The 57,491-nt window shown below is 74.5% G+C and carries 48 protein-coding genes (2 of these 48 cut by a window edge); 20 read left to right on the top strand and 28 right to left on the bottom strand.

Annotation, left to right across the window (positions count from 1 at the left end; genetic code table 11):
- The 3 genes from AB0O11_RS12170 to AB0O11_RS12160 all read right to left on the bottom strand — a co-directional run.
- Positions 1–1,520: the start of a hypothetical protein gene (locus AB0O11_RS12170; protein WP_363384678.1), read on the bottom strand. It extends 1,603 nt beyond the left edge of the window; 1,520 of the gene's 3,123 nt are visible here — the first part of the coding sequence; its start codon is at positions 1,518–1,520; the stop codon falls past the left edge of the window.
- Between the two features lie 703 nt (positions 1,521–2,223).
- The gene (locus AB0O11_RS12165) at positions 2,224–4,341 is read right to left on the bottom strand and encodes an EAL domain-containing protein (protein ID WP_363384675.1); all 2,118 of its coding nucleotides are present in this window, start codon (positions 4,339–4,341) and stop codon (positions 2,224–2,226) included.
- A gap of 100 nt (positions 4,342–4,441) precedes the next feature.
- Entirely contained in the window at positions 4,442–5,248 is an 807-nt protein-coding gene (locus tag AB0O11_RS12160; protein ID WP_363384672.1) for an SAM-dependent methyltransferase, read from the bottom strand.
- Between the two features lie 250 nt (positions 5,249–5,498).
- Between AB0O11_RS12160 and AB0O11_RS12155 the strand changes: the two genes are divergently transcribed.
- The 7 genes from AB0O11_RS12155 to AB0O11_RS12125 all read left to right on the top strand — a co-directional run bounded on the left by AB0O11_RS12155 (position 5,499) and on the right by AB0O11_RS12125 (position 13,508).
- The gene (locus AB0O11_RS12155; RefSeq protein ID WP_363384669.1) at positions 5,499–5,957 is read left to right on the top strand and encodes an SRPBCC family protein; all 459 of its coding nucleotides are present in this window, start codon (positions 5,499–5,501) and stop codon (positions 5,955–5,957) included.
- Positions 5,954–7,189, top strand: a complete 1,236-nt coding sequence (locus tag AB0O11_RS12150) for an aminotransferase class I/II-fold pyridoxal phosphate-dependent enzyme (RefSeq protein WP_363384666.1) — start codon at positions 5,954–5,956, stop codon at positions 7,187–7,189. Before AB0O11_RS12155 ends, AB0O11_RS12150 begins: the two co-directional genes overlap by 4 nt.
- Before the next feature lie 263 nt (positions 7,190–7,452).
- Entirely contained in the window at positions 7,453–8,760 is a 1,308-nt protein-coding gene (egtA, locus tag AB0O11_RS12145; RefSeq protein ID WP_363384663.1) for an ergothioneine biosynthesis glutamate--cysteine ligase EgtA, read from the top strand.
- Complete coding sequence (gene egtB, locus AB0O11_RS12140) at positions 8,757–10,172, top strand: ergothioneine biosynthesis protein EgtB (protein WP_363384661.1); 1,416 nt, start codon at positions 8,757–8,759, stop codon at positions 10,170–10,172. The genes egtA and egtB overlap by 4 nt, the downstream gene beginning before the upstream one ends.
- On the top strand, positions 10,172–10,921 hold the full coding sequence (egtC, locus tag AB0O11_RS12135; RefSeq protein WP_363384658.1) for an ergothioneine biosynthesis protein EgtC: 750 nt from the start codon (positions 10,172–10,174) through the stop codon (positions 10,919–10,921). The genes egtB and egtC overlap by 1 nt, the downstream gene beginning before the upstream one ends.
- Before the next feature lie 44 nt (positions 10,922–10,965).
- A complete protein-coding gene (gene egtD / locus AB0O11_RS12130) occupies positions 10,966–11,937 on the top strand; it encodes an L-histidine N(alpha)-methyltransferase (protein WP_363384655.1) in 972 nt (323 codons plus the stop codon).
- Positions 11,938–12,083: 146 nt separating this feature from the next.
- A complete protein-coding gene (locus tag AB0O11_RS12125) occupies positions 12,084–13,508 on the top strand; it encodes a sugar porter family MFS transporter (RefSeq protein WP_363384652.1) in 1,425 nt (474 codons plus the stop codon).
- Between the two features lie 245 nt (positions 13,509–13,753).
- On the opposite strand, the gene AB0O11_RS12120 is transcribed toward AB0O11_RS12125, so the two are convergent.
- Complete coding sequence (locus AB0O11_RS12120; RefSeq protein WP_363384650.1) at positions 13,754–14,398, bottom strand: TetR/AcrR family transcriptional regulator C-terminal domain-containing protein; 645 nt, start codon at positions 14,396–14,398, stop codon at positions 13,754–13,756.
- A gap of 172 nt (positions 14,399–14,570) precedes the next feature.
- On the opposite strand from AB0O11_RS12120, the gene AB0O11_RS12115 reads away from it, so the two are divergent.
- The 4 genes from AB0O11_RS12115 (at position 14,571) to AB0O11_RS12100 (ending at position 19,485) form a co-directional block, all read left to right on the top strand.
- A complete protein-coding gene (locus tag AB0O11_RS12115) occupies positions 14,571–15,734 on the top strand; it encodes an acyl-CoA dehydrogenase family protein (RefSeq protein ID WP_363384647.1) in 1,164 nt (387 codons plus the stop codon).
- A gap of 59 nt (positions 15,735–15,793) precedes the next feature.
- On the top strand, positions 15,794–16,993 hold the full coding sequence (locus tag AB0O11_RS12110; protein ID WP_363384645.1) for an acetyl-CoA C-acyltransferase: 1,200 nt from the start codon (positions 15,794–15,796) through the stop codon (positions 16,991–16,993).
- A gap of 154 nt (positions 16,994–17,147) precedes the next feature.
- Entirely contained in the window at positions 17,148–17,906 is a 759-nt protein-coding gene (fabG, locus tag AB0O11_RS12105; protein WP_363384642.1) for a 3-oxoacyl-ACP reductase FabG, read from the top strand.
- A gap of 208 nt (positions 17,907–18,114) precedes the next feature.
- The gene (locus AB0O11_RS12100) at positions 18,115–19,485 is read left to right on the top strand and encodes a S53 family peptidase (RefSeq protein ID WP_363384639.1); all 1,371 of its coding nucleotides are present in this window, start codon (positions 18,115–18,117) and stop codon (positions 19,483–19,485) included.
- Between the two features lie 156 nt (positions 19,486–19,641).
- On the opposite strand, the gene AB0O11_RS12095 is transcribed toward AB0O11_RS12100, so the two are convergent.
- Positions 19,642–22,131: a hypothetical protein gene (locus tag AB0O11_RS12095; protein WP_363384637.1), complete on the bottom strand. Its 2,490-nt coding sequence runs from the start codon at positions 22,129–22,131 to the stop codon at positions 19,642–19,644.
- A 173-nt stretch (positions 22,132–22,304) separates the two neighbouring features.
- Here AB0O11_RS12095 and AB0O11_RS12090 point away from each other — a divergent pair, with 173 nt between their 5' ends.
- A complete protein-coding gene (locus AB0O11_RS12090) occupies positions 22,305–22,826 on the top strand; it encodes an HAD domain-containing protein (RefSeq protein ID WP_363384633.1) in 522 nt (173 codons plus the stop codon).
- Positions 22,827–22,976: 150 nt separating this feature from the next.
- Here the strand turns inward: AB0O11_RS12090 and AB0O11_RS12085 are convergent, their stop codons facing one another.
- The 13 genes from AB0O11_RS12085 to AB0O11_RS12025 all read right to left on the bottom strand — a co-directional run bounded on the left by AB0O11_RS12085 (position 22,977) and on the right by AB0O11_RS12025 (position 37,246).
- Positions 22,977–26,942 (bottom strand): LysM peptidoglycan-binding domain-containing protein, encoded by a 3,966-nt coding sequence (locus AB0O11_RS12085; RefSeq protein WP_363384630.1) that lies wholly within the window; start codon positions 26,940–26,942, stop codon positions 22,977–22,979.
- Complete coding sequence (locus AB0O11_RS12080; protein WP_363384627.1) at positions 26,942–27,388, bottom strand: hypothetical protein; 447 nt, start codon at positions 27,386–27,388, stop codon at positions 26,942–26,944. The genes AB0O11_RS12085 and AB0O11_RS12080 overlap by 1 nt, the downstream gene beginning before the upstream one ends.
- A gap of 163 nt (positions 27,389–27,551) precedes the next feature.
- Positions 27,552–27,983 carry a pilus assembly protein gene (locus AB0O11_RS12075; protein ID WP_363384624.1) on the bottom strand — a complete coding sequence of 144 codons (432 nt, stop codon included), beginning with the start codon at positions 27,981–27,983 and terminating at the stop codon, positions 27,552–27,554.
- Between the two features lie 44 nt (positions 27,984–28,027).
- Positions 28,028–28,399 (bottom strand): TadE/TadG family type IV pilus assembly protein, encoded by a 372-nt coding sequence (locus tag AB0O11_RS12070; RefSeq protein WP_363384621.1) that lies wholly within the window; start codon positions 28,397–28,399, stop codon positions 28,028–28,030.
- Positions 28,400–28,437: 38 nt separating this feature from the next.
- On the bottom strand, positions 28,438–28,713 hold the full coding sequence (locus tag AB0O11_RS12065; RefSeq protein WP_363384618.1) for a hypothetical protein: 276 nt from the start codon (positions 28,711–28,713) through the stop codon (positions 28,438–28,440).
- 114 nt (positions 28,714–28,827) lie between these two features.
- The gene (locus AB0O11_RS12060; protein ID WP_363384615.1) at positions 28,828–29,706 is read right to left on the bottom strand and encodes a hypothetical protein; all 879 of its coding nucleotides are present in this window, start codon (positions 29,704–29,706) and stop codon (positions 28,828–28,830) included.
- Positions 29,703–30,668 (bottom strand): type II secretion system F family protein, encoded by a 966-nt coding sequence (locus tag AB0O11_RS12055; RefSeq protein ID WP_363384612.1) that lies wholly within the window; start codon positions 30,666–30,668, stop codon positions 29,703–29,705. Before AB0O11_RS12055 ends, AB0O11_RS12060 begins: the two co-directional genes overlap by 4 nt.
- Positions 30,668–32,305: an ATPase, T2SS/T4P/T4SS family gene (locus tag AB0O11_RS12050; protein WP_363384609.1), complete on the bottom strand. Its 1,638-nt coding sequence runs from the start codon at positions 32,303–32,305 to the stop codon at positions 30,668–30,670. The genes AB0O11_RS12055 and AB0O11_RS12050 overlap by 1 nt, the downstream gene beginning before the upstream one ends.
- Positions 32,295–33,695, bottom strand: coding sequence for a hypothetical protein (locus AB0O11_RS12045; RefSeq protein ID WP_363384606.1), 1,401 nt, complete (start codon positions 33,693–33,695; stop codon positions 32,295–32,297). Before AB0O11_RS12045 ends, AB0O11_RS12050 begins: the two co-directional genes overlap by 11 nt.
- Entirely contained in the window at positions 33,695–34,576 is an 882-nt protein-coding gene (locus tag AB0O11_RS12040) for an SAF domain-containing protein (protein ID WP_363384603.1), read from the bottom strand. The genes AB0O11_RS12045 and AB0O11_RS12040 overlap by 1 nt, the downstream gene beginning before the upstream one ends.
- 101 nt (positions 34,577–34,677) lie before the next feature.
- Positions 34,678–35,625 carry a hypothetical protein gene (locus AB0O11_RS12035; RefSeq protein WP_363384600.1) on the bottom strand — a complete coding sequence of 316 codons (948 nt, stop codon included), beginning with the start codon at positions 35,623–35,625 and terminating at the stop codon, positions 34,678–34,680.
- Positions 35,619–36,242 carry a hypothetical protein gene (locus tag AB0O11_RS12030; protein ID WP_363384597.1) on the bottom strand — a complete coding sequence of 208 codons (624 nt, stop codon included), beginning with the start codon at positions 36,240–36,242 and terminating at the stop codon, positions 35,619–35,621. The genes AB0O11_RS12035 and AB0O11_RS12030 overlap by 7 nt, the downstream gene beginning before the upstream one ends.
- Before the next feature lie 137 nt (positions 36,243–36,379).
- Positions 36,380–37,246 carry a hypothetical protein gene (locus AB0O11_RS12025; protein ID WP_363384594.1) on the bottom strand — a complete coding sequence of 289 codons (867 nt, stop codon included), beginning with the start codon at positions 37,244–37,246 and terminating at the stop codon, positions 36,380–36,382.
- 139 nt (positions 37,247–37,385) lie between these two features.
- On the opposite strand from AB0O11_RS12025, the gene AB0O11_RS12020 reads away from it, so the two are divergent.
- The 3 genes from AB0O11_RS12020 (at position 37,386) to AB0O11_RS12010 (ending at position 40,050) form a co-directional block, all read left to right on the top strand.
- A complete protein-coding gene (locus tag AB0O11_RS12020; RefSeq protein WP_363384591.1) occupies positions 37,386–37,931 on the top strand; it encodes a pyridoxamine 5'-phosphate oxidase family protein in 546 nt (181 codons plus the stop codon).
- 75 nt (positions 37,932–38,006) lie between these two features.
- On the top strand, positions 38,007–38,459 hold the full coding sequence (locus AB0O11_RS12015) for a MaoC family dehydratase (protein WP_363384588.1): 453 nt from the start codon (positions 38,007–38,009) through the stop codon (positions 38,457–38,459).
- 382 nt (positions 38,460–38,841) lie between these two features.
- Positions 38,842–40,050, top strand: coding sequence for an MBL fold metallo-hydrolase (locus AB0O11_RS12010; RefSeq protein WP_363384745.1), 1,209 nt, complete (start codon positions 38,842–38,844; stop codon positions 40,048–40,050).
- Positions 40,051–40,084: 34 nt separating this feature from the next.
- Here AB0O11_RS12010 and AB0O11_RS12005 read toward each other — a convergent pair whose 3' ends face one another.
- The 3 genes from AB0O11_RS12005 to AB0O11_RS11995 form a co-directional block, all read right to left on the bottom strand.
- On the bottom strand, positions 40,085–41,038 hold the full coding sequence (locus AB0O11_RS12005) for a DUF389 domain-containing protein (RefSeq protein ID WP_363384585.1): 954 nt from the start codon (positions 41,036–41,038) through the stop codon (positions 40,085–40,087).
- Between the two features lie 154 nt (positions 41,039–41,192).
- Entirely contained in the window at positions 41,193–43,898 is a 2,706-nt protein-coding gene (locus AB0O11_RS12000; protein ID WP_363384582.1) for a DUF6493 family protein, read from the bottom strand.
- Positions 43,895–45,289, bottom strand: coding sequence for an SWIM zinc finger family protein (locus tag AB0O11_RS11995; RefSeq protein WP_363384579.1), 1,395 nt, complete (start codon positions 45,287–45,289; stop codon positions 43,895–43,897). The genes AB0O11_RS12000 and AB0O11_RS11995 overlap by 4 nt, the downstream gene beginning before the upstream one ends.
- A 126-nt stretch (positions 45,290–45,415) precedes the next feature.
- Between AB0O11_RS11995 and AB0O11_RS11990 the strand changes: the two genes are divergently transcribed.
- Complete coding sequence (locus AB0O11_RS11990) at positions 45,416–46,324, top strand: acyl-CoA thioesterase II (RefSeq protein ID WP_363384576.1); 909 nt, start codon at positions 45,416–45,418, stop codon at positions 46,322–46,324.
- Between the two features lie 100 nt (positions 46,325–46,424).
- Entirely contained in the window at positions 46,425–47,075 is a 651-nt protein-coding gene (locus tag AB0O11_RS11985; RefSeq protein WP_363384573.1) for a TetR/AcrR family transcriptional regulator, read from the top strand.
- 27 nt (positions 47,076–47,102) lie between these two features.
- Here the strand turns inward: AB0O11_RS11985 and AB0O11_RS11980 are convergent, their stop codons facing one another.
- Positions 47,103–48,320 carry a sulfite oxidase gene (locus AB0O11_RS11980; RefSeq protein WP_363384570.1) on the bottom strand — a complete coding sequence of 406 codons (1,218 nt, stop codon included), beginning with the start codon at positions 48,318–48,320 and terminating at the stop codon, positions 47,103–47,105.
- 429 nt (positions 48,321–48,749) lie between these two features.
- Here AB0O11_RS11980 and AB0O11_RS11975 point away from each other — a divergent pair, with 429 nt between their 5' ends.
- Together AB0O11_RS11975 and AB0O11_RS11970 are read left to right on the top strand one after the other, a co-directional pair.
- Complete coding sequence (locus AB0O11_RS11975) at positions 48,750–49,133, top strand: MerR family transcriptional regulator (RefSeq protein WP_363384568.1); 384 nt, start codon at positions 48,750–48,752, stop codon at positions 49,131–49,133.
- Positions 49,134–49,359: 226 nt separating this feature from the next.
- Complete coding sequence (locus AB0O11_RS11970; RefSeq protein WP_363384565.1) at positions 49,360–49,539, top strand: hypothetical protein; 180 nt, start codon at positions 49,360–49,362, stop codon at positions 49,537–49,539.
- 176 nt (positions 49,540–49,715) lie between these two features.
- Here AB0O11_RS11970 and AB0O11_RS11965 read toward each other — a convergent pair whose 3' ends face one another.
- Positions 49,716–51,449, bottom strand: a complete 1,734-nt coding sequence (locus AB0O11_RS11965) for a DUF2398 family protein (protein WP_363384562.1) — start codon at positions 51,447–51,449, stop codon at positions 49,716–49,718.
- 225 nt (positions 51,450–51,674) lie between these two features.
- On the opposite strand from AB0O11_RS11965, the gene AB0O11_RS11960 reads away from it, so the two are divergent.
- Positions 51,675–52,394, top strand: coding sequence for a lysoplasmalogenase (locus tag AB0O11_RS11960; protein WP_363384559.1), 720 nt, complete (start codon positions 51,675–51,677; stop codon positions 52,392–52,394).
- 70 nt (positions 52,395–52,464) lie between these two features.
- On the opposite strand, the gene AB0O11_RS11955 is transcribed toward AB0O11_RS11960, so the two are convergent.
- The 5 genes from AB0O11_RS11955 to AB0O11_RS11935 form a co-directional block, all read right to left on the bottom strand.
- On the bottom strand, positions 52,465–53,076 hold the full coding sequence (locus tag AB0O11_RS11955; RefSeq protein WP_363384556.1) for a hypothetical protein: 612 nt from the start codon (positions 53,074–53,076) through the stop codon (positions 52,465–52,467).
- 167 nt (positions 53,077–53,243) lie between these two features.
- Positions 53,244–54,047: an exodeoxyribonuclease III gene (locus AB0O11_RS11950; RefSeq protein ID WP_363384554.1), complete on the bottom strand. Its 804-nt coding sequence runs from the start codon at positions 54,045–54,047 to the stop codon at positions 53,244–53,246.
- Positions 54,048–54,161: 114 nt separating this feature from the next.
- On the bottom strand, positions 54,162–55,952 hold the full coding sequence (gene ggt, locus AB0O11_RS11945; RefSeq protein ID WP_363384551.1) for a gamma-glutamyltransferase: 1,791 nt from the start codon (positions 55,950–55,952) through the stop codon (positions 54,162–54,164).
- Positions 55,953–56,166: 214 nt separating this feature from the next.
- Positions 56,167–57,228 carry an ROK family glucokinase gene (locus tag AB0O11_RS11940; protein ID WP_224277674.1) on the bottom strand — a complete coding sequence of 354 codons (1,062 nt, stop codon included), beginning with the start codon at positions 57,226–57,228 and terminating at the stop codon, positions 56,167–56,169.
- Positions 57,229–57,269: 41 nt separating this feature from the next.
- Positions 57,270–57,491 carry the 3' end of an ATP-binding cassette domain-containing protein gene (locus AB0O11_RS11935; RefSeq protein ID WP_363384548.1) on the bottom strand. It continues 624 nt past the right edge of the window, so only the last 222 of its 846 coding nucleotides appear in the window; its start codon lies off the right edge, out of view; the stop codon is at positions 57,270–57,272.

Here is a 57,491-nt window from a genome sequence, read left to right as displayed (position 1 = left end):
TCCACCTCGGCCAGCACCTCCGGCAGTCCGGCCAGCGCGAGCAGCCGTGAGCAGTGCTCGCCCGCGCACTCGAGGTGGAAGCAGTCGTAGCGGGCGACCACGGTCGGCGCCCCGCCCCGGACCAGTTCGTCGATGAACTCGGCGCCGTCCGGTTCGGAGACGACGCGTTCCAGCCCGGTGGTGTCGATCGGACGGTCGCGGTAGTGCGGGACGGCGCCCGGGGCGAAGGCCGCGCCCAGGGCGAGCACCGCGACCGCCGCCACGGACTCGCGCCGGGAGCCGGGCGCCCGGGCCACGTCGGAGAGGTAGTGCAGGTCGAAGACGGTGTCCTCGACCTCGTCCCGCAGCCAGTCGCGCACCCGTTCCGCTCCCCCGGTGGAGAGCCAGCGGGCCGCCGCGCCGGAGTTCTTGAGCAGCGCCTCGGTGAGCCGGACCGGGTCGGTGAACGGGTTGCCGAGGAAGGTGACCGGCCGATGCGCCCGGGCCTGCGCCTGCGGCCGGCGGCGGATCACCTCGGGGGCGCCACCGGCCAGCCAGCTCCGGACCTGCGACGCGGTCCAGCGGTCCTCCGGCTTCTTGGTGAACAGCCCTTGGAGGAGCAGCAGTTGGCGCGGGTCACGGACGGCGCCGAGGTCCACCTCCTCGCCCATGACCAGTTCCAGCTCCAGCTCCTGGTCGGCCGGGCGCTCGCCGTCCGCGCCGACGAAGCGTGGGCGGCCGACGAACAGCTCGTACAGCACGTTGCCCAGCCCCCACCAGGGACCGGCCTGGTGGTTCTTGCCGGCCAGCTGCTCGGGGGCCATGTAGGCGACGGTGACCATCATCGCGGAGGTGAACCGGCGGCTGTCGGTGAGCCGGTCGACGCCGCCGAAGTCGGCGATCACGAACTCCCCGGACCCGCTGCCGGGGCGCACCAGGATGTTGGCGGGCTTGAAGTCCAGCGGATTGCGCCTGATCCGCTGCTGCCAGAAGTCGAGCAGGGCGACGAGCTCGTAGACGATCTGCTCGGTGGTCCGCCGGTCGCCGTGCCCGCCCGCCCGCCACAGCTCGGCGACGTGCGCGGCGAGGGTGACCGGCAGGTACTCCATGGCCACCCAGTCGACCTGGGCGCCGTGGTGGCGGACCCGGCCGAAGTCGATCAGATGCGGGACGTGCCGGCGGAAGCCGTCGTTGCGCAGGTGTGCGAGCAGGTCGTGGTCCATCGGCTGACCGGCGACTGCCACCTTGACGGCCGCGTCGCCGCCGCCGTCGGTGCGCCGGACGTACCAGACGGTGCCCTCGGAGCCGGCCCCGGCCCGGCCCAGCGGGATGAAGCGGTTCCGCAGGGCGTCCGGGAAGGTGCCCTCGAACGATCCGTCGGCGCCCGGGACGTCACCGAACCCGCCTTCGGGGCCGCCCGACCCGCCACCCGCTGCTCCGCCCGGACCACCGCCCGGAGCGGGGCCGCCGGGCCCGATGCCGTCCTGCCAGGAGGGCGTGCCGGCCCCGGTTCCCGACCGGGGCCGGACGACCTCGGTCACCGCCTCCGAATCGGCGCCTCCCGGATGCCCCGGGTACCCCGGTCGGTCCGGCCGACCCGGCCGGACCTCCGTCCGGGCGTGCGGGTCGTACCGTGGTTCGGCATCCGGCTTCCGGCGGGTGGCAGCCTCCGGGTCGTACCGCGGCTCGACGCCGGATATCCGCCGCGTCGCGGCCTCCGGATCGAAGCGCGGCGGGGTGGCGGGCGCCCGGCGGGTCGCGGCCTGCGGGTCCACCCGGGTCGACGGGACGGCCCCGAGCCGGGACGACCGGTCCGGGGCGGCGTCGGAGCCTCGCCAACGCCCACGGGACCACCGCTCCACCCTGCTCCGCGGCGGATTCCCCGGCTCGGCTCCGGCGGCCGACCTGGACCTCGGCCCGCGCCGATCGCCCTCGGCCGGGTCCGCGTCCTCCGTCGTGCCCATGCGACGCTCCCCTCCCCCGCAACCCGGACCGGCGCGGGGCCGTGGGCGTGGACGCACCGGTGCCGGGGTGGTGAATTCGACGCGCCATCATCCCGCATGGCGGGCAGGGGTGTCGGGCGCTTTTCCGGATCAGGACCGACCCACCGCAGGACCGGTACCGAAGCACCCGTCCGCAACGGGGAACCGGCGCCGTCGACGCCGCAACGGGTACGGTGCCGCCCGCACGCAGCCGCACCGCAGCTGCACCGCAGTCGGCGGGCAGCCGGCCCGCAGCGGGCTCTCAGCGCTCCTCGACCGGGCGCCCGTTCGGCTCCTCCACGATCCGCCGGGCGATCTCGTCCGGCCGCACCGGACGCCCGAAGTGCCAGCCCTGTGCCCAGTCGCAGCCCAGCGTCCGCAGCCGCTCGGCGTCCCGGTGGGTCTCCACGCCCTCGGCGGTGACGTTCAGCCCGAGCGCGTGCGCCATCGACACCAGTCCGCTGACGATCCGCCACCCGGTGGACTCGTCCTTCCCCGGTTCGTGCAGGTCGCCGACGAAGGAACCGGCGATCTTCAGCCCGGAGACCGGCAGGTCGCGCAGGTAGGCGAGGTTGGACCAGCCGGTGCCGAAGTCGTCCACGGCCAGCGACACCCCGAGGTCGACCAGCCCGTGCAGGGTGCGCAGCGCCTCGTCCTCGGGCCCGACCACGGTCGACTCGGTGATCTCCAGCTGCAGCCGGGCCGGGTCCAGTCCGGTGCTGTCGAGGATCCGGCCGAGGTCGCTGACCAGGGCGGCACTGCGCGCCTGCCGGACCGCCAGATTGACGTTGAGCTGCGGAGCGGCGTCGCCGTACCGCTTGATCCAGTCCGAGGCCTGGCCGCAGGCCTGCTCCAGCACCCAGCGGCCGAGCGGCATGATCAGCCCGGTCTCCTCGGCGGTGGTGACGAACTCGTCCGGGCCGAGCACCCCGAGCTGCGGGTGGCGCCAGCGCACCAGCGCCTCCACGGCGGCCAGCCTGCCGTCCGCGAGGCGGTAGAGCGGCTGGTAGTCGATGAAGAACTCGCCGCGGTCGAGGGCCGCGGGCATCCGCACCGACACCGCGTAGCGGCTGACCGCCCGGGCGTTCTCCTTGGGGTCGAACAGGGTCCAGCGGCCGCGGCCGGCCTCCTTGGCGCGGTACAGCGTCAGGTCGGCGGCGCGGACGGCGGCGCCCGGGGTGGTGGTGGACACCCGCCGCTCCAGCACGCCGACGCTGGCGCCGACGGCGAGCTTGTGGTCTCCGATCAGCACCGGCCCGGCCAGCGCCTTGAGCACGGTCTTCGCAGCGGCCACGGCCTCCTGCTCGCCCCGGCACTTCTCCAGCAGGACGACGAATTCGTCGCCGCCGAGCCGGGCCACCAGGTGGCCGAGCGGGCTGAGGGCGGCCTTCAGCCGGGCGGCGACGGCGGCCAGCAGCTGGTCGCCCATGTCGTGGCCGAGGCTGTCGTTGACCACCTTGAAACCGTCGAGGTCGACGTAGCAGAGGCCGAAGCGGGCGCCCGGCTCGGGCTCCTCGAACAGCTTCTCCAACCGCTCGAAGAAGGCCGCGCGGTTGGGCAGGCCGGTCAGCGGGTCGTGGGTGGCCTGGTGGCGCAGCCGCTCCTGGAGCCGGTAGCGGTCGGTGACGTCCTCCAGCATCGCGACCTGGTACTGCGGGGAGCCGTCGTCGTCGCGGATCAGCGAGACGGTCAGGTGGGTCCAGACCACCTCGCCGTCCTGACGGTAGTACGGCTTGTCGAACTGGAAGTAGTCCCGCTTGCCGCTGATCAGCTCCTCGTACGCCTCCCACACGCCCGGGGTGTCCTCGGGGTGCACGAGGTCGCCGACCCGACGGCCGATCATGTCCTCCGGGCCTGCGCCGAACAGCCCCTGGAGGGCCTTGTTGACCGCCATGATGTTGCCGTCGGTGTCGCCGATGCCGATGCCGATCGCGGCGCTCTCGAACAGTGCCCGGAACCGGGCCTCGGAGGCGCGCAGCGCCCGCTCGGCCTCCTTGCGGGCGGCGTCGGCGGCGGTGCGGATGGCCTCCTGCTCGGTCAGCGTGCGTTCGCGCAGGGCGGCCGCCCAGCCGGCCGCGAAGGCACCGGTCAGCGCCGGGCCGCGGTCGTCGTGGACGGGCTGAGCCTGGAGCAGCTCGACCGCCCGGGCCAGCAGCGCCGGGTCGGTGAAGTGGGCGTCGACCAGTTCGGCGCCGGCCTGCGCGGCCAGCCGCGGCTCGAACGGCTCGTCCTCCTGGGCACGGTGCAGCAGCGCGGCGGTGCGCGCGACCAGCCGGCCGAGCAGGCCGGGGTGGACGGCGATGCCGTGGTCGGCGGAGAGCAGCCGGGCCCACTCCTCGTGGAACCGCTCCGCGTTGCCGCGCACCGGGGTGGTACTCATCTGCTGAACCTGGTTCCTCTGCTGTGCGCGCCGGTTGCGGCGGGCCCGGCGGCCGCCGCGCGGGGCGTACGGCCGTCGGTGCCTCGTCCGTCGCGTCCGATCAAGGGCGGAACCCCACGCCCGCCACCCCGGTCATCCGCTCGGGGTGCTCGCCGACCGTACCGGGCTGGTCCGGGCGCCACAGCGGCAGGTAGACCACGCCCGGCTCGACCAGCTCGAAGCCGGAGAACATCGCGGTGATCTGCTCGTGGGTGCGCATGGTCAGCGGGGTCGGCGTCCGCTGGTAGAGCTTCTGGTGGTCCTCGGCCTGGTCCGGGCGGCCCTCCAGCGAGGCGTGCGAGAGCACCAGCGCGCTGCCGGGCGGGAGGGCGTCGCGGATCACACCGATCAGCTTCCACGGGTCCTCTTCGTCGCTGACGAAGTGGGCGACGGCGACCAGCAGCACGCCCACCGGCTCGCCGGCCGCCAGCAGCTCGGCGACCTCGGGACGGGCCAGCAGGTCGGCGGCGTCGCGCAGGTCGGACTGGACGACGGCGCTGCCGGGGTCGTCCTCCAGCAGCAGGCGGCTGTGCGCGACGGCGACCGGGTCGCGGTCCACGTAGACGACCGTCGCCTCGGGGCGGATCGCGCGGGCGATCTCGTGCACCGCGCCGAAGGTCGGGATGCCGGAGCCGATGTCCAGGAAGCGGGTGACGCCCTGCTCGGCGAGGAAGGTCACGGCCCGGCGCAGGAAAGCGCGGTTGGAGCGCATGATCTGCGGCAGCTCCGGCCACAGGGCGATCGCCTTGCGGGCCATCTCCCGGTCGACCTCGAAGTTGTGCGAGCCCCCCAGGTAGTAGTCGTAGACCCGCGCGGCGTTCGGTTTGTCCAGGTCCGTACCCTCCGGTACCCAGCTCGGTCGCCGCATGCCTGTGACTCCTTCACTCCGGTTCTGGGGTTGCAGCGCCTCGGGGGATGCTGCCGTGACTGATGAGACTACAAGCACGGAAGATCCTCCCCTGCACCCCGAACGGGTGCAAGCGGAGTGCACTCTTCCTGACGGGCGGGCGTTTCCGGAACATTCACTTCCGGTTCAGGGTCGGGCCGCAGAACAACTTGGCAACGGTCCGACAGCGTTCGCCCCTCTGCCCGACCGGGCCGGAATAGGGTGAGGAGCCGTGGACCCCAACCACTACCGATTCCGGGGCGTCTGGCGGCTCGCCGCTCCGGCACCCGCCGTCTACACGGCGCTGGAGGACCTGCGGAGCTATCCGCTGTGGTGGCCGGAGGTCCGCGAGGTCCGGCCGACCGGCGACGACTCCGGGGACATGGTGGTGCGCGCGCTGCTGCCGTACCGACTGGCGATCGGTCTGGTGGCGAGTCGGCGCGACCCGGTCGCCGGGGTGCTGGAGGTGGCCATGCGGGGCGATCTGGACGGGTGGTCGCGGTTCACGGTGACGCCGGACGGGTCGGGCGGCACGGACAGCCGGGTGCTCTTCGAGGAGGACGCCCGGCCCGGCAAGCCCCTGTTGCGCCGGCTCGCCCTGCCGCTGCACCCGCTGTTCCGGGCCAACCACGCGGTGATGATGCTCCGTGGACAGCGGGGGCTCGCGGCATACCTGGCGGCGAACAGATGACGGACGACAGTTTTCAGCGAACAGATGACAGATTTCGAAATCTGTCATCTGTTCGCGACGCCTCCGCCCCCGCGCCCGCCGACGCCCCCGACTCCGACTCCGGCTTCGGCTTCGGCTTTGACGCCCCCTTCGACCGCACCGGCACCGGCAGCAGCAAGTGGGCCCGCGCGAACGCCCCCGGGGTGATCCCGATGGGCCTCGCCGACATGGACCTGCCCGGCCCGCCCTCCGTCGCCGAGGCACTGGAGCGGCGCGCCCGCCACCGCGCGTACGGCTACACGGTGTGCGACCCGGCCGGCCGCACGCTGGTGGCCGACTGGTACCGGGCCCGGCACGGCGCCGCGGTGGACCCGGACTGGGTCCTGCTGCTGCCCTGCGGCCCTCGCACCGCACTGCGCATCCTGCTGGAGACCGTACGGCCGCAGGCCCCCGTGCTCTTCCCCACCCCCGAGTGGGGCGGCTTCGCCCAACTCTGCCGCGCGGCCGGCCTCCCGTACCGCGAACTGCCGCTGCACCTGGGCCCGGGCGGCTACCGGCTCCCGCGCGGCCCGCTCCCCCGCCCCACCGGCCCCGTGCTGCTGAGCAACCCCCACAACCCCTCCGGCACGGTGTGGTCGGCCGGCGCGGTGCGCGGTCTCGCCGCGCGAGCGGCCGAGAACGGTGCGCTGCTGGTCTCGGACGAGGTGCACGGCGACCTCACCCACCCCGGCCGGGCCCACCCCGTCGCCGTCACCACCGTCGACCCGGCGCACCGGCACCTGGCCGTCACCCTCAACTCCGTCGGCAAGACCTTCAACTGCTCCGGCATTCCCAGCAGTTTCGCCCTCGTCCCCGACCCCGGACTGCGGGTCCGGCTCACCGAGGCGCTGGCCGGCTACGGACTCTGGGAGGGCGGCCTGCTGGAGCAGACCGTACAGCAGGCGGCGCTGCGCGAGGGCGCCCCCTGGCTGGACGCGCTGCTCGCCCACCTGGCCTCCGCCCGCACCCGGCTGACCGACCGGCTCGGGCTCGCCGTCCGCTCCGCCCCGCAGGCCTCCTACCTGCTCTGGCTGGACGCCGCCGCTCTCGGCCTGCCGCCCGCCGACGCCCGCCGGGAACTGGTGGAGCGCTGCGGCCTGGAGGCCTCCGACGGCGCCGAGTTCGGCCCTGGCGGCCGGGGTTCGCTACGGCTGAACTACGCCCTGCCGGGGCCGGTGCTGGCGACCGTCCTGGAACGGCTGGAACGCCTGTGACCCCGGCACATGCCCCGGCGGGATCCACCTCGCGCCCCGCCCGCCGGCCGCCCGGCAATCCCGGTCTCACCCATTTGCCGCACCGCTGACCTGCAAGAACGAACGTTCACACGATTTTTGCGGGGCGCCCCGGCATGCTCCGTAGCAGACTGGGCAAGGTAGACCGGGCCGCAATCGTGATCCCGAGGATGGTGAGTCCGGTGATACCGGTATCCCGCACCACTCCGCCCGACCGGCAGAGCACGCCGCTACCCCCGCCGGGGGTGACCCCGCTGACCGAATCGGGGGCGCGCAGCCACGTGTCGGGCGTCTGTTTCAAGATCGGACCGCCCCGCCTGGTGGGTGTGGAGGTCGAGTGGTTCGTCCATGACGATCGATGTCCCTCCCGGCCCGTACGGCCGGAACTGCTCCACGCCGCGCTGGAGTCGCTGCCCCTCGGCGGCCCGGACGGCACCTCGCTCCCCTCCGGTTCGCGTCTCACGCTCGAACCCGGCGGACAGGTAGAGCTCAGCTCCCCGCCCGCCACCGGCCTCCTGGCCTGCGTCGAGGACACTCGCCGCGATCTGACCGCCCTGCGGGCCGCCTTCGCGACGCAGGGCCTGCGACTCACCGGCACCGGGACGGACCCGCTGGCCCGCCCCCGACGGATGGTGCTGGACCACCCCCGCTACCTCGCGATGGAGAGCTTCTTCGACTCCGCCGGGCCCTGGGGCCGGATCATGATGACCGGTACCGCGTCGGTGCAGGTGTGCCTGGACGCCGGCGACGCGCAGGGCCCGCACGCGATGGAGCGCCGCTGGCGACTGGCCCACCGACTGGGCCCGGTGCTGGTCGCCGCCTTCGCCAACTCCCCTGTGCTGGACGGCAGTCCGACCGGTCATCGGTCCACCCGGCAGACCGTCTGGTCCCGGATGGACCCGACCCGCACGCTCGCCCCGGAGCCGGACCACGGCGACCCGCGCGAGGCCTGGGCGCAGTACGTGCTGGACGCCCGAGTGCTGTGCGTGCGACGGCCCGAGGGCCTGCCCTGGACGGCCCCGGCCGGGCTGACCTTCCGTGACTGGATCCGCGGTGCGGGCGAACGCCCGCCCACGCTCGACGACTTGGACTACCACCGCACCACCCTCTTCCCGCCGGTACGCCCGCGCGGCCACCTGGAGCTGCGGATGATCGACGCCCAGCCCGGGGACGGCTGGGTGGTGGCCACCGCGCTGGTCACCGCGCTGCTGGACGACCCGGTGGCCGCCGACGCCGCGCTGGCCGCGCTGGAGCCGCTGGACGCCTTCGATCGACCGGAGGGGGCGGGCAGCCCGCGCCCGCCGCGCAGCGAGGTCTGGCGCCGCGCCGCCACCCTGGCCATGGCCGACCCCGAGCTGCGCCGGGCCGCCCTCACCTGCTTCGCCGCCGCCGACGCCGCGCTGGGCCGCCTTCCCGGCGCCGAGGGGCTGCGCACCGCCGTTGCCGAGTTCGCCGAGCGCTACCCCGCGCGCGGCCGCTGCCCGGCCGACGACCAGCTGGACGCCCTGCGCTCCGGCACCCGACGCACTCCCCCGGAGGAGGCCGCCCCATGACCCACGTCCGACCCCACGGGGGCACCGAGGCAGGCAGCACGGGCCGCACCGGCGCCACTGACGCCATCGCCGCCCCCGACGCCATCGCCGCCCCCGACGCCACCAGCACCGAGGCGCTGCGCGAGAGCATCGCCGCCGAACTGCTGGCCGCCCGCGCCCGGACCGCCGCACTGACCGACTGCGTCGACGACGGCGACCTCACCGCCCAGCACTCCCCGTTGATGTCCCCGCTGGTCTGGGACCTCGCGCACATCGGCAACCAGGAGGAGCTCTGGCTGCTGCGCAACGTCGGCGGCCGCGACCCGATGCACCCCGAGATCGACCCGCTGTACGACGCCTTCCAGCACCCGCGCGCCGAGCGCCCCACCCTGCCGCTGCTGCCGCCCGCCGAGGCCCGCGCGTACGCCCACGAGGTGCGCGGCCGGGTGCTGGACCTGCTGGCCGCCAGCCCGCTGGAGGGCGCGCCGCTGCTGGAGGCCGGGTTCGCGTTCGGGATGATCGCCCAGCACGAGCAGCAGCACGACGAGACGATGCTGATCACCCACCAACTCCGCAGGGGCGAGCCGGCCCTGGCGGCGCCCGCGCCGCCGCCCGCGCCCACGGACGCGGCCACCCTCCCCTCCGAAGTCCTCATTCCCGCAGGCCCGTTCACCATGGGTACGGACACCGAGCCGTGGGCGCTGGACAACGAGCGCCCGGCGCACGCCGTCGACCTGCCGGCCTTCGTGCTGGACACCACCCCGGTCACCAACGCCGCCTACCAGCGCTTCATCGCGGACGGCGGCTACGACGACCCGCGCTGGTGGACGCCGGAAGGCTGGGAGCACCGGCAGCATGCCGGCCTGACCGCCCCCCTGTTCTGGCGCCACCAGGACGGCCAGTGGCTGCGCCGGCGCTTCGGAGCGGTGGAACCGGTCGTTCCGAACGAGCCGGTGCTGCACGTCAGCTGGTACGAGGCCGACGCGTACGCCCGGTGGGCCGGACGGCGGCTGCCGACGGAGGCCGAGTGGGAGAAGGCGGCCCGGCACGACCCGGCCACCGACCGCTCCCGCCGCTATCCCTGGGGCGACGGTCCGCCCGGCCCCGAGCACGCCAACCTCGGCCAGCGCCACCTGCGCCCGGCCGGGGCCGGGAGCTACCCGAAGGGCCAGTCCCCGTACGGCGTCCGCCAGTTGATCGGCGACGTGTGGGAGTGGACGGCCAGCGACTTCCGCCCCTACCCGGGCTTCCGGGCCTGGCCGTACCAGGAGTACTCGGAGGTGTTCTTCGGCCCCGAGTACAAGGTGCTGCGCGGCGGCTGCTTCGCGGTGGCCCCGGTGGCCTGCCGGGGCACCTTCCGCAACTGGGACTATCCGATCCGGCGGCAGATCTTCGCCGGCTTCCGTACCGCGCGCGACGCGGAGGCGGCCTGATGTGTCGTCATATCGCTTACCTGGGAGAGCCGGTGGCGCCCCAGGAGCTGCTGGTGCACCCGCCGTGCGGGCTGTACCGGCAGTCCTGGGCACCCCGGGTCCAGCAGTACGGCACGGTCAACGCGGACGGCTTCGGCCTCGGCTGGTACGCGGACGGCGACGAGGTGCCCGCCCGCTACCGCCGGACCGGGCCGATCTGGGCGGACGAGACCTTCGCCGACCTCGCCCGGGTGGTCCGCACCCGGGCGCTGCTGGCCGCCGTCCGCTCCGCCACCGAGGGCTGCGCGCCGGGCGAGGGCGCGGCTGCGCCGTTCGCCGCCGAGCGCTGGCTGTTCAGCCACAACGGCGCGGTGGCCGGCTGGCCCGGCAAGTTGGACGCGCTGGCCGCCCTGCTCCCCCCGGCCGATCTGCTGGACCTGGAGGCGCGCACCGACTCGGCGCTGCTGTGGGCGCTCGCCCTGCACCGGCTGCGGGCCGGCGCCGGGCTGGGCGAGGCGCTGGCGGGCACCGTCGCGGACGTCACCGCGCACACCACCGGGCGGCTCAACCTGCTGCTCACCGACGGCGCCGCGATCACCGCGACGACCTGGGGCGACACCCTGTACCACCGCACCCTGCCGGGCCTCGGCACGGTGGTGGCCTCCGAACCGTACGACGACGCGCCGGGCTGGACGCCCGTCCCGGACGGTTCGCTGCTGCTGGTGGACTCACGCGGCGTCACCGTGCGCCGCCTCCCCGGCCGTGACTGATCCCCACTCTCCCTTCATCTTCTGAACAGAGGAACCACCCTGTCATGGACACCTTCGATCTCACCCGACTACTGCCCGCCGACCACTTCAGCACCGCGCTGCGCCACGACGTGCAGCACGGGCTGACCGCGCAGCCCAAGTGGCTGCCGCCGAAATGGTTCTACGACGCGCGCGGCAGCGAACTGTTCGAGGAGATCACCCGACTGCCCGAGTACTACCCGACCCGCGCGGAGCGGGACATCCTGACCGCCCGGGCCGGCGAGATCGCCGCGGCCACGGGGGCCCGCACCCTGGTCGAGCTGGGCTCCGGCTCCTCCGAGAAGACCCGGCTGCTGCTGGACGCCCTGCGCACGCTCGGCGCGCTGGAGACGTACGTCCCGGTGGACGTCAGCGAGAGCGCGCTGACCGCGGCCGGCACCGCGCTCGCCGCCGAGTACCCCGGGCTCGCGGTGCGCGGCGTGCTCGCCGACTTCACCGCCCGGCTCGGCCTGCCCCCGGAGGGCGGCCCGCGGCTGGTCGCCTTCCTCGGCGGCACCCTCGGCAACCTGCTGCCCCCGGAGCGCGCGGCCTTCCTGCGCGGCCTGCGCGCCGCCCTCGACCCGGGCGACTTCCTGCTGCTCGGCACCGACCTGGTCAAGGACCCCGCGGTGCTGGTCGCCGCCTACGACGACGGTGCCGGGGTGACCGCCGAGTTCAACCGGAACGTGCTGAACGTGCTCAACCGCGAACTGGGCGCCGACTTCGATCCGGACGCCTTCGAGCACGTCGCGCTCTGGGACGCCGAGCAGGAGTGGATCGAGATGCGGCTGCGCTCACTGCGCACGCAGACCGTGAAGATCCCGGCCCTGGACCTGCCGGTGCACTTCGCCCGGGGCGAGGAGCTGCGCACCGAGGTGTCGGCCAAGTTCCGCCGGGAGCGGGTGGCCGGGGAGCTGGCGGCAGCCGGGCTGCGGCTGAGCCACTGGTGGACCGACCCGGAAGGCCGGTTCGGACTCTCGCTCGCCTCGCCGGCCTGACCGGCACACCCTCGGGCGGCTCAATTTGCTTGTTCACCTTACGAATTCTCAGAGCGAAACTTGAGGGTCCTGATGTACAAGACTTAAACGAATAGGGGTTACGATCTCGGCTACCGAGCTCAGCGTTGAGTACCAGGAGTCAGATCGTGAGCGTCACCCAGAAGCCCTCCGGGGCGGTCGAGGCCCCCGTGCCCGGCCGCCTCGGCTTCGTCGTCTTCATCACCGCAGCAGCGGCCCTCGGCGGCTTCCTGTTCGGCTACGACAGCTCCGTGATCAACGGCGCCGTCTCCGGGATCCAGGAGAAGTTCGGCGTCGGAAGCGGCGTGACCGGCCTGATCGTGTCCTCCGCCCTGCTGGGCTCGGCGATCGGCGCAGCGCTGGCCGGACGGTTCGCCGACCGGTACGGCCGCATCAAGGTCATGAAGGCGGGCGCGCTGCTGTTCGCGATCAGCGCGGTCGGCTCGATGCTCCCGTTCTCCGCCTGGGACCTCGCGCTGTGGCGCGTCCTCGGCGGCGCGGCCATCGGCATCGCCTCGGTGATCGCCCCGACCTACATCGCCGAGGTCGCGCCGACCAAGTACCGGGGCCGGCTGGCCTCCTTCCAGCAGGCCGCGATCGTGCTCGGCATCGCGATATCCCAGCTGATCAACTGGCTGCTGGCGCAGGCCGCCGGCGGCGAGACCCGCGGCCACCTGCTCGGCCTGGAGGCCTGGCAGTGGATGCTCGGCATCTGCGTCGTCCCGGCCGCGGTCTACTTCGTGCTCTCCTCGGTCATCCCCGAGTCCCCGCGCTACCTGATCCAGGCCGAGCGACTGGACGAAGCCCGCAAGGTGCTCGCCGAGGTCGAGGGCGAGGGCGTGGACGCCGACGCCCGGATCGCCGAGATCCGGACACTGATCGCCTCCGACCACCGCCCGCGCTTCCGCGACCTGCTCGGCGGCCGGTTCGGCCTGCTCCCGATCGTCTGGGTCGGCATCGGCCTGTCGGTCTTCCAGCAGCTGGTCGGCATCAACGTGATCTTCTACTACTCGTCGATCCTGTGGCAGTCGGTCGGCATCGACCAGAGCAACTCGCTGCTGATCAGCTTCGTCGGCTCGGTGATCAACATCCTCGGCACCGTGATCGCGATCGTGCTGGTCGACCGCATCGGCCGCAAGCCGCTCGCCCTGATCGGCTCGGTCGGCATGGCGGTCGCGCTCGGCACCGCCGGCTGGGCCTTCTCCTCGGCCACCGGCAGCGGGGACAACCTCACCCTCCCCGACCTCCAGGGCACCGTCGCCCTGGTCGCCGCCAACGCCTTCGTGCTGTTCTTCGCGATGTCCTGGGGCGTGGTCGTCTGGGTGATGCTCGGCGAGATGTTCCCGAACCGGATCCGCGCCGCCGCCCTCTCCGTCGCCGCCTCCGCGCAGTGGATCGCGAACTGGGTGATCACCGTCTCGTTCCCGTCCATGTCGCGCTGGAACCTGTCGGCGACCTACCTGGTCTACGCCGCCTTCGCGGCGCTGTCCATCCTCTTCGTGGCGAAGTTCATGAAGGAGACCAAGGGCGTCCGGCTGGAGGACATGGGCTGATCCGCCCGTCGGACTCCCGGCCCCCGCACCCCGTCGCGATCAGCACGGAGGCGCGGGGGCCGAGTCGTTTCCGCAGGGCCGTCGAGCTCACGGAGCGCACGCCGTTCCGGCGGGGTTCAGGGCCGTCGGACCTCACTTCAGGAGCGCCGGGCAGCACCCTCGGCGCCACTGGGCATCGCGCCTCAGGGGCGCCGGGCATCGCCTCAGGGGCGTCGGGCATCGCGTCGGGGCCGCCGGGCATCGCCTCAGGGCCGCTCGGCGAGCCGGGCGTAGCGCAGGGCGAGCCCGTCGAGCAGCGCCTCCAGCCCGGTCTCGAAAGCGCCCTCGTCCACCGCCCCCCGGTGCCCGGCCAGCCGGTGCGCCTCGCCGAGGTGCGGGTAGTCGGCCGCGTCGTAGACCTCGGCGTCCGCCGGGAAGCCGGCCGCGAAGGAGGCGAGCGCCGAGCCGGTGACGAAGTAGCGCATCAGTGCGCCGATCCTGGTCGCCTGGCCGCGCGGCCACCCGGACTCGACCAGGTGGCCGAAGACGGCGTCGGCCAGCCGCAGCGCGTTCGGCCGCCGCCCGGGGCCCTGGGCGAGCACCGGGACGATGTTGGGGTGGGCGGCCAGCGCGGCGCGGTAGGAGCGGGCCCAGTCGCGCAGCGCCTCCGGCCAAGGGGTCCCGGCGGCCTTGAACATCGACAGGTCGACCTCGCCGATGACGCTGTCCACCACCGCGTCCAGCAGGTCGTCCTTGGTGGCGAAGTGGTTGTAGAGCGAGGGCCCGCTGACCGACAGCTCGGTGGCGAGTCGGCGGGTGGAGAGGGCGTCCAGCCCCTCGTCGTCGATCAGCCGCAGCGCGGCGGCGACGATGCGCTCGCGGCTGAGCAGCGGGGTGCGTGGACGGGCCATCGCGGCGGGTTCCTCCGGTTCCTCCGGTCGGGTGTGCTGGGGACCGATTCTGGCAGGTGCCCCTTCCCAGCGCGGGCCGGGCGGGGCTACAGTCCAGCCATAAAACTTGCAGCGCTAGTTTAATGGGTCGGCCCCAGACGCCGGACATTGGACGCCGGATTCGGGAGCCGCCGTGAACCTGGAGTTGTCCGAGGAGCAGAGCGCCGTCCGGGACCTCGCCGCCTCCTTCACCGACCGCGAGGTCGTGCCGCACGCCGCCGAGTGGGACCGCGCCGAGTCCGTCGACCGCGCGATCATCGGCAAGCTGGCGAAGGTCGGCTTCCTCGGGCTGACCATCCCGGAGGAGTACGGCGGCAGCGGCGGCGACCACCTCGCGTACTGCCTCGTCCTGGAGGAGCTCGGGCGCGGCGACTCGGCCGTACGCGGGATCGTCTCGGTCTCGCTCGGCCTGGTCGGCAAGTCGGTCAACGCCTTCGGCACCGAGGAGCAGAAGCGGCACTGGCTGCCCCGGCTCACCTCGGGCGAGGCCCTCGGCTGCTTCGCGCTCACCGAGCCCGGCACCGGATCGGACGCCGCCAACCTCACCACCCGGGCCGTCCGGGACGGCGACAACTGGCTGATCAGCGGCGCCAAGACGTTCATCACCAACGGCACCTGGGCCGACGTCGCCCTGGTCTTCGCCCGCACCGGCGGCGACGGACCCGACCGGCAGGGCCACCGGGGCATCACCGCGTTCCTGGTCCCCACCGACCTGCCCGGCTTCACCCGCACCGGGATCCACGGCAAGCTCGGCCTGCGCGGCCAGGCCACCGCCGGACTCTCCTTCGAGAACGTCCGGGTGCCCGACAGCGCCCGGCTCGGCGAGGTCGGCAAGGGGTTCACGGTGGCCATGGCCGCGCTGGCCAAGGGCCGGATGTCGGTGGCGGCCGGCTGCGTCGGCATCGCCCGGGCCTGTCTGGAGGCCGCCGTCCGCTACGCCGGCGAGCGCGAGCAGTTCGGCAAGCCGATCGCCTCGCACCAGCTCGTCCAGGAGCTGCTGGCCGGCATCGCCGTGGACGTCGAGGCGGCCCGGCTGCTCACCTGGAAGGTCGCCGACCACATCGAGCGCGGCCTGCCGTTCGCCACCGAGTCCTCCATCGCCAAGCTGTACGCCAGTGAGGCCGCCGTCCGGGCCGCCAACAACGCGCTCCAGGTCTTCGGCGGCTACGGGTTCATCGACGAGTACCCGGTCGGCAAGTACCTGCGCGACGCGCGGGTGATGACCCTCTACGAGGGCACCAGCCAGATCCACCAGCTGCTCATCGGACGCGCCCTCACCGGCGTCAACGCCTTCTGACTCCGCCACCAGCACCCCGCCCACCAGCACTCCCGCCACCCGACAAGGAGCCCGACGACGTGCGTCCCGTCTACTTCGCCGCCGCCCGCCGCACACCCATCGGCCGGCTGCGCGGCGCGCTCGCCACGGTCCGCCCGGACGACCTCTCGGCCACCGTGCTGCGCGCCCTGCTCGCCGACGTACCTTCGCTCGACCCGGCCCGGATCGACGACGTCTACTGGGGCGCCGCCAACCAGGCCGGCGAGGACAACCGCAACGCCGCCCGGATGGCCGTCCTGCTGGCCGGCCTGCCGGAGACCGTCCCCGGAGCCACCGTCAACCGGCTCTGCGCCTCCGGTCTGGAGGCCGTCACCCTCGCCGCCCGGGCCATCGGCTCCGGCGAGGCGGACGTGGTGCTGGCCGGCGGCTGCGAGTCGATGACCCGCGCCCCCTTCGTCCTCCCCCGCCCCGACGAGGCGCTGCCGCACCGGATGGAGACCTTCGACACCCGGCTCGGCTGGCGGCTCACCAATCCGCGGATGGCCGAACTGCACGGCGTGCTCAGCATGGGCGAGACGGCCGAGGAGGTGGCCACCCGGTACGGCATCGGCCGGGAGCGCCAGGACGCCTTCGCCCTGCGCAGCCACCAGCGGGCCGGCGCCGCCCGCAAGGACGGGCACTTCGACGCCGAACTCGTCCCGGTCGAGCGGCCGGACGGGGTGACGGTGAGCCGGGACGAGGGCATCCGCGAGGACACCAGCCTGGCGAAGCTCGCCGGCCTCAAGCCGGTGTTCCGGCCCGGGGGCACGGTCACCGCCGGGAACGCCTCGCCGATGAACGACGGCGCGGCCGGGCTGGTCCTGGTCAGCGAGGAGGCGCTGCGCGACCTCGGGCTCCGGCCGCTCGGCCGGTACGTGGCCGGTGCCTCGGCCGGGGTGCACCCGGACGTCATGGGCATCGGCCCGGTCCCGGCCACGGCGAAGGTGCTCGCACGGGCCGGCTGGTCGCTCGCCGACCTGGACACCGCCGAGCTGAACGAGGCCTTCGCGGCCCAGGCGCTCGCCTCCGCCGACGGCATCGGGTTCAGCCCGGAGCAGGCCGAGGAGGTGGTCAACCCCAGCGGCGGGGCGATCGCGCTCGGCCACCCCCTGGGCGGCTCCGGTGCCCGCATCCTCACCACCCTGCTGCACCGGATGCGCCGCACCGGCGCCCGGCGCGGGCTGGCCACCATGTGTGTGGGTGTGGGGCAGGGTACGGCCGTGCTGGTCGAGAACGTCTGACAAACCGGCGGCGGCGGGTGGCTGATGACGGAGGACGGCGAACGGAAGACAGATGACAGATGACAGATGATGAAAGCTGTCATCTGTTCGCCGTCGGATGTCGGCCGTCGCCTGCCGCTCGTCGCCTGTTGATCCAAACTTCCAAGGAGTTCACATGACACGGTTCGCTGGGAAGGTCGCCGTGGTGACCGGCGCGGCGCAGGGCATCGGGGCGGCCACCGCCCGCCGACTGGCGGAGGAGGGCGCGGCGGTCGCCGTCGTCGACCTCACCTCCGAGCGGGCGGCCGGAACGGTCGCCGAGATCACCGCCAAGGGCGGCACCGCCCGGGCGTACGGCTGCGACGTGGCCGACTACGACGCCGTGGAGGCGGTGTTCGCGCAGGTCGCGGCGGACCTCGGCGGAGTGCACATCCTGGTCAACAACGCCGGGATCACCCGGGACAACCTGTTCTTCAAGATGCCGAAGTCCGACTGGGACGCGGTGCTGACGGTCAACCTGACCAGCGCGTACAACTGCAGCCACGTCGCCCAGAAGTACATGGTGGCGCAGAAGTACGGGAAGATCGTCTCGCTCAGCTCGCGCTCCGCGCTCGGCAACCGGGGCCAGGCCAACTACGCGGCCGCCAAGGCCGGCATCCAGGGCCTCACCGCGACCCTGGCGATCGAGCTCGGGCCGTTCAACATCAACGTCAACGCCGTCGCGCCCGGGTACATCGCCACCGCGATGACCGCGGCCACCGCCGAACGGGTCGGCAGCAGCGCCGAGGACCACCAGGCCGAGGTCGCCGCCCGGACGCCGCTGCGCCGGGTCGGGCAGCCGGAGGAGATCGCCTCGGTCGTCGCCTTCCTGGCCAGCGAGGAGGCCTCGTACGTCAGCGGGCAGACGCTGTACGTCAACGGCGGGGCGCGCTAGCACCGCCCTGACGTGTCATCACCGAATCGTCCCAGGCGGGAGGTTACCTTCCCCTGGGACGACCTTTACCTTTTCGCGTGGCCGAGCATGACCATGGCCTTGGCCAGGTGACCCCACCAAATGACTATGGCATGATCATGCGGCTCTCGATGGGATGGCCGGACCGACCCGACCGAGCCGCGTCGGGCCCTGCGCCCCAAGGAGCCCCATGGGCAGCCCCGCCACCCTCCGCCGCGCCCTGGCCCTGCTCGCCGTGGGGGCCACCGCCCTCACGGCCGGCACCGTCGCCGTGCCGACCGCCGGCAGCGCGACCGCCGCCCCCGCGCACGACCTCGCAGGCGTCCACGTCCGCCCCGCCTCCTCCGGGCACCACAACGCCCAGGGCCGCGTCGCCCCGCTGAGCACCACCCAGTGCGTCAGCCAGATCGGCATCCACTGCTACTCGCCGCTCCAGTACCGGACCGCCTACAACCTGAACCCGCTGTACCAGGAGGGCATCACCGGCAAGGGCCGCACGATCGTCATCGTCGACTCCTTCGGCTCGCCGACCATCCAGCACGACCTGGAGGTCTTCGACAAGCAGTGGGGCATCCCGGACACCAACGTCGAGGTGGTCAAGTGGGGCAACGTCCCCGCCTTCGACCCGAAGAACCCCGACCACACCGGCTGGGCCGGCGAGACCACCCTGGACGTCGAGTACGCCCACGCGATCGCCCCCGACGCGCACATCATCCTGGTCGAGACCGGCGTCGCCGAGACCGAGGGCACCACCGGCCTGCCCGAGATGATGGACGCCGAGAAGAGCCTCATCAAGCAGGACCGGGCCGACGTCATCTCGCAGAGCTTCGGCGCCACCGAGAACACCTTCCCGGGCTACGACAAGGGCGACTTCAAGTCGCTCACCGACCTGCGGTACGCCTTCCAGGCCGCCGCCGACCACAACGTGACCGTGCTCGCCGCCTCCGGCGACAACGGCGCCACCGACGCCAAGGAGAACGGCACCGACCTGTACCCGTACAAGGTCAACTCCTGGCCGTCGTCGGACCCGCTGGTCACCTCCATCGGCGGCACCCAGCTCACCCTGGACGACTCCGGCAAGCGCACCGCGCCCGACAAGGTGTGGCACGACAAGTCCGGCGCCGGCGGCGGAGGCGTCTCGGGCATCTTCGAGCGCCCGTGGTACCAGGCCGGCGTCGCCGACGTCACCGGCAACCATCGCGGCACCCCGGACATCAGCATGAGCGCGGCCGTGGACGGCGCCGCCTGGACCTACGAGTCCTACGACCCGACCTCGGTCGGCTGGCACCTCACCGGCGGCACCAGCGAGGCCACCCCGCTGTTCTCGGGCGTCGTCGCACTCGCCGACCAGCTCGCCGGCCACCGCCTCGGTCAGCTCAACTGGCGCCTGTACGGCCTGAACCTGCTGCCGGGCAAGTGGAGCGGCATCGTGGACGTGAAGCAGGGCGACAACGGCTGGGACGGCGTCACCGGCTACAACGCCACCGAGGGCTACGACCTCGCCAGCGGTCTGGGCACCATCGACGGCGCGACGTTCGTGCACGCGATCGCCGGTCGGTGAGCGGGGCGGCCCGCCGGACAGCCCGTGACAGGTAACAAATGACAGCGAACAGCTGACAGATTTCGAAATCTGTCAGCTGTTCGCTGTTTTCTGTCTTCTGTTTTCTGTGATCCGTCCGCCGTCTGCTGTTCCCCGCCGGCGTTCGGCCGTCTGCCGTCAGCCGGTGGCGGCCAGCTGGGCGAGGTAGCGCTCGGCGGCACGGAGCTTGCGGCCGTCGGGGCCCGGGAGGTAGGCGCGCAGTTCGATGATCTCCGGGGCGATCCGGATCGCCTCCGTACGGTCGGTGATCGCGCGCCAGCAGGCCTCGGCGTTGGTGGCCGCCCGCTGGGTCTCCGGGTGGTCCGGGCCCTGCGAACGCAGCAGCGTCAGCGCCACCTCGCGGTAGATGTCCGCGGCCTCGGCCGACCGGCCCGCGAGCCGGCAGACGTGCGCCCGGACCTGCCGGACCTGCAACACCGGCTCGGAGACGGCACCGTGCTCGGCGATCGCCTCCAGTTCCAGGGCGAAGGCCAGGTCGGTGGCGACGGCGTGGTCCCCCGCGTCGGCGCTACGGACGATCCGCCCGATGACCTCGCGATAGTCCGCGCGGGGCTGACCGGCCGCAGCGGCCTCGCCGGCCGGGGCTTCGCCAGAGGTACCGACCGGAGTGTCGGCCGAGGTGTCGCCGGGGGCGGGCGGCGCGTCGACGGGAACCTCGTCGGCCGCTCCTCCGCCCTGCGGCACGGTGTCGGCCGGCACCTCGTCGGCCGGCACCTCGTCAGCAGGTGCCGCGTCGGCAGGCGCCGCGTCGGCCGGAACGACGTCGGCGGGCGCCTCGCCGGTCGGCACCTCATCAGCCGGCACCTCGCCGGCCGGCGCCTCCCCAACGCGGGGCTGCTCAACGCGGGGCTGCTCGACAGGGTGCTGCTCGACGGGCGCCTCATCCGTCGGCACGGGCTCCACCGGGACGGCATCCCCGGGCTCCTCCGCGACCTCGGGGGCCTCCACGACCTCAGGCCCCTCCACGGCCTCGGACGCTTCCTCGGCCACCGGCTCCACCGGCGCCCCGACCGCCTCCACCGCAGCCTCGGCGCCCATCATGGCCTGCTCCTGCGGGAGTTCGGGCTCCGCGACGGCATCGTCCGCCGGTTCCGGCCCGGACTTGAGGAGCGTGACGCCCACCGGGGGCGCGCTGTCCTCGGGCACGGCGTCGGCCGGGGTCGGCTTGCGCAGGGTCACGCCCGGTGCCTCAGCGGCCTCGCCCGCCTTCAGCAGGCTGACCGGGCGGGCCGGCCGCGGCGGGGTGGGCGGCACGCCCGGCTTGACCAGGCTGACCGGACCGCCTGCGGCCACCGGGGAACCCGCGGGTGCGGCGGCCCCGGCGGACGGCGCGGGTGCCGCAGCCTGGGCCGGCACCGGCCACTCGGGGACGTCGCCCCGCGGCTCCGTCGGACGCGGCAGCGGCGGCGCCGGGGGCGGCGGCACGTCGGAGGGTGCGGCACCGGCGGCCGGCACCAACGGCACCTCGGCCGACGGGCCCTCGCCGCGACGGGCGGTGTTGCGGAAGACGGGGCGGTCCGGGGCGTGCGTGGCCAGGATGACCACGTCCGGCCGCAGCACCGAGTACACCTGCTGCCGCAGCTGCTCGGGCGCGAGCACCTCGCCCGCGCCGGGCCGGCCACCGTGCAGCGCCTCGATCAGCGCACGGGTGAAGGTGCCGATCTGCTCCGGGTCCGGGCTGACCACCGCCCACAGCGGGATGCCCTCGCTGAGCGGCGAGACGGTGCCCTGCAGGTACGGCCAGGCGTTCTGGTCGGCGCTCAGGTCGGCGATGACGAGGGTCTGCCACTCGGCCGGACGGTGGCTCAGCTCGGCGGCGATGGCCTGCCAGGGCAGGCCGTCCTGCTTGGCGTCGCGCAGGGTCAGCTGGAGCTGCCCGCCGCGTTTGTCGGCGACGACGTGGCCACCCAGGTGGATCAGCAGCGGTCCGGGGTGCCGGGAGGCGGCGCGCAGGTGGGCGAGGACGGTGTGCGGGTCACCGGCCCCGGGGAGGTGGACGGCGTCCACCGCGTCCGCGGCGAGGAGCACCTGCGGCGAGACGGCGGCGAGCATCGCCGAGAGGACCGGTGCCTGGGTCGGGCCGCCACGGCCCCAGGTGCGGCGGCCGGAGTTGCCGTACCCGCCCTCGACCACCAGGATCCGCCCGCGCGGCGCGGCACCGAGCCCACCCGCCCCCAGGCCGCCCGCGCCGACGGCGGCGGTGCTCGGCGCCGCGCTCTGGACCGGGAACGGCGGCGGGGTCGCCGAGGAGGCGGCTCCGGCGGCAGGCAGCCCGGTGAGGGTCCACCCGGTGGGCGGAACGGGCGGTGCGGCCGGGGGCGCGGGCGGCGGTGTGGGCGCCTGCCCGACCGACGGCACGCCGCCCTGCGCGCCCAACCCGGAGGCCGGCCCGGCACCCGACCCGGCACCCGGTACGGAAGCGGCGACCGGAGCGGGAACGGCCGGGGTCGCCGGGGGTGCCGGGGTCGCCGGGGGTGGCTCGTACAGCGCGGCGGGACCGGGCGGGTGCTCCTCGGCCGGGAGTCGCGGGGGCGGCGGTACGGCGTCCCAGGGACCCGGGTCGGCTGCCGGGTCGGGACCTCCGGAAACCGCTGTCGTCTCCGCCATCTCCTGGTCACCGCCCCGCCCCGCCGCTCCCGCGGCGTCTGATGCCCTTGCCTGCATGGTGCCTGCCACCACACTCCGTGCGCGCCACCCTACGAGATCCCGGCTCACCCGTTCCAGGCCGGGTGGCCGATCGGCGCGCCGGACCACCCGCCCCGCCCCACTAAGGTGCCGTCATGATCGATACCGATCGCCCCTTGCTGTTCCTCGACGTCGACGGCCCCCTCATCCCCTTCGGCGATCCGCCCCGCGGCGGCTACCCCACCTACCGCAGCCCGCACGTCCCACCCGGCACGACGCCCGGCGGGAACCCGCTGATCGCCCGCGTGGACCCGGAGTTGGGGCCGCGGCTGCTGGGCCTGCCGGGCGAGCCGGTGTGGGCCACCACCTGGCTGGAGGACGCCAACGAGTGCCTCGCGCCCTGGCTCGGTCTGCCCCGACTGCCCGTCGTGGACTGGCCGGTGGACGCCCCGGACGCCACGGGAGAGCCGGAGGGCCTGCACTGGAAGACCCGCGCGTTGGTCGAACGGGCAGCCGGACGGCCGTTCGCCTGGGTGGACGACGAGATCACCGAGGCGGACCGCCGCTGGGTCGCCGCCCACTCCCCCACCCGCACCCTGCTCCACCGGGTGGACCCCCGACGCGGGCTCACCGAGGCGGACTTCACCGCCCTGGACGCCTGGCTGCGGACGGCCTGACCAGCCGCCGGGCCCCGCCGCTCGGCGGTCGCCCGATGCGCCGACGACATCCGTACGGGACTCCCGCAGGGCCGCCACATCCGCCGTCGGCCCGTCAACCCGACTGCCCGGCCGCCCCCGTGGGAGTGGCCGGGCAGTCGGCGGTCCGCGTCAGGAACCCGCGAGCAGGTCCCGCAGCAGGGCGACGGTGTCGGCGTCCAGGTCCCGGCCGGTACGGCGGCTGAGCGCATCCAACCGGTTGACGGCGCGCAGGAGTTGGTCCCGGGCGCCGGCCGAGGCGTAGGCGTAGAAGAGGTCCCGGTGCAGCAGTTCGACGTCCGGGGCGACGGCGAGGCCGCGGAAGACGGCGGCCTCGGCGCTGCGGTGGTCGCCGTACTGCAGGCGGCGGGCGGCCAGTTCGTGGGCCGTGTCGACGATCGCCGCGATCATGTCCTGCCGCTCGGCCTCGGCCCAGCCGTACGAGGCCGGCGGGGCCTCCGCGAACGGTGCGCCGCGCACCAGGGCCAGCGCATGGGCGAGGGCCGCGTCGGCAGTGGCACTGGTGCTGCGCATGCCGCGCCGGTAGAGGCTGCGGAACTCGTCCCAGTCGCAGGTGACCGCCGGAGCGAAGGAGTAGCCCTCGGTGCCCTCGGTGGGCAGGAAGTCGCGGCCCTCCGGCGAGGTGCCGAACCAGGCGGCCAGGTCGGCGAGTTTGGCCGGCAGCGGGCTCTCGGCGTCGGCCGCGGTGGGGTGCGGGTCGAGGTGCGCCGCGCCGGGGTGCAGGTCGTGGTCGAGCGCGTGGTGGTCGGAACCCGGGCGCAGTGCCAGGTAGACGGCCAGCTCGGTGAGCCGCGACAGTGCACCGGGTGAGGCGGTGCCGAGGACTCCCGCGACGTCCACCGGGCCGAGCAGCCGGATCCGAGGAGCGTTGCGGGGTGCGTGCGCCTCCGGGGAGCGGAGGATCGCGAGCAGGTCGTCGCTGTCGCTGCGGCCTGGCGCGGTCCGGGCGACCGGGGCGACGGCTGCGGGGCCGGGTTCGACCGCGGCGGGGCCGCGCCCGACGACGGGCTCGGGTTCCTCCGCACCGATGGCATCCGCGGTTTCGACGGTCTCCGCGGCCCCGGCCGGCCCGCTGCCGACGGCGGCGGGTTCGGGAGCGGGCTCCGGAGCGGGTTCGGCCGACGACGGATCCTCGACCGTCTCCGAGACGGTCGGCTCCGCCACGACGGGCTGCGGCACCACGGGCTGAACGGCGAGCACGACCGTCGCCGTGGACTCCGAGGAGCCGTCCCCCGGCTCGGCCGCCCCCTCGCCCTCCGGCAGGCCGGGCCGCCGCAGGTCCCGGGTGGTCTCGTCGGCGGCCACCTGCCGCCCCTGTCCGTTGACGGCGAACCGCGCCGGACCGGCCGGAACCGGAACCGGCAGGACGGCAGGAACCGGGGCAGGAGCAGGCGTCACCGGATCGGTGCCCGCGAACGGGCTGGCCCCGGTGCCGATGACCCGGGCGAGCAGCCGGGGGCCGGCAGCCGCGTCCGCGCCCTCCGCCGCCGAACCGGCCGGAGCCCCGCCGACCGAGGCCCCACCCGCCAAGGCCCCGCCGACCGAAGCCCCGGCGACCGAGGCCCCGACGGCGGCCAGCACCGGTACGGCAGCGGGCAGTTCGGTGGTGTCGGTGTCCTCCGGCCCGTCCAGGGTCCAGGCCGGGGCCGGGTGCTGGGTGGTGTCGTCGGCGACCCGGAGCAGCTCGGCGACCTGGTCGTACTGCTGCCCGCTCAGCCGTTGCAGCTCGACCGTGAGGTGCAGGCCCGGAATCGCGGCCTGGCCGGAGGTCGGCAGGGTCCAGCGGGCGACCGGGCCGGTGCCCCGCTCGGGGGCGCGGGTGATGACGGCGACGCAGGTGCGCGGACGGGCGTCGAGCAGGCGCCCGAGCTCGGCCGGGATGTCCCCACCGGGCTGGTGGGCGCAGAGCACGATCTCGGGCGTCCAGGACTCGTCGGCCTGGCCCCGGCTGCGGGCCTCGCGCGGGCTGGTGGCCTCGGCGGCGACCAGGGTGGCGCGGGCCTTGGCGGTGCGCGGGCCGAGGGCGGCGAGCGCGGCCTCCAGGGTGGGGTGGCGGTGCACGCGTTCGGCGGCCGGGCCGCTGATCGACACCTCCTCGGCGAGGTCCACCAGGTGCAGGTGGAGCCGGTCGGCGAGCGGACTGTGGGCCAGTTCGATGGCGAGGGTGCGCAGCACGTCGCGGGCGTCGTCCGGGTGGCCGGACAGGTGGAGCAGCCGGACGGCCTCCAGGTCGGCGAGGACCACCGAGCCGTCCGGCGAGGTGCCGAGGGTGACCAGCGCGGGGTACGGCGCGGCGGTCTTCCGGGCCTGGCCGGGGCTGAGCAGGTCGCCCGAGTCGGCGCTGCACCACCACACGTTGGCGGCGTGCGCGGCGCGGAACGGCGCGATCGGGGTGGCCGGACCGGACAGGTGCAGCTCGATCGTCTGGCCCTGGGTGATCCGGGCGGCGACGATGGCGGGCAGCCGCTTGCCGCCGCGCACGGTGTTGCGGGCCAGGGTGCGAAGGGCGCGGTCCAGCAGTTCCAGTCCGGCCTGGTCCTGCCGGGCCATCAGCTCGTTCTCGAAGGCGGCGGCCTCGGCCTCGGGCATCGCGATGCGGTGCCGGGGGCGGCGGGCGCGCTGCTGGGTGCCGCGCTTGTGGGCGACGGTGCCGACCATGATGGCGGCGAGCAGGACGCCGACGGTGGAGGCCGAGAGGGCGACGGTGTAGTCGTCGCTGGGGGCCGGATCGGCGTGCGCGGCGGGGGCGGGCGCGTGGGTCGGCGCGTGCGTGGGCGCGGGCACCGGGGCCGACTGCGGCGCGCCCTGCGAGGGAGCGCCCGGCGCCGGGGTCTGTGCCGGAGCCTGGTCGGCGGGTGCCGGAGCGGGTGCGGGAGCCTGATCGGCAGGAGCCGGTGCGGGAGCCGGAGCCTGGTCGGCGGGCGCCGGAGCGGCGGGCGCCGTCCCCGGCACCGTGAGCACCATCCCCGGCACCACCACGTCCGGGTCCGTCAGCTGCTCCCCGTCCGGGGCCTGGACCCCCTTGTTCGCCTCGAACAGCTTCGGCCACTGCTCCCCGTCCCCCAGCTCCCGCTGGGCGATGGTCGACAGGCTCTCCCCGGCCTGGACGGTGACGGTCCGCTGAGCGCCGGATCCGCCCGCACCACCGGGCCCCCCGGCCTCCGTGCCGGACTGCGGAACGTTCTGCGGCGTCCCCTGCGGGGCGCCCTGTGCCGCGTCCCCGGAGGGAGCCGGGGCGGGAGCCGGGGCCGGCGTCCTCGCCTCGTCCGGCTTGGCGTCCACCGGCATCAGCAGCTCCCAGCCGGGCTGGATCGGCCGGTCTGCGTCGAAGCGGATGCCCGAATCGCCCATCACCCGGCCGTCGTTGAGCTTGGCGATCTCCACCCATCGTTCCCCCGAGCCCAGTTGGCGCTCGGCGATGGACCACAGGCTGTCGGCCGGACGGGCGTCGCGCACCGTGTACGTGGTCTGCTGCTCGGCGGCCGGGGTCAGGGCCGGCGCGGCCTGCGCGGCGGTCAGTGCGACGCGCTGCACGCCCGGCGTCAACTGCGCCTGGGCGACCGGGCTGTGGGTCAGTTCGGGGACGGCGGCGAAGGCCGATCCGGCCACCGGCAGCAGCGCGAGCACCGAGCCGACCAGCCCGGCCGCGAGCCGCTGGCTCCAGCCGAAGGCGGGAATGCGGCGGGCGATCCGGCCGCGCAGCTGGGCGGGAATCTCCAGCAGGACGGACAGCGCGAAGCAGGCCCAGGCCAGCCAGCCGACCACCACCAGTGCCCACAGGAACAGTCGTCCGTCGTCCGGACCGGTGAGCGCCTCGCCCACCCCGCCCGAGGCGACCTCGCCCATCCCGGCGACCGCGCCGGTGCCGTACAACAGCAGTGCGGGGACGCCGAACAGCAGGGCGAGCAGGGTGACCAGCGCGCCGAGCGCGGTGATCACGGCACGCCCGCGCCCGCGGGGTGGTCGGGGCGCCGGGGCGGCGGGCCTTCGGGCGCCCCCGGCTCGATGGGAGGTCCCGGCCCGGCCGGTACGGGCCTGGGCGGTACGGGCCTGGTCCTTGGCACGTGGCGCGGCCATCAGTCGGTCTCCGCTTTCTCGACTCCGTGGACGAGGGTCGCACTGCCCTTGCCCGTTACCTTCCGTTCCCCGAGGGCGCCCAGCAGGACCGGACGGTAGTCGGCCCGCACCGTGACGGTGACGACCTTGCCGTCACCGGAGAACTCGATGTCGCCCGCCCGCAGGCCGTACAGGCCCAGGTAGGCATCGGCGGCGTCCCGGACGTACTTCTCCTGGACCTTGAAGCCCTTGCCCTGCAGGACGGCCGCCCGGTCGAGCTGCTGGCCGCCGACCCGTGCGGCCTCCAGGGCGTAGGCGTCGGTCCGTTCGGCGACCCGCAGCCGGCCGCCGGCGTCGATCACCAGGGCGATGACGAGCACGACGTAGGCCGCGCAGATCGCCACGAAGAGGGCCACGGCGCCCCGGTCGGACCGGCGCGCCGACAGCCGTCGCCGCAGACGGCTCACCACTTCCGTCCCCTCGCCCCTCGTCGCACGTCGTTCTCCCCACCGGCCCCCACCGGGCGCCACTCGGTACCGCTGTGTCATCCCCCGGGCGCTCTCCGCTTGCGTCTCCCCCGCACGGGCCGTCTCCAATCCCCCGTCTTCCCGGTGACGGCGCCGCGCGCCGTCATGTGCCCCGGTAACGGTCCACCACCGAGGTGAACTCGCCGACGAGGTGCTTCGTCACGGGCACCCCGGACGGTCCGCCGAGCAGGTCGGCCAGTTCCACGTCGCAGACCACCGTGACGGTGACGGTCGTGACCGGTCCGCCCGGCAGGTTCAGCTCCCCCTTGCCGACGCGCACGTCCCCGTCGCGGCAGGACACGCCCTGCTGGCGCAGCGTCGCGAGGGCGGAGTCCCTGGCCGGCTGGTCCATCCCGTCCACGCTGCGCTGCAGGGAGGCGGTCCGGGCCCCGGCCCGGGCGGCGGCCTCCACGGTGCCGGCCGTGGTCTGCACCCGCCCGGCGGCGATGGCCACCAGGACCAGTCCGACCACCCCCGGCACGACGATCGCCGCCTCGATCGCGATCCCGCCCCGGTCCCGCCGGCGCGGTCGCACCCGAAGGCGCTGCCGCCACCGGCCCGGTGCCCGCGGCGCGCCCCTCACGGCTTCACCACCGGCGGGACGAAGCGCTCGCGCGGCGCCTCGGCGAACTGGGTGACGGCGGCCTTGAGCCCGGGTATCAGCAGTGGCGGGGTCAGCTGCACGGTGACCCGGATGGTCTCCGCCGTGCTGCCGTCGGTCCGCACCGTGTACTCGTGCACGCCCTGTCGGTCGAGGAAGTCGCGGGCCTGCCGCTGGGCCGCCTCGTTCTTCTCGCCGTCCGTCGCGCTGCCCTGCACCCGTCCGGCGTCCACGCCCTCGCGGGCGGCGGTGAGCGCGACCTGCCGGTCGTACCACCACAGCGCGGCCTGGACGACGAGCAACAGGAGCAGCAGGACGACCGGGAAGACGATGGCGAGGCTCACGCTCATCGACCCCCGGTCGCCCCTGCGGCGGAGAGCAGGACGCATCACTTGGTGGCGCCGCCCGGCATGTTCGGGTCCTGCTCGACCTTCTGGACGACCTTGTCCTTCAGCAGGTAGAGCGCGGTCGCCACGGCGCCCGCGACGAAGACCAACGCGATGATGGCGAGGGCGAGTTCGATGCTGATCGCGCCGCGGTCGCCGCGCGCGCGGGCGGCCCGCAGCCGGCCGAGCCGCAGGGTGAACAGCAGCAGTGCGAACTGGACCGGTAGCAGGACTGGGCGCAGTGCCCGTCCTGCCAGCTGGGCGAGTCGTACGGTCATCGGGTTCTCCCGGGGGATGTGGTGGTGTGGTCTGGCGGTGGTGCCGGCTGCTCTGGTAGGGCTGGTGATGCCTGCGGAGACTGGACAGGGACCGGAAGAGGTCCGGGAACGCGGTCAGTTGAGCATCTGGTGCAGGGCGGGGAAGACGATCAGGACGGTCATCAGCAGGGTCAGTGCGGCCCCGGGCGCGACCATCCGCTCGCTGTCGGCGTTCGCACGGGCGAGGTCCTCGGCGAGCAGCTCCCCGCGCAGGCCCTTGGCGCGGGCCCGCAGGGTGTCGTACACGGCGGCTCCGTCGGTGCCGGACAGCCGCATGATGTCGGCCACGTCCTGGAGCGGGCTGAGGCCCAACTCCTCGGCCAACGCGTCGAGTCCGGCCCACGGCGGGAGCCGGTCGGTGGCCGCGCGCTCCAGGGCGTCGCGGATCCGCCGGAACACCGCGCCCTGCCCGACCGAGGCGGCCCGGCGCAGCGCCTCGGCGGGGCCGCAGTCGGCGGCCCGCTCCATCGCGACGAGTTCCAGGTAGGCGGCGATGCCGTGCAGGTACTCGGTGCGCGCCTCCTTGGCCTCGCCGCGCACGATGGCGTCCGGGACGAACCAGAGCAGTCCGGCCAGCAGCGGTCCGGCGACCAGCGGCAGCGCGAACGGCAGGCCCACGTCCATCAGCACGGCCATCGCACCCAGGTAGGCGGGCAGCATCAGGCCGAGCGCGGCGAACAGCAGCTTGTGCACCATGAACCGGGCCGGGGTGCGGCCGATCAGGGCGAGTTCGCGGCGCGGGACCGAGACCCCTCGCAGGTGGACGGACCGCTCGCCGATCCGGTCGTACCAGCGGGGCCGCTCGTCCGGGTCCTGCTCGCGGTCGGCGGGGGTGGCGTGCAGCCGGTCCAGCGCCTGGCGCAGGTCCGGTGGCGCCGGCCGCAGTTCGGCGACCAGGAGGGCGAGGCCGCCGGCCGCGGCAGCGCCGGCCAGCACGGACCAGGGGGAGATCATCGGACCTCCCCGAACTGCTCGGCCGGCTCCGGCCCGGTCGCCGGTGCGGCGGACCGCCGCCCGCTCCTGCTGCGCCGGTCCGGCGTCAGCAGCCGGGGCACCGGCGGGTGGGAGGCCAGCGCCCGCATCCAGGCGATGATCGCCACGAACAGGGCGGCGACCACGGCGAGCACCACCTGGCCGAGGAAGGTCCCGTACGGCCGGGTGTACTCGGTGTTGAAGGAGCCGACCGTGACGACCAGCACGATGATCCCGACCAGCCAGCGGATGGTGGTCCGGTGCTTGGCCCGGTCGGCCTCGATGGCGCGGCGCTGGCGGACCTCCTCGCGCACCGAGTCGGCCATGTCGGAGAGGGTGCGGGCCAGGCCGGGGCCGCTGTCACCGGCGCGCAGCACGAGCGCGGCGAGCACCTTGTCGGCGGTGGCGTCGGCAAGGCTGTCGGCGAAGGCGCGCAGCGCCTCCTCGGGCCGCCATCGGGCCTGTAGCCGGGCGGCCAGTTCGCCGATCTCGTCCTCCAGGGCGGCCGGGGCCGTGCGGCGGCTGGTGACGATGGCCTGGTTGAGGCCGACGCCGAGCAGCAGCACGTCGGCGATCCGCTGGGTCCACTCGGAGAGCGCCTCCAGCCGCTCGATCCGATGGGTGTCCGGGCGGGTGGTGTCGAACAGCCAGGGAAGGCCGAAGACGGCCAGCGGCACCAGCAGTGCGGTCAGCGGGATGCCGGTGAACAGCCAGGCCAGCGGCGCGCCGGCGAGCGCGAGCGGCAGCTGGACGCGGCGCAGCCGCACCATCCGGTGCGCGGCCGTCCCGGGGGCGCCGTACCAGAACACGTGGACCCGGCCGGCCAGCGGGTTGGCCGCCCGCGCGGCCCCGTCCTCGTCGCCGGGCTCGCTGCCGCGGGCCCAGACCACCAGAGCGACCAGGCCGCCCGTGACCGCCAGCCCGCAGAGGGCGAAGAGCAGCATCACCGCGCGCCACCGCCGATCCGCAGCTGGAGCGGGGTGGCCCAACTCCCGTACCGGGAGCCGAGCAGCGAGGCGTCGAAGCCGGCCCGGCGCAGGTCGTCCAGGCACTGCGGCGGGGTGTGCGGGACGGCCCGCGGCTCGCCGAGGTCCGGCCGGGGGCCGAAGACGGTGTTCAGCGCGGGGCGGCCGCTCTCCCCGAGGCCGGTGACCTCCAGGACGTGGGAGACGAAACGGTGCCGGCGGCCGCCGACAGCGGTCTCGTCGACCATGGTGACGTGCACGATGAGGTCCAGGGCGTTGGCGGTGAGCCGGTAGGCGAGCGAGTCGGTCATGTGAGAGCCGTACTCCAGGCAGAGTTCGGCGATGCGGTCGACGACCATGTGCGGGCCGCGGGCGTGCAGGGTGCACATCGAGCCACCCTCGCCGTTGGTCATCACCCGCAGCATCGGGACGACCTCGCCGGAGCGTACCTCCCCGACGATGATCCGGGAGAGTGTCATGCGCAGCGCGGCCGGGATGAGGTCGCCGATGGTCAACTCCCCGGCCAGGCGCCCCTCGACGCGCTCGCCGTTGCCCTCACGGGCCTCCATCGGGACGACCTGGCGCAGGTGGCCGAGGGTGTGCAGCCAGAGCTCGAACTCCGACTCCAGGGTGCCGATCCGCTCGTCCGGCGGGATCTCGGCGGCCATCGCGCGCAGCAGGCTGGTCTTGCCGACGCCCTGGGTTCCGGTGATCATCACGTTCTTCCGGGCCCGGATCGCGGAGGCCAGGAAGGCGGCCAAGGTGGCGTCCAGGGTGCCGAGTTCGACCATCTCGGGCAGCGTCGCGGAGGCCACCCGGTGGCGCCGGATCGCCACGTACGGGCGGGGCGTCACCTCGGTGAGCGCCTGGAGGCGCATGCCGCCCTCCAGCCGCAGCGCGAGGGTCGGGCTGGCGGTGGACAGGCTGCGCTCGCCGCCGCCGTGCTGGCGGGCCAGGTCCTGGAGCAGTTCGATGAGCTCGGCGTCGCTGTCGGCCACCGGCGGTACCTGGCGCAGGGGTTGGTGCACCCTGGAGACCCAGACGTCGTCGCAGCCGTTGATCAGGATGTTCTCGATCTCCGGGTCGTCCAGGTAGGGCTGGAGCCGGCCGGCCCGGAACAGCAGGTCGAAGACGGCCTCGGCGAGGGCGCGGTCCTGGTCGCGGGTGGGCGGGATGCCGTGGGTCTGCGCGTAGGCGTCGGACCACCGGGCGACGGCCTCCTCGATCAGCGCCCGGCCGCGCTGGCGGCGGGTGGCGCGGTCCGGCTCGGAGCCGGAGGTGGCGGTCAACCGGGTGATCTGCTGGTGCAGTTCGGCCGCGACCTGGCGCTTGAGCTCGCGGGCGACCTGCGGGTCGACGGCGGGCCGGGTGGCGGCGCCGCGCAGGTCCAGCGAGGGCAGCTGGGAGGGCACGGCGGTGGGCCCCGCCGCGCCGGGCGGGACGGGCTGCGGCGGGACGGGCTGGGGCATGACGGGCTGGGGCGCGACCGGGCCGGGCTGATAGCCGTGCGGCGGGGCGACCGGGCCGGGCGCGGGCGTCGGCGCGGACACCGGCGCGGTCCAGGGCAGTGCGGCCGGATCGGAGGCGGGACGCTGGTGCAGGGGGCTACCGCGCACGGAGCACCTCCCCGGGGTTGTGCGGGTACGGCCCGTTCAGGTCGTCCTGCCGGCCCGTCACGATCGGCTGCTGGAGCGGGTACCGGTCGTCCGGCTCGCCGTGCGGGGCGGACTGGACGTGTGCCGGGAACGGCGCCGGCGCGGCCGGCTGCGGCGCCAGCCCGGCCAGCGGCGCCACCGGGCCGGTGGTGATCACCGGCGGGACGGGCTGCGGCGGGGTGTACGAGGGCTGCTCACCCTCGGTCGTCCCGTAGCCGGACCGGCCGTGCCCGGACTGGCCGTGCCCGGACTGACTGTGGCCCGCCGAGCCGTACCCGCCCTGCGCGTACGGGGCCTGCCCGTGGCCGCCCGGCCCGTGACCCGGCTGGCCGTACCCCGGCTGCCCGCCGGGCCCGTACGGCGACTGCCCGTACGGGCCCGGCGCGGGCACGGGCGCGGGCGTCGACGGCTGCGGCGCCATCGGACCGGGCGGGGTCGGTATCGGCGGGGCCGACACCGGAGGCGTCGGGAGCGGAGGCGTCGGAAGCGGGGGCGTCGGCACGGCCGCCGTGACCGGAGCCGCCGCCCGGCCGCCCGCCGTCAGCTGGGCCGGCGCCGCACCCGGTGCGAGCCGCTGACGCCGACGGCGGATCAGCAGCTGTACCTCGTCCGCGGCCGACCGCGCCGTCCGCATCAGCTCCGAGCGGATGAACCGCCGGTCGGTGGTGTCCCCGCCGTCGGAGAGCACCCTCGCCGTCCGGGTGGCGTGCGGCAGCACCCCGAGCACCGGCAGCCCCAGCTCGCGGGACACCTCCGCCCGCGCGTACGGCCCCTCGGCCACCAGCAGCAGTCCGAGCGCGTCGGCCCCGGTACCGGCGGCGGCCAGGTCCTCGGCCAGGGCGGCGAGCCGGGGCCGGACCGAGCTCAGCCCGCGCAGCGTGGTGCGCACCGTCGCCACCACCACGTCGGCGCGGCGGGCCAGCACCGCACTGTGGCCGGTGGCGCCGGAGCGGCCGAGGTCCACGATGACGTCGTAGCCCTGCTGTTCCACGCCGTGCAGCAGTTCGGCGAGCGGCTCCCAGGTGTAGGCGAGGCCGGGCGCCTGGGTGGGGTCGGTCAGCCCGGGCAGCAGCAGCCGTTCGGCGTTGCCCTCGGGCGAGAGGTCGATCAGCTGCTCCCAGATGGTCTGCGCGAGCAGCCCGCGCCGGTCGGCGACGGCCAGGTTGCGCAGCCCGTACACCGCCTCGACCCGGCCCTCCAGGGCTCCGGCGAGCACCGCGCCGCCGTCCGGGTCCGCCTCGACCAGCACGATCCGCCGGCCGGGCGGCAGCGGCCAGGACAGCAGCAGTGCCAGGGCGGTGGTGGTCGCTCCCGGTGCGCCCGGGCCGCCGACCACCGCGATCACGGCCATCAGGCGCCGCCCGTCGCGCCAGGGGTCCCGGGCGCGGCACCGCCGGGGGTGGCGGCGCCCGGAGTGGAGGCCCCGGGGGTGGTGGCCCCGGGGGTGGTGGCGGCCGAGGGCGCTCCGCTCGGCGCCGGGACCGGCCCGGTGCCTCCGGGGCCGCCCGCCGCCGCACCGCGCGGTGCGAGCAGCACCTGGATCCGACCGCTCGCCACCCACTGCGCCAGTCGGGGCCCGTCCGCGGTGCCGACCGCCACGTCGATCACCTGGCTGCCGTCGGTGTCGACCCGGCCGACGGTGATCACCGTGGCGGGCAGCGAGTCGGCCCGGCCGTTGTCGGGGGTGAAGACGACAACCAGCTGCACTCCGGGCTGGAGCCGGCTGGCGGGCAGTTGGCTGCGCTTGGCCGACACCCCGACCACGATCTGCCCGGGCTGCACCGACAGGCCCTGCGCGAGGTCGGAACCGGTGAGCATCGCACCGCGCTTGAGGTCGGTGGCGGCCCGCATGCCGACCGCCTTCGCCCGGTCCTGGGCCGACAGCGGGTGCAGCGCCGGGTCCCCCGCGATGCGGGCGACCACCAGGTCGTCCTCGGTGATCACCTGCCCCCACGGCACGTCCCGGGCCAGCGCCAGCACCGCGACCCGCTGACCGGTGCTGTTGTAGAGGACGGCCCCGCCCAGCCCGCCGGCCGCGATCAGCGCCACCGCCATCGCCAGCACCGCCGGGCGCCGCCGCCGTGCCCCCATGGTCCGCCCGGGCGCGTGCGGCACCGCCCGCCCCCGGCCCTTGCCCGGGCCGCCCTGCTCCGGCTGCTCCGGGAGCGTCGCGGACGCCGCGGTGCCCGCGGAGGTGCCGGATCCCGGCGTCGCGAACGTACGGTTGTCCACCGGGTTCCGCCCTTCCCTCGTTCGTCTCTGGCTCGTCTGGCTGGTCACTGTGCGAATCGCCGCGCGGGCGGGATCGGTTGAGCTCGATCAGGTGAGCCCGATCAGTTGAGCACCTGCATCTCGGCGACCTTGAGGTCGAAGGGCTTGCTGCTCTGGTTGATGCCCGGGATCGTGAACTTCCGCGGGTTCGGCCCGCCGGTGACCACGACGGTGGCCTCCCAGCGCATCGTCACCGTGGCGCTGAAGACGCCGTTCTTCTCGCCGGCCGAGCTGGTCCTGAACTCGTAGCCGCAGTCCGGGGACTTCGCGTCGCCGTACGTGGGGTCGTACGGCGTGCCGGGTGTGGTGCAGGAGGTCTGGAGGTGGTCGCCGAAGCTCCAGTCCGCCTTCACCAGCCGGGGTGTGACGGTGACGGAGATGCCCGCGACCGCCGCGCTGCCCGGCGCGGGCAGTGCGGCGTCGTCCGCCCAGAGCCAGACCGGGGCGTTGACCACCGCCGTGTTCTGGGGCGCGGCCCGGCCCACCGGCGGCCTGAAGCGGACCCGGTCGTAGGCGGTCTGGATCGCCGTGGCCTCCGCGTTGACGTTCTGCCCGCCCGGCGCGGTGGGTTCGAAGACGATCTCGGCGCCGCCCAGGCCCCCGTCGGTCTGCGGGCAGACCTTCGTGTAGAGCGCGCCGTCCTTCGGGTCGTGGCCGTCCCACTTCGGGTCGCCCGCGGGCGGCGGGTCGTCCAGCGGCCGGAAGTAGCAGCCCTTGTCGCTGCTGAACCAGCCCAGCTGGGGGTCGTGGCAGGCCCATGCGACGTCGTGGTAGCTGCACAGTTGCGGTCCGGTGTCGGAGCCGCCGCCACCGCCGGGCTTGGAACCGCCGGGCCCGGGCGTCTTTCCGCCGGAATGGACGTCCACGCAGATCACGTTCGGGGCGCACTGCTCGGCCCCGCCGCTCGGCGGTTCGTCCGCGGTCGCGCTCACCGCCGAGGACAGCAGCAACCCGGCCGACATCGACGCGGCGAGTGCGATTCGCCGGGCCGGTTTCCGCGCGTTCAGCATGTCCGGTCCACCTCCCGTTTGAAGTCGTAGATCAACCAATGCGCTTGGAACCAGCGCAGGGACGCGGTTCCGACGTACCGGTTCAGACGTGATCCGGGTTCCTTGGCGGCCCCGGTGACGGCATCGACGCGGTGCCAGCCCGACAGGTCGACGCAGTCCTCGATCACGGCGGTTTGCGGATCGGCTTTCAGATCAATGGCCTTGACCACCGCGGAATTGCGCGGCGTTCCGGTCATCACCGCTTTCGCGTCGCGCAGTTGCCGGAGGCTGACCAGGCTGTCGGACAGCGCACGCCCGGAGGAGTACTGCTCCAGTCCGTAACCGTCCGAATCCGAACGCCCGAAGACCTCGGCCTGAGTCTGCCACCAGTCCTGATACGCCTTCAGGGCCAGTCGCCCCATGGCCCCTTCCGGACCGCTGGTCGGCGCGATCGAGCCGTTTACCGAACCACTCGAAGGAGTTAGCGGGTTCACTCCCGCGACAGTGGGCGCGGCCGACCCGATGCGATCGACGGAACCGCCCGCACCTCCGCTCGCGCAAGCGCCGAGCAGCAACACCAGAACCGCCCCACCGACCCCAACCGCCCCAGGGCGCAACACATTTCCGCGCTGCCGCATGGCCCCACCTCGTTGCGACCGACCCGAACCGTGATACACGGCCGCCAGGAGAATTCCGCCGTCCCGCCGGTGTTTCCGCTGGGGATCGATTCTTCGCCAACCCACCCCATCACGGCAACACCTCAGGCCCCCTGACCTTACGTGGAAGGCGGTTCCGTCGGGGCACTTTCCCGCCACAGAACGGCCAACAGTTCCTCGGAAAGCGACAATCCGGCCAATGCGCCCCGAACCGCGGCCCGATTGCGCATCAGGAGACGCCCGGCGTACGGCGGAACGAGCAGGCGCGCGCCAGGCGCACCCGAACTACCGACCGGTTCTCCACCGTCCGTCAGCGCGGCCACGGCCGGCTGGAGATCGGGCGGGGCGACGGCCGCGGGGGCACCCGGGACGCCCTGGCGCAGGACGGTGGTCAGGGCCCGGCTGAACGAGCCCTCCCCGCCCGGCCGGACGGCGTCCCGGCCGCGTCTGCCCGGCGTGTAGCGGCTGCCCGGGGTGTAGCGGCCGATCCGGCCCCACAGCGGGACCCTCGAATAGCTCAGCAGTTCGCCCGCGCCGTCCTCGCCGCGCTCCAGCGCCGCCCAGGTGTCCCGGTCGACCACCGCGTCGACCAGCAGCAGCGTCTCCTCCTGGTCCCCGTGCACCATCGCGCTGACCACCCAGTCCCAGGCCAGGCCCCGGCGGTAGGCGTTGTCGGCGGTGCTGCCGGCGGTGACCAGCGCGAGCCGGCGCCCCCGCGGGTCCGCCACCAACTGGCCGACCAGGCAGACCAGCAGCCAGCGGCCCGGGTGCTGGGCGGCGTCCCGGACGGCGGTGAGCATCGTGTTGGCGTCCGCGTCCGGCGGCACCACGGTGAGCCGGCAGCCGGCCGCGCCGGTGTCGAAGAACATCCCGGGCAGCACGTCGGCGAACAGCCTGGCGCCGTCCGGTGCGAGCGCCGCACCCCCGAAGGCCCGGTCGGGCCCGCCGTCCGCCCCGATCACCACCAGATCGACCCCGCCCGCCATCCGGCCGCCCCCTCCTCCACCATTTCTCCACCGCCGGGCAGGCTACCGCCCCGGACGGCCGCCGACGGGGCTCCAGTCCCATCCGCTCAGGGACCATGGGCCCTATCGACGCGCGCACCGACCGAGGACGATCGGACGCATGGAGCGTGAGGACCGTGTGGAGACCCTGAGCGAGGCCGAGTGCCTGCGGCTGCTCAGCACCGTGCCCGTCGGACGCGTGGTGTACACCGAGCACGCGCTGCCGGCCGTCCTGCCGGTCTCCTTCGAGGTCCTGGACGGGCGGCTGGTGCTCGCCGTGCGCCGGGGAAGTGCCACCGCGCGCGGGCTTGACGGCACAGTGGTGGCCTTCCAGGCGGATCTGCTGGACCCGGTCACCCGCACCGGGTGGAGCGTACTGGTGCACGGACGGGCCGACGTGGTGAGCGACCCCGAGCAGGTCCGGCGGGTGCTGCGCTCCGGCCTGCGGCCCTGGGTGGGCGATCCGCAACCGCTGTTCGTCGCGCTGGTTCCGGAGCTGGTCAGCGGCCGCCGGCTGTTCCCTACCTGGCCGGGCGCCCCGGGACGCCAGTCGCGGCAGCCGATGAGCACGGGGCCCGCGAGCACCGGGCCCGCGAGCACCGGGCCCGCGAGCACCGGACCTGTGAACGCCGGACCTGTGAACACCGGTTTTCCGTTCGGCTCCTGACAGATACCGGTGGGTAGGCATACGCTTCCGGCGTCCTGATCCCTCCCCGGGCCCGTCCCCCACCAGGAGCGCACCGTGACGACCTTCGCCTCCCTCGCCGAGCTGACCGCCGCCGTCGGCACCGAACTGGGCACCAGCCAGTGGCACACCATCGAGCAGCGGCAGATCGACCTGTTCGCCGAGGCAACCGGTGACCACCAGTGGATTCACGTGGACCCGGAACGGGCCAAGGAGAGCCAGTTCGGCTCGACCATCGCGCACGGCTACCTGACCCAGTCGATGATTCCGGTGCTGGCAAAGGAGTGCTACGCCGTCGAGGGCGTGCGGATGGCGCTGAACTACGGCTCCGACAAGGTGCGCTTCCCGGCGCCGGTGCCGGTGGGCACGGCGATCCGGGCCACCGCCGAGCTGCTCTCGGCCACCGAGGTGCCGGGCGGGGTCCAGGCGGTGGTGCGGTTCACCGTGACCAGCGAGCGGAGTGCCAAGCCGCACTGCGTCGCGGAGACGATCACCCGCTTCTACGCCTGACGGAGAGCGGGCCGACGGGCGTTCGAGTCCGGGCCGACGGGCGTTCGAGCCCGGGGCGGGCAGGCGTTCGAGTCCGGGCCGAGCGGGAACGAGCGGGCCCGGGCAGCGGCCGGCGCCGCCCTCCCGGGTACGCCGATTGGACCGCGCCGGGCCCTCCACCAGGTCCGGACGGCCCACGGCGAGTAACCTCCGACGAGATGGTTGTCGTATCGCAGCACCCCTAACCACTGCTGCGCTTCGCGCCCCGGCACGCCCGGTAGCCGTGACCGTCCCTGGAGGAGCCGTGCCCCGCCCCGCCCCGTGGTTCTCCCGCCTCGCCGGTCTGTCCTCGCAGTTGGTCCCGCCGTCCGCCGGCCCCGCCGCCGAGCGCGCCGTCCCGGGGCTGGCCGGACTGCCCCGGGCCGCGTGGCACCGGGTCCGGACCGACGCCTTCGGCGCCGAGCCCCGGGGCGAGCGGCTGGCCCGCATCCGCCGCTCCCCGCAGTTCGCCGACGGCGCCTTCCGCAACCCGGTACCGACCCGCCGTCTGGTGTACGAGCGCAGCCCGCTGGAGATCACCCGCGCCCAGCTGACCGGCGACAAGACCCGCCGGACGCCGACCGCCGCCGTGCCGGTGCACCGACTGCTCCCGGTCGACCTGGCCGCGCCGCCGGAGTCCGGGCTGCGGCTGACCTGGCTGGGGCACGCCACCGTGCTGGCCGAGATCGACGGACGGCGGGTGCTGATCGACCCGGTCTGGGGCGAACGCTGCTCCCCCTTCTCCTGGACCGGGCCCAAGCGGCTGCACCCGGTGCCGCTGCCGCTGTCCGAACTCGCTCCGGTGGACGTGGTCGTGATCTCCCACGACCACTACGACCACCTCGACATGGGCACCGTCCGAACGCTGACCAGGACGGGCGCGGTGTTCGCCGTCCCGCTCGGGGTCGGGGCGCACCTGGAGCACTGGGGCGTACCGGCCGAACGGATCGTCGAACTGGACTGGTGGGAGTCGGCCGAGGTCGCCGGGCTGACCCTGACCGCCACACCGGCCCGCCACTACTGCAGCCGCGGTCCGCGCACCAGTGCGCTGTTCCTGTGGGCGTCCTGGGTGGTGGCCGGCGGCGGGCACCGGATCTTCCACAGCGGGGACACCGGCTACTTCCCCGGTTTCGCCGAGATCGGCCGCCGGTTCGGCCCGTTCGACGCGACGATGATGCAGGTCGGCGCGTACAGCGAGTTCTGGCCCGAGGTGCACATGACCCCCGAGGAGGGCGTACGGGCGCACCTGGACCTGGGGGGCGAGCTGCTGCTGCCGATCCACTGGTGCACGTTCAACCTCGCGCTGCACCCGTGGGAGGAGCCCGCCGATCGGGTGGTCACCGCCGCCCAGACGCTCGGTGCCCGGATCGCCGTGCCCCGCCCCGGCAAGCCCTTCGAGCCCGCCGCCCCGCCCGCCGTGCGTCTGTGGTGGCGCGCCGTCGCCAGGACCCCGCGCGACATTTCGCCGCTGGTCGGCGAGCGGGCGGAGGAGGCGGCAGCGGCTCCGGAAGCGGCCGAGGTTCGTGGACAGACGACAACATTCAGCGAACAGATTTCAAAATCTGTTCGCTGAATGTTGTCGTCTGAAAGTTGTCAGCCGAAAGCCGTCACGTGTTCGCCTCCGCCGGCACCGCCCGCCGACGCCGGATCCACGCCCACGCCCCCTGCTGGACGAGCAGGGTCAGCACCCCGGCCAGCACGATCCCCAGCAGGTTCAGCAGCAGCTGGACGCTGGAGCCCCAGAACTGCTTGACGTCACCGTAGCCGAGGGCGACGGCCGCGTTGGCCGCGGCGGGAACGGTGGTCACCGAGATCGCCACCCCGACCAGGGTCCCGGCCTTCGAGGAGGTGAGCGAGAGCAGCCCCGCGATGCCCGCCAGGAAGGCGACCACGAAGGAGGTCGCGTCGGGCTGCCAGATGAAGGAGGTGTTCGGCCGCATCGCGTCGAACTTCGCCTCGGTGAACAGCCCGAGACCGTCCATCAGCACCGCGAAGCAGACGGTCAGCGCCATCGCCACCACGAAGCCCGTCGCCAGCGCGTTCAGCGAGCGCAGTGCCGGGCGCAGCCGTCGCTGGACGACCGCCACGCAGAGCCCGGCCAGCGGCCCGAACTCCGGCCCGACGGCCATCGCGCCGACCACCAGAATCGCGCTGTCCAGCACCGCGCCACAGGCCGCGAGCATGGTGGCGACGGTGAGGAAGGCCAGGAACACCCAGGTGAGGGTCGATTCCTCGTGGGTGATCTCGGAGACCGACTCCCACACCAGCGCGTCGGCCCCCTCCCCGGGGGCCAGCCGCTCGGCCTCGTCGGCCGCCGCCGAGAGGGTCAGCTCGACCGGCGAGACGTCGATCGCGCCGCGCTCGGTCAGCCCCGTCCCGCGCAACGCGCCCAGGACCTCGTCCGCCGCCTCGCGGGCCACGTCGCAGAGCACCACGTCCCCGGTGGGCCGGACGGCCGCGTCCGGGAGCAGGACGACGTGCGTCACCCCCACGACCTCGTCCAGGCAGTCCAGCACGGCGTTCCGGAGGTCGGGCGGGACGATCAGACGAAGGTGCAGCACGGGCGCTCCGGCGGGTAGGGCGGACGGGAATCCCGCCCACCCTAGGCCCGCGCCTACCCTAGGCCCGCGCCCACCCCAGGCCCGCGCCGAGCCGAGCCCCGCGCCACCCCGGTCCCGCCCCGCGCCCCCAGGCTGCGGGCCCGCCGCCCGCCCCTCAGGCCGCGAGGACGTCCCGCAGCACCCGGGCCTCCTTGACCACCCGGCCCGAGCCGCCGCGCTCGGCCGCCGCCGTCACCTCGGCGACCGGCCCGCAGGCCCCGGTGCGCCGGGCGCAGTCGGTGGCCAGCGCGATCAGGTCGCCCAGTCCGCGCGTCGACAGGTCGGCCCCCAGCAGGCCCGGCAGCGCCGGCCCGACCACCGACCAGACCGTCCCCCGGGCGCCGGTCTCCGCCGCCATGGTGAGCGCCGCCCCCAGCCGGCCGGCCATCACCGTGCCGCAGGCCACCAGGGCGCCCAGCTCGCGGCCGAGCAGCGCGCCGTCCAGGTCGCCGCGGGCGGCGAGCACCAGCAGGGCGTCCACCGCCGCCGTCCGGTCCTCGGTGTGCCGGGCACCCAGGCCGTACGCCAGCGCCAGGTGCAGCGCGAGCCCGGCCGGACCGCCGGCCTCGGCGAGCAGCGGGAGGTAGCGGGCGGCACCGCGCTCGTCCCGGTCGGCGCACTCGGCGAAGGGGTCGAGCCAGCGCGCGGCCAGCTCCTCCCGGTGCCAGGGGAGCATCGCGAACCAGTGGTCGACGGCCCGCCGGCTCCAGTCGTACACCGTGCGGGCCCGGGCCACGCTGGGCTCGGTGCCGTCCAGCAGCGCCCGCAGCTCGGCCGTGAGCCGCTCGCCGTCCGGCCCCTTCGGCCCGGCGCCGATGCCCGGCTGGGCGACGGCGATCCGCTCGATCTCCTCCCACCAGCGGTCCCCGTGCACGTTGGCACGCCGCAGCCCCTTGCCGGGCGCGAACAGCACCCGCTCGGAGGGCTGCCCGGGCAGGCCACCGGTGCGCAGCCAGTGCGCCAGCCGGCGCCCGGCCGGGGAGGTGAGCGCCTCGGCTGCCTTCAGCACCGTCTCGTCCATGGCCGGGCCGACCCGCACCAGGGCCTGGGACAGGTCGCTCTTCCCCGGCTTGACGTCCGCCGCCTCGTACCCGGCGATCCGCTCGACCAGCACGGCCGCGTCCAGGGCGCCGGTGGCGTCGGTCGGGGTGGCCAGCAGGTACGGCAGCCGGGCCTGAAGAACCTGCCAGGCCGCTTCCTCCAGCCGGACGGCGAGGACGGCCCCGTGCACGGTGGTGCGCGCGCCGCGCAGCGGGGAGCGGCCCTTGGCGAGGTGGTCCCAGAGTTTCCACGGCGGCGTCTCGCCGGCCACCGCGGCCACCACGTAGAGGATCTCCCGGGGCGTGCAGTCCCCCCAGCTGCCGGTACCGCTCCACGGGTGCACCCGGCGGACCGGCTCCACCGCCTCGGCCAGGGCCTTCCGGTCCAGGTGGGTCAGCCGGACCAGCCCGTCCAGCACCCGCTCGAAGTCCGCCACGCCGGGCTCGCGCGAGGCGAGCAGGGCGGACAGCTCCTCCGCGAGCTCGGCCGCCGAGCCGATCGGCGCGCCGAGCGGGCGCGGTTCGGGGGCCGGCGGGAGGAGTTCGTTCCACCCGGTGTCCGGGCCGTCCTCGTCACCACCGACGGGCGCGCCGAACAGCTCGCCCGCGCGCTGGTGGTGGACCGGGTTCAGCGTCTCGGCGGCGGCCCTCAGCTCCGCCACCACCGCCTCCCCCGCCGCCTTCAGGTGACGGGCCACCACGTTCAGCGCCCGTTCCTGGACGGCCGTGTCCGGGTGCCCGAAGGCCTCGGCCGCAGCCAGCACCACGGGGCCGGAGCGCTCGGGCGCGCGCCGGGCTGCCTTCTCCAGCCAGGCCAGCTGGGCGCGGACCAGCTTCTTCTCGCTCCGGAACAGCACCACCGCCGAGGCCTCGGTGAGCACCTCGGGCTCGATCAGCCCGGCCTCGTCCAGCCCGGCGAGCACCTCCTGGGCGTGCCCGGCGAGCACCGACGGGCCGTCCAGCAGCGCCACCACGTCGCGCACCCTGGCCGCGTACTCCTCGGGCGTGGGGTCGAGCGCCCGCAGCACCTCCAGGAACGCCCGCTGGTCGGCCGGCTTGCCGCCGCGCAGCAGCCGGGCCAGGCAGCGGTCGAGCAGCTCGGCCCGGTCCACCACGCCGGCCGCGGCCAGTTCGCCGATCGCCTCCGTCCAGACGTCGCCGGGGCGCGGGCTGAGCCGGAACGTCAGCGGCCAGCTGATGTCCGCGAGTTCGAACAGCTCGGGCACCAGCACCGGGGTGAAGGCGTCCTCGCGCAGCTTCTCGGCCAGCGTGGGACGCGCGCCGCCCAGGTCGTTGGTGCGGTCCATCCAGCCCCGGACGAAGGCCTCGCCGCGCGGCACCTCACAGCCGGTGCGCCGGACCACGGCCTCCATCACCGGGTACATCGACGAACCCCAGGAGCGCACCGGCCGGGCGGCGAGCCGGGTGACCACCTCGACCTGCCACTCCACCGGCTGCGCCTCGACGACCTGGTGCAGCACCGAGTTCCGGGCCCAGTTCCGGGAGCTGAAGTCGCTGCCGGCCAGCCAGGTGGCGGCGCCGGCCGGGCCGGCGTGGCAGCCGACCCCGGCCACCAGCAGCCTGGCGCTGATCTCGACCCTCTCCCGCGACCAGTCCTGGCGCAGCTCCTTGCGCAGCTCCTTGAGGGCGGGCAGGCAGGCCCGCCGCTGGGCCGCGTCCAGGGCGGCCAGCAGCTCCGGTATCCGTGCCAGCCGCCCGGACCGGACGGCCGTCAGCAGTTCGTCGACCGGCCCTTGCCGGTCGGCAGTCGTCGTGTTCACGCTCCGGCCCCCTTCGCCTCCGTCGCCCCGGCGGCCGACTCCCGCACCATCCCGACCGCCAGCGCGTGCTTGCACGGCCCGCGTCCGCCCCGGTACTTGCCCCACCACAGGCAGGTGCAGCTCAGCCGCCCCGACTCGTCAGTCCGCACCCGCTGGATGTGGTCGTCCACCGTGACGACGGCCGTCGCCCCGCCCTCCTCCAGCCGTACCGCGCCCGCATCGACCAGCGCCCGGGCGGCCCGCAGCCGCGGGTTGGCCGCCTCGGCCCGCCCGGCGTCGTACGGGAGCTGCCGGTGGAAGTACGCGGCCTCGGCGGTGTCGTAGCCGATCTGCCCGGCGGTGCCCAGCCGGGTGAGCGCGGCGCGGACCCGCTCGGGGCTCAGCCCGGACTGCGCGGCGAGGTCACCGACCTCGATCCGGGGCTCCCAGGCGAGCAGCACCGCGATCAGCTCGGCGTCCCGCTCGGCCGTCCCGGTGGCGAGCGAGTCGAGCACCCCGCCCTCGCCGGAGAAGCCCCGGGAGGCGTTCGGCGACAGCGTCAGGGTCAGCCGCATTCCGGGCAGCACCGCCTCCCAGGCCGAGGCGGTCGGCTCCCCCGCCGCCACCGGCCCGTACACCCGAAGGGCGAGCGCGTGCCGCAGCACCCGCTGGAGTGCCACCAGCCGCTCGGGCCCGGGCAGGCAGACCGCACCCGGCACCGGCCGGGTGGTGGGCCGCAGCGTCGTCCCGGCCGGGACGACCCAGCCGACGCCGGGCCGCCCTCCGCGCCCGGCCCTCGGCAGCGAGCCCAGGAACCGGACCGCCTCGGCGGCCGGCAGCTCGGCGCGCAGCTCGAAGCCGGCGGCGACCACCTGGGTCTCGGCGAAGCCGCGCAGCCACCGCTCCGGCAGCGGGACCTTCTTCTCGACCAGCGGGCCGTCGAAGCTGGTGACCTCCAGCGCGTCCGGCCCGACCGCGAGGTGCAGCGGGTCGGCCGGGCCGATCCTGGTCAGCGCCTCGCGCAGCGGGTTGTTGACGTCCACGTTGGTGGTGCCGTGGCCGATCTCGTCCCCGTCGAGCCCGGCCTGGAGCACGTCGAGCCGGGCGTAGACGCCGCAGCACCCCGAGAAGGACTCGAAGCGCAGCCGGTCCCCGTTGGCGGTCACCACCGGGTCGAGCGAGGCGCGCAGCTGCGGCTGGTGGTAGCGCGCGGCGGCGACGTCCGCGACCGCGAGCAGTGCCGCGGCGGCCGGCGCCGGATCGGCCAGGAAGCCCGCGAAGAAGCGCGGGTTGGCGGCGGCGCCGAGCGGGGTGGCGCCGCCGGAGGTGGCCAGGTCGAGGCGCCGGCCCTCGGCGGCGTCCAGGACGGCCGACGGGCGCAGATAGCCGTACGCGTGTGCGGATTGCGTCATGGCGAGCACGCTAGGTGAGGGCACTGACAATCCATCGAACCACCATTCAAATGAAACATGTTCCACTTCACCGGGCGTTACCCAGGTCACATCGCCACACGGTTGGCTTCTGCCACTATTGACCCCGTGAACGACCTGACTGAACAGCGGATCCCGACCGAACAGAAGCCCAACCGGGCCGCCTCATTCGCCGGGTTGCTGGAGATCGAGCCATTGAACGAGAACACGTTCCTGGGCTACTGCCACGAAGGCTCCCCCATGCGCGCCTTCGGCGGCCACGTCGCCGCCCAGGCCCTCGTCGCCGCCGGACGCACCTGTGAAGGACAGCGCGCGGTGCACTCGCTGCACAGCTACTTCCTCCTGCCCTGCGACCCGACCCGACCGATCACGTACGAGGTCGAGCGACTGCGCGAGGGCGCCACCTACGCCGCCCGCCGGGTCCGGGCAGTACAGGACCAGCAGGAGATCTTCAACCTCACCGCCTCCTTCAAGCGCCCCGAGCCGACCGACGAGCGCCATCGCGGCATGCCCTCGTCGCCCACCCCGGAGTCCCTGCCCGACGCCCTCTCCCGCTGGCCCAGGGAACTGCGCGAGGCGGTACGGAACTCGGGCTGCTTCCGCGACATCGAACTGCGCTTCGCGCTGCCGGACTCCCCGGACGTCCCGCCGACCGTCCCCGGGATGCCGCAGCAGTTCGTCTGGATGCGCACCGCCACGCCGCTCCCGGCCCACGACCCACTGCTGCACGCCTGTGCGCTCACCTACCTGTCCGACCTCACCCTGGCCTCCACCGCCGGGCTGAACGAGCAGCCGAACTTCTTCCAACGTCCCGAGCCACCCCGGCTGCTGCTGGCCTCGTTGGACCACGCGCTGTGGTTCCACCGCCCGTTCCGGGCCGACGAGTGGCTGCTGTTCGCCCAGCGCAGCCCGACCTCCTCGGACGGCCGGGGCCTGACGCTCGGCGAGTTCTACGACCTGGACGGCCGACTGGTCGCCTCGGCCGCCCAGGAGGCTCTGATCCGCAAGCTCGGCTAGCCGGCCGGACCCCGTGCCGCCCCCGGTGACCTCCGGACGAACGGAAGGGGGCCGGACGGCGTCATACTCCTGAGCGGCCCCGGCCCGTATCATGGTGCGGGTGACCAAGGTTGACCTGTCACCACGGCCGGTGGAGGCGATGTCTCCGCGCCAGCTCGAACGCCGCGAAAGCCTGATCGCGGCTGCGCTCGCCCTGGTGAACGAGATCGGCGTCGAGCGGATGCAGATGAAGCAGGTCTGCGAACGGTCCGGAGTCGCCCTCGGAACGGCGTACCGCTACTTCTCCTCCAAGGACCACCTCCTGGCGGCGGCGATCGCCGAGTGGCATCGCCTGCTGCTGGCCGACCTGGTGGCCGAGCTGCGCGGGCCGAGGGCCGGGCTGGGTGCCACCGACCGGGCGGTCCGGTTCGTCCGGGGCGGGATGCGGGCCTACCAGCGGCAGCCGGAACTCGCCCGGCTGCGGGTGGCCGTGGCCGCCTCCACCGATCCGTTCGCCAGCGAAGCCCTGCAAGGCATGGCCCGGGCCGACAGCACCGCCCTGCAAGCGGTGACGGCCGAGGTGCCGGCCGCCGCGAGCGACCTGGTGCGGCACATCGTCGCCCACGCCTGGCAGGGCGAGCTGACCGCCTGGGTGACCGGCCGCACCACCCTCGGGGACGCCCGGCGGCGGCTGGAGGACGTGGTGCGGCTGGTGCTGACCCCGTACGAGACGCGGTACCCCGCCCCGTACGAGACCCAGTCCACCGGCTGAGCGCCCGTCGGCCCGCCGGCCCGCGGCTCAGACCACCGTCACCGGGTGGGCCACCACCGCACCGAACAGGTAGCCCTCCCGGTTGAACACCGCCCGCTCGGGCTGGGTGTTGCCCTGGTCGTCCGTCGCGCGGGCGCGCAGCTCGTACGGCCCGGGCCGCTCGGGGCGCCAGTCGACGCTCCAGCGCGTCCAGCCGTCGGCCTGCGGCTCGTCGCGCAGTTCGGCGCGCCGCCAGGTCCGGCCGCCGTCCGTGCTCACCTCGACCCGGCGCACCGCCGCCGATCCGGACCACGAGCGCCCGTACAGCCGGTGCTCGCGGTCCGCCGCGAGCCGCGCACCCGCGGCCAGCTCGAAGGCGCTCTTGACCACCCGGGTGGTGAGCGGGTCGCTGCCGCCGGGCGGGTAGTCCGGGCCGAACATCCGGTAGAAGTCGGTGTTCCACGGCGAGTACAGCGGATGGTCGGCGACCTCCATGCCGCCCACCCACTTGATCGAGGCGATGCCCACCCAGCCGGGCACCACCAGCCGGGCCGGGGCACCGTGGTCCGGGGTCAGCGGCTCGCCGTTCATCTCGTACGCGAGCAGCACGTCGTCCAGCGCCTTGGCGATCGGCAGCGGGCGGCGCACCGGACCGTAGTTGATGCCGCCGACGACGTAGTCCGGGTCCAGGCCCGTGGCCAGCACGTCCACCGCCGCCCCGGTCAGCCCGGCGGCCCGCAGCACCTCGGCCAGCCGGACACCCCGCCAGCTCGCCGAGCCGACGCCACCGAGCGTCCACGCCGTGCCCGGGACGGGCTGGCTCTGCTGGCTGAGGTAGAAGCTGCGGCCGTTGCCGGCGCACTCGATCAGCGCGCTGATCCGGGTGGACGGCAGTTCCCGCAGCTCGTCCAGGCCGAACTCGACCGGGCGCTCGGCCGTCGGAGCGCCGCGCAGGCCGCTGCCGAACAGCTTGAGCCGCCACGTGTCGGGGTCGATCAGCGGGGTGCTGGTGTGGTTGCGGACGAAGAACCGCTCCACCGGCACGTGGCGGCCGATGACGGCATCGCCGTCGGCGTCGCGGAAGGCGTCCCAGCGCGTCTCGGCGTTGGTGTCCCGGGGCACGAACCACTCGGCGGGCAGCGGTTTGACGATCCCGGGCACAGGCCCGGTCGCCTCCCCGGCGGCGCGTGCGCCGTCCCGGGCGTCCTGCGCCGGGGCGTCCTGCGCCAGAATTCCTTCGTCTGGAGTGCGGACCTCGTCGTCCATGAACGGTGTTCCTTACGTTTCAGCGTGGGCGGTTCGCGGCGCGCGCGACCACGGCCGGGGCCCGAAGGCTGCCCTGGACGGGCTTCCGCTCCCCGGCTCGGCCTTCTCACCGGTATGGACTCCTACCGTTCCCACTGCCGGCGAAACCCGGCCCGCAGAGGAGCCACCCGTATCAGTCACCCCACTCGCCCGGATCGTCCAGGGCCCGGGCCCGGGGCTGCTGCCCGCCCACGGCGCCCGGCGGCAGCGCCGGCGGTTCCGGCCGGCCGGCGGCCGAAGGCGTCCCCGGCGCGCGCCTGGCCGAACTCACCAGCGAGCATCGCGCCGGTGACCGAGGCGCCGCCCGAACTACGTGACGTGCTGCGGGAGTTCCTCACGGGCTGAGCCGCCATCGGGAACACCCCGGCGGGCGGCGGCGTTCGCCCGGTCATGCGCATCGGAGAACTCTCCCGCCTGACCGGGGTGTCCACCCGCCTGCTCCGCTACTACGAGGAGCAGGGCCTGCTCCGGCCGGACCGCACCGCGGCCGGCTACCGCGAGTACGGCAAGGAGGACACCGTCCGGGTGTGGCAGATCCGCAGCCTGCTCGCGGCCGGCCTGAGCACCCGGATCATCGCCGTGCTGCTGCCCTGCGCCACCGGTCCCGTCCCCGTCCTGGAGGCCTGCCCGCAGCTGCTCGCGACCCTGCGCGACGAACTCGCCGACCTGGACTCCCGGATCGAGGACCTCACCCGCAGCCGCCGGGCGCTCTCCCACTACCTCGCCACCGCGCACGACTCCGGGCACGGCTACGGCGAGGGGCACGCGGCCTGACGAAACGCGGGTCCCGACCCGGCGCCGCCCCCTCCCGACTCCACCCGCCACACCGCCTGCGGGACGCCGTCCGGGCCACCGTGGGCGAGCCGGACACACGCCCCTGACCAGCGCATACGCCCCGTCCGGCGACGGGTGGGCATGCGCGGCCAACCGACGCCCAACCCCCGTCCGGACTTCACCCGCGCGTACCGACCGTTCACACCGCCCTGGAAACCTCCCTCTCATGAACGCCAGCCCTCAGGCGCCCTACCAGGAACCGCGCTTCCCCCTGCCCCAACGGCACCGCCGGCTGCTCGCCGTCACCGCCGTCCTCGCCTCCATCGCCCTCGGCACCCTGGGCGTCGGCGCCACCGTGGAAACCGTCGAACACAATCCCGTCGCCAGCGCCTCCGCCAGCAAGTAACCCCCGCCCCACCCCAGCACCGCGGTCCCCGCTCCGGACCCGGTGCTTCTTGCTTCCCGCCCTGGGGCGGCGGGCCGGACACCGCCCGCTCGCACGGCCGCCCGTGTTCTCGACGCGGGTGAGCGCCCTCCGCTCCGTGCGTCGCCCGGACCGTCCGGACCGCGGCATGGCCCCGGCTACGCCCGCTGCTCCGTGCGGGGGCCGGCCGGGGGCGGGATCAGCGGGCCGGGGCGGGAGTGGCGGCCCCGGCCGGGGGTGGGCTGGAGGTCGGGGGCCGGGGCGTAGCGGGCGGCCGGAGGGCGCAGGCGCCAGGCCGGGGGGCGGGTGGGATGGGGGGTGGGGGCGATCAGGGCAAGGCGGTGGAGCAGGTCGAGGGCGTCGCGCCGCAGGGCGGTGCGGTCGGCGAGGTAGCGGGCGGGCAGGTCGTACTCGTCCGCGATGTCGCCGAGGACGCCGTCTATCAGCGCGTCCGGGATCGGAACGTCGCCGGCCACCGTCTCGCCGGGCAGCGGGCGGACCTCCTCGACCAGCCGCTCGACCAGCAGCAGGGCGGCCTGGGCGAGGGTGCCGGCGCCGGGGAGGGCGAGGTCGGTGAGTTCGGCGGCCGGGTCGAGCAGCGCGACACCCTCGGCCCGCAGTTCGGCCTCCAGGCCGAGGAACTCGGCGAGCGCCGCCGGGCCGCTGAGCCGGTGCTCCTGCAACCAGGCGCGGTGCTCCTCGGGGAGGTCGACGGCCAGGACGGCGGGCGTCTCGGCGAGCAGGCGGCGCACGGCGGTGGCGGGCTCGGCCTCGGCGGCGCGGCGGATCAGGTCCGCGGCGTCGTCGGCGAGGGCGGGCGGTCCGGCCGGGACGGCACGGGCGAGTTCGCGGTCCACGGTCAGCACGAAGGAGTCGTCGGCCGGGTCGGCCGGCAGTTCCCCGAGCACCTGCCAGCCGGCCAGCGCGGCCAGCGCCATGGCGAGGTCGGCCGGTTCGGCGGAGAGTTCGGGAGCGGCGGCGCCCATCGCGTCCAGCAGTCGCCGGTAGCCCAGCTCCTCCGGGGCGTCGACCAACAGGGCCAGCGAGAGAGCGAGTTGAGCGTACCCGCCCGGGGTGAACGGCTCGCCCGTGACGGGGTGTTCGAGGCGGCGGGCGGCGCCGGGGCCGAGACCGGCCTTGCAGAGCCGGGCGTGCCAGGGACCGACCACGAGGCGGTAGCCGAGCAGGGTGTCGAAGCGCTCGGCGAGCCAGTCGCGGTGACGGCGGATCAGCGGGAAGCCGTCGGCGTGCGGGCCGGAGGCGGTGACCAGCGGATGGGCGAGCAACAGCCGTGCGGCGATCCGGCGTTCGGCGGCCGGGAGCTCCTCGCCCGAACGATCCTGTGCGACCACGGGAAGCGGCGTCACCCGCGTGCGCTCGGGCCTGCGGTGCCGGCCCGGCCCGCCCGGCTTGGCGCCTGACCGGACGACGGGCAGCTCGGCGTCGTCGCGCCGGGCGCGGCGCAGGCCGCCCTCGGTGCGGTCCTCACGGGGGCGTACAGGTGTGGCGCAGTGCGCGGTGGGACCGTGCCACCAGCTGACGCCGGGATCGGCGGCGGGTTCGGCGGTGGCGCCGAGGTGGCGCGCCGGATAGAGGCCGAAGGAGGCGGTGCAGAGGTCGTCGGCGGTGCCTGGGGCGGCGACGGCGAACCAGTGGGCCAGGCGCAGCAGCCCCGGGTCGGGCGAGAGCATCACGTCGACGGCCGGACGGTCCGGCACCTGCGAGTCGTCAGCACCACTCCCCGCAGCCGCCCCGGGTTTCCTGTCAGCGGGACCGGCTCCGCGTACGGCGAGGACGGCGGCGGCGGTTCCCCGCCCTGCCCCGCCCTTGCGTCCGTCCGGCCGGCCGGCGGCCACCCGGGTGGCGCCGACCGCGTAGTCCTGCTGATCCATGTCGGGGTCCAGACTAGACGGTGCCCGGGTCACCCGACGGCAGCAACCGCCCCCCTGAGGAACTCTCCGCAAGAGCCCTCGAAGCGGGCGCCCGCGTTCCGCCGGCCGGCCGCCCCGTCATCCACCGCGCCCCACCGGGGTTACGCACCGGTAACCCGCCCTTCCGCCGCCGGTTCGACTCCTCTAGGGTCGGTCCGAAGCAGCGGATCACCGAGAGGCGCACGCATGACTGTCCGTACCACCGCCCGCGTCGGCCTCGGGGCGCGGGTGCGCTCGGCCACCGCCCTGCTGGGCGGCTTCGCGGCCACCTCGGCCGCGCACCTGGGCGCGATCGCCTCCGGAGCCTCGGTGCTCCGGAACGCCACCAAGCCGGCCCTGATGCCGCTGCTGGCCGCCCACAGCGTGGCAGCGGCCAGGGAGGCCGGGCGGGAGGCGCCGAAGCTGCTGGCGCCGGCGCTGATGCTGAGCGCGGGCGGGGACGTGCTGCTCCAGCTGAAGAACGACCCCGCGTTCCTCGCGGGCATGGGCTCCTTCGCGGCGGCGCACGTCTGCTACGTGACGATGTTCGTCAAGCGCGGCGCGCTCACCGACCGCCGCCGGGCCCTGGTCGTCGCGGCCGCGTACGCGACGGCCTGGGTCGCCCTGGTCGGACAGCTCTGGCCGGACCTCGGGGACCTGCGGGTCCCGGTGGCCGGTTACAGCCTGCTGCTCGCCTCGACGGCCGTCACCTCGGCCGGGCTGGGCTGGCGGACCGGGCTGGGCGGGGCGCTGTTCCTGCTCTCCGACACGCTGATCGCCACCCAGCTGGCGAAGTGGCGGGAGCTGCCGGGCCATCAGTTCTGGATCATGGCGACCTATGTGCTGGCCCAGTACCTGCTGGCCGACGGCACCCTCCGGCACCAGGACCGGCTCCACCACGAGGGCGCCGAGCCGCGGACCGCCTGACACGCCGCCGGTCCCGGCGGGTTCCAGCGGCGCAGCACGGGGCGCACATGAGCGCGCGGGGGCGGGGCCGTCAGGCACCGCGCCTCCGCAGCAGCCAGAAGCCGCCGACACCGCCCACGACCAGCGCGAGGCCGCCGGCCAGCTCCGCCGGGTTCGCCGCGACCGAGCCGCCGAGGCCGGTCTGCACGGAGCCGTACGGGACGACCTGCCGGCTGCCGGCGCCGGACTGCCCGAGCGAGCCGGCCCACTCCCCCGCGGCCTCGCCCCACTCGCCGAGGCTCTTGTCCGGGCTCTTGTCCGGGCTCTTGCCGGGGCTCCCGTCGGAGGTGGTGGCGACCGTGACGGTGGTGGCGAACGCGCCGCCGTCCGGACAGGTGCCGTCGACCTTGCTGTCCCCGGCGTGCCGGCCGGCCAGCCGGGCGGAGCCGCTGTGCTTGCCGTCGGCGCCCAGGGTGAGGGTCACCGGACCGCCCTCGAAGGCGTCGGAGCGCGCGGTGATGGTCTTGGCCTCGGGCTTGTCCGACTTCTCGCACGAGACCGTGACCGTCACGGTCCGGCCCGGTGCGGCATGGGACGGGCTGACCGAGGCCGCGCCGTCCCTGGCGGATGCGAGGGGGGCCGTCAGACCGGCCAGCGCCGTCGCGCCGACCAGGGCGGCGGCGGCCGTACGCATGGGGCGCATGCCGGAACCTCCGGGATTCTCGGGCGCAGCCGGGGACTCCCATGTCCGCGTGGTCGATCTACTGCGCCCGGTCATTCACCGACGGTAGGAACCCGCCCCGTGCCCGGCCAGCGCTCACGGCCGTTCGGGTTACGACTCGCCACCCGGCGTGACGCCCGCCGTGCGGCTCACAGGTCGAGGTCCACCACGACCGGCGCATGGTCCGAGGTGCCCTTGCCCTTGCGGGCCTCGCGGTCCACGTAGCTGTCGTTGACGGCGTCGGCGAAGGGCTTGTTGGCGTAGGTGAGGTCGATCCGCATGCCCCGGTTCTTGGGGAAGGCCAGCTGGCGGTAGTCCCAGTAGGTGTAGGGGCGGTCGTACTTGAGCGGGCGGGGCAGCACGTCCTGGAGGCCGATCTCGCCGAGGGCCGCCAGGGCGGCGCGCTCGACCGGGGTGACGTGGGTGAGGCCCTCGAAGGCGGCGGCGTCGAAGACGTCCTCGTCGGTCGGGGCGATGTTGAAGTCCCCGAGGACGGCGAACGGGCGGGAGCCGGCGGCGTCCTCGGTGGCGGCCTTGCGCAGCGCCTCCAGCCACTCCAGCTTGTACTGGTAGTGCGCGTGGCCGACCTCGCGGCCGTTGGGCACGTAGACCGACCAGACCCGGACCGGGCCGCAGGTGGCGGCGATGGCGCGCGGCTCGACCTCGGGCAGCAGGGCGCCGTCGGCGAGGTAGCCGGGCTGGCCGGGCAGGCCGCGCACGACGTCGTCCAGGCCGAGCCGGGAGACGATCGCGACGCCGTTCCAGCGGCCGTTGCCGTGCGCGGCCGTCTCGTAGCCGAGCTCGCGGACCGCCTCGTAGGGGAAGGCCTCGGCCGCGCACTTGAGCTCCTGGAGGCAGAGCACGTCGGGCTTCGCGCTCTCCAGCCACTCCAGGAGCTTGGGCAGCCGCGCGGTGACGGAGTTGATGTTCCAGGTGGCGATGCGGACGGTCACGGCGGGCGGCCTTCCCGGTGGTTCGGTGCGGACGGGCGTACGGACGGGGTGGGCCGCCCCTCGCGAGGGGGACCCACCCCGAACATACCGCCCGGCACCGACAGGCCGGCCCGATCAGCGCGCGGGCCGGACCACCGCGGCCGAGCCGCCGCCGCGCCGCACCGGTTCGGCGGCGGCCACCCAGCGCCCGTCCGGCAGCCGTTCCACGCCGGTGGCGGCACCGATCTCGCCGCCGTTGACGAAGCTGTGCCCGATGCCCTCCAGCGCGGCCCGCTCGGGCAGCGCCAGGAAGGCGGGCTCGGCCTGGGTCGAGGCGCTGTTGCGCTGGCTGGCGCGCGGCGCGGCGATCGCCTGCTCCAGGCTCAGGCCCCGGTCGAGCCGCCCGAGCAGCACCTGGAGGGTGGTGGTGATGATGGTCGCGCCGCCGGGGCTGCCCGTGGCGAGCAGCGGTTCGCCGTCACGCAGCACGATCGTCGGGGACATCGAGGAGCGCGGCCGCTTGCCCGGGCCCGGCAGGTTGGGGTCGGGGACGCCGGGGGCGAGCGGGGTGAAGTCGAAGTCGGTCAGCTCGTTGTTGAGCAGGAAGCCCCGGCCCGGGACGGTGATGCCGCTGCCACCGGTCTGCTCGATGCTGAGCGTGTAGGAGACGATGTTGCCCCAGCGGTCGGCGACCGTCAGGTGGGTGGTGTTGGGGCCCTCGTACGGCTCGGCGACGGCCTGGCCGGTGTCGGCGCAGGGAACCGGGTGGCGCGGGTCGCCGGGTGCGAGCGGGCTGGTGAGCGCGTGGTCTGGGCTGATCAGGCAGGCCCGGGAGGCGGCGTAGCGCTCGGAGAGCAGCTGCCTGGTGGGGACGTCGGTGAAGGCCGGGTCGCCGACCCAGCGGTTGCGGTCGGCGAAGGAGATCCGGGAGGCCTCCAGGAAGTGGTGGTAGTACTGGGTGCTGCTGTACGTCGAGACGTCGCCGCCGTCCTCCAGGATGTTGAGCGTCTCGCCGACGGTGGTGCCGCCGGAGCTGGAGGGGGCCATCGTGTAGACGTCGTAGGCGCCGTGCGAGACGTGCGTGGGCGCCTGGTCGCGGACCCGGTAGCCGGCGAGGTCGGTGGTGTCGACCTTGCCGGGGCGGGCGTTGCGGCCGGAGGCCGGGTCGACCGGCGGATGCTGCACGGTGTTGACGATGTCCCCGGCCAACTCGCCCTGGTAGAACGCCTTGACGCCGTCCTTGGCGAGCAGCCGGTAGGTGGCGGCGAGGTCGGGGTTGCGCAGCACGCTGCCGACCTCGGGGGGCTTGCCGTTCGGCAGGTAGAGCGCGGCGGTGGCCGGGAAGTCCTTGAACCGGGCGGAGTTGTCGGCGGTCTGAGTGCGGAAGGTGCCGTCCACGACGAAGCCGTTGTCGGCGATCCGCTCGGCCGGTTCGAGGTTCTGGGCGAGTGAGCGGGTGCCCCAGTGGCGCAACGCGGCGTCCCAGGTGGCGGGGGTGCCGGGGACTCCGACGGACAGGCCGCTGGTGACGGCGTCGGCGAAGGTCAGCGGTTTGCCCTCCTCCAGGAACAGGCCGGTGTCGGCGGTGCGGCCGGCGGTCTCGCGGCCGTCGATGGTGTGCACCCGGCCGGTGGCGTGGTCGTAGTAGACGAAGTACCCGCCGCCGCCGATGCCGGAGGAGTACGGCTCGGTGACCCCGAGGGCCGCGGCGGCGGCGACGGCCGCGTCCACCGCGTTGCCGCCCTTGCGCAGCACCTCGATCCCGGCGGCGGTGGCGTCGGCGTCGACGGTGGCCACCGCCCCGCCCCAGCCCACCGCCTCCGGCACCTTCGGCGGCGGGGCCGCGGCGCCGGCCGGCCCGGCACCGGACCAGACCAGGGCGGTAACGAGTGACAGCGATGGCGCGAGACGGGTCAGAGCCCTCATCCGAGTCCTCCTGAGTCGACGTCAACTCATCAGTTGTTCCACAGGAGGCATCATCCGACAACCACACCGTGCTTCTACCAATGGGTAATTGACGGGGCGACAGGGGTCTCGGGCACAGCAAACAGCCGACAGATTTCAGATAACAGAGAACGAAATCTGTTATCTGAAATCTGTCGGCTGAATCCTGTTCGCTGAAATCCGTCCGTCGGCGCCGCTACAGCGCGCTGCGCTCCACCCGCCGTCGCTTGATCGTCCGGAAGCGCCGCGCCACCTGCCGGGCGAGGTCGGCGGCGCCGACGAGGCCGGCCTCGTTGCCGAGCGCGGCGTGCACGATGGTGGCCTCCGGGCGGAAGCCGCGCCCGGTGAGGGTGCGGCGGAAGGTGTCCCGGGCCGGCCCGAGCAGCAGGTCACCCGCCTCCGAGACCCCGCCGCCGATCACGAAGCGGCCCGGGTCCAGCGCGGCGGCCAGGTTGGCGATGCCGACGCCGAGCCAGGTGCCGACCTCGTAGAGCAGCTCGGTCGCGGTCGGGTCGCCGTCCTGGGCGGCCTCGGTGACCAGCGGGCCGGTGATGCCCTCGACCACGCCGCCCGCCCGGGCCAGCAGCGGCTGCACCACCGGCGACTCCTCGGCGACCAGCTCGCGCGCGTCGCGCACCAGCGCGTTGCCGGAGGAGTACTGCTCCCAGCAGCCCCGGTTGCCGCACGGACAGCGGTGGCCGCCGGGCAGCACCTGCATGTGCCCGAACTCGCCCGCCAGACCGTACTTGCCGCGGTCCACGTAGCCGTCCCGGACCACCGCGCCACCGATGCCGGTGCCCAGGGTGAGCATCACCATGTGGTCCTCGCCGCGCCCGGCGCCGAAGCGCCACTCGGCCCAGGCGGCCGCGTTGGCGTCGTTCTCCACGATCACCGGGAACCGCAGCCGCTCGCTGAGCGCCTGCTGGAGCGGCTCGTTGCGCCAGTTGAGGTGCGGGGCGAACAGCACGTTGGAGCGGTCGGCGTCGACCCAGCCGGCCGCGCCGATTCCGACGGCGTGGACGTCGTGCCGGTCGGCGAGCTGGAGCACCAGCTCGACGATGACGTCCTCGACCACCGTGGGGCTCTTGCTCTTGTGCGGTGTGTCCGTACGCAGCTTCTCCAGCACCTTGCCCTCGCCGTCCACCACCCCGGCGACCACCTTGGTGCCGCCGATGTCGACGCCGATGGTGGGCAGTCGCAGTATCCCGGCGGGCAGGGCACGGCGGCGGCGCTCGGCGCGCGGGCCGAGGCCGAGCAGGGTGGGCAGGACGGGCGGGCGGGTGCTGCCCTGGGAGCTGGTCACGGCTGCGGACGCTCCTCACGGGGGTCGGAACCACTGGGGTCGGAAACGGAGGGTCGGGCCAGCTCGTGCGAGAGCTCGGCGAGGTCGGAGCCGCCGGCCATCTCGGTGGTGAGCTGTTCGAGGCTGATCTCGGCACGTGGATGGCTGCCCGCCATCCGGCCCCGCTTGAGCAGGGTGAAGTGGTCGCCGACCAGGTACGCGTGGTGCGGGTTGTGGGT

Source organism: Kitasatospora sp. NPDC093102, assembly GCF_040683915.1.
Lineage (GTDB): Bacteria > Actinomycetota > Actinomycetes > Streptomycetales > Streptomycetaceae > Kitasatospora.
This window is presented reverse-complemented; position numbering and strand designations above follow the sequence as displayed.

Excerpts from the sequence above, each read along its gene's own strand:
- AB0O11_RS12165 (WP_363384675.1), bottom strand. The coding sequence starts at position 4,341 with ATGAGTACCACCCCGGTGCGCGGCAACGCGGAGCGGTTCCACGAGGAG.
- AB0O11_RS12160 (WP_363384672.1), bottom strand. The coding sequence starts at position 5,248 with ATGCGGCGACCGAGCTGGGTACCGGAGGGTACGGACCTGGACAAACCG.
- AB0O11_RS12150 (WP_363384666.1), top strand. The coding sequence starts at position 5,954 with ATGACGGACGACAGTTTTCAGCGAACAGATGACAGATTTCGAAATCTG.
- egtB (WP_363384661.1), top strand. The coding sequence starts at position 8,757 with ATGACCCACGTCCGACCCCACGGGGGCACCGAGGCAGGCAGCACGGGC.
- egtC (WP_363384658.1), top strand. The coding sequence starts at position 10,172 with ATGTGTCGTCATATCGCTTACCTGGGAGAGCCGGTGGCGCCCCAGGAG.
- egtD (WP_363384655.1), top strand. The coding sequence starts at position 10,966 with ATGGACACCTTCGATCTCACCCGACTACTGCCCGCCGACCACTTCAGC.
- AB0O11_RS12120 (WP_363384650.1), bottom strand. The coding sequence starts at position 14,398 with ATGGCCCGTCCACGCACCCCGCTGCTCAGCCGCGAGCGCATCGTCGCC.
- fabG (WP_363384642.1), top strand. The coding sequence starts at position 17,148 with ATGACACGGTTCGCTGGGAAGGTCGCCGTGGTGACCGGCGCGGCGCAG.
- AB0O11_RS12100 (WP_363384639.1), top strand. The coding sequence starts at position 18,115 with ATGGGCAGCCCCGCCACCCTCCGCCGCGCCCTGGCCCTGCTCGCCGTG.
- AB0O11_RS12095 (WP_363384637.1), bottom strand. The coding sequence starts at position 22,131 with ATGGCGGAGACGACAGCGGTTTCCGGAGGTCCCGACCCGGCAGCCGAC.
- AB0O11_RS12090 (WP_363384633.1), top strand. The coding sequence starts at position 22,305 with ATGATCGATACCGATCGCCCCTTGCTGTTCCTCGACGTCGACGGCCCC.
- AB0O11_RS12085 (WP_363384630.1), bottom strand. The coding sequence starts at position 26,942 with ATGGCCGCGCCACGTGCCAAGGACCAGGCCCGTACCGCCCAGGCCCGT.
- AB0O11_RS12070 (WP_363384621.1), bottom strand. The coding sequence starts at position 28,399 with ATGAGCGTGAGCCTCGCCATCGTCTTCCCGGTCGTCCTGCTGCTCCTG.
- AB0O11_RS12065 (WP_363384618.1), bottom strand. The coding sequence starts at position 28,713 with ATGACCGTACGACTCGCCCAGCTGGCAGGACGGGCACTGCGCCCAGTC.
- AB0O11_RS12060 (WP_363384615.1), bottom strand. The coding sequence starts at position 29,706 with ATGATCTCCCCCTGGTCCGTGCTGGCCGGCGCTGCCGCGGCCGGCGGC.
- AB0O11_RS12055 (WP_363384612.1), bottom strand. The coding sequence starts at position 30,668 with ATGCTGCTCTTCGCCCTCTGCGGGCTGGCGGTCACGGGCGGCCTGGTC.
- AB0O11_RS12045 (WP_363384606.1), bottom strand. The coding sequence starts at position 33,695 with ATGGCCGTGATCGCGGTGGTCGGCGGCCCGGGCGCACCGGGAGCGACC.
- AB0O11_RS12035 (WP_363384600.1), bottom strand. The coding sequence starts at position 35,625 with ATGCTGAACGCGCGGAAACCGGCCCGGCGAATCGCACTCGCCGCGTCG.
- AB0O11_RS12030 (WP_363384597.1), bottom strand. The coding sequence starts at position 36,242 with ATGCGGCAGCGCGGAAATGTGTTGCGCCCTGGGGCGGTTGGGGTCGGT.
- AB0O11_RS12025 (WP_363384594.1), bottom strand. The coding sequence starts at position 37,246 with ATGGCGGGCGGGGTCGATCTGGTGGTGATCGGGGCGGACGGCGGGCCC.
- AB0O11_RS12020 (WP_363384591.1), top strand. The coding sequence starts at position 37,386 with ATGGAGCGTGAGGACCGTGTGGAGACCCTGAGCGAGGCCGAGTGCCTG.
- AB0O11_RS11995 (WP_363384579.1), bottom strand. The coding sequence starts at position 45,289 with ATGACGCAATCCGCACACGCGTACGGCTATCTGCGCCCGTCGGCCGTC.
- AB0O11_RS11980 (WP_363384570.1), bottom strand. The coding sequence starts at position 48,320 with ATGGACGACGAGGTCCGCACTCCAGACGAAGGAATTCTGGCGCAGGAC.
- AB0O11_RS11975 (WP_363384568.1), top strand. The coding sequence starts at position 48,750 with ATGCGCATCGGAGAACTCTCCCGCCTGACCGGGGTGTCCACCCGCCTG.
- AB0O11_RS11970 (WP_363384565.1), top strand. The coding sequence starts at position 49,360 with ATGAACGCCAGCCCTCAGGCGCCCTACCAGGAACCGCGCTTCCCCCTG.
- AB0O11_RS11965 (WP_363384562.1), bottom strand. The coding sequence starts at position 51,449 with ATGGATCAGCAGGACTACGCGGTCGGCGCCACCCGGGTGGCCGCCGGC.
- AB0O11_RS11960 (WP_363384559.1), top strand. The coding sequence starts at position 51,675 with ATGACTGTCCGTACCACCGCCCGCGTCGGCCTCGGGGCGCGGGTGCGC.
- AB0O11_RS11955 (WP_363384556.1), bottom strand. The coding sequence starts at position 53,076 with ATGCGCCCCATGCGTACGGCCGCCGCCGCCCTGGTCGGCGCGACGGCG.
- ggt (WP_363384551.1), bottom strand. The coding sequence starts at position 55,952 with ATGAGGGCTCTGACCCGTCTCGCGCCATCGCTGTCACTCGTTACCGCC.